The sequence below is a fragment of the Methylomonas rhizoryzae genome, from assembly GCF_008632455.1.
Classification (GTDB): Bacteria; Pseudomonadota; Gammaproteobacteria; order Methylococcales; family Methylomonadaceae; genus Methylomonas; species Methylomonas rhizoryzae.
In genome coordinates this window covers 3,860,958-3,918,628 of the sequence record NZ_CP043929.1, presented here as the reverse complement: position 1 = coordinate 3,918,628, position 57,671 = coordinate 3,860,958, and the positions used below count along the sequence as shown (strand labels likewise).

General features: G+C 54.2%; 43 protein-coding genes (2 of these 43 cut by a window edge). 25 read left to right on the top strand and 18 right to left on the bottom strand.

Annotated elements, in window-relative coordinates; genetic code table 11:
- Together mfd and F1E05_RS17350 are read right to left on the bottom strand one after the other, a co-directional pair.
- On the bottom strand, positions 1-3,321 hold the 5' portion of the coding sequence (gene mfd, locus F1E05_RS17355; RefSeq protein WP_150050686.1) for a transcription-repair coupling factor. It extends 126 nt beyond the left edge of the window; only the first 3,321 of its 3,447 coding nucleotides appear in the window; its start codon is at positions 3,319-3,321; the stop codon falls past the left edge of the window.
- A 78-nt stretch (positions 3,322-3,399) separates the two neighbouring features.
- Positions 3,400-4,149 carry a flagellar brake protein gene (locus F1E05_RS17350; RefSeq protein ID WP_150050684.1) on the bottom strand — a complete coding sequence of 250 codons (750 nt, stop codon included), beginning with the start codon at positions 4,147-4,149 and terminating at the stop codon, positions 3,400-3,402.
- Between the two features lie 81 nt (positions 4,150-4,230).
- Between F1E05_RS17350 and F1E05_RS17345 the strand changes: the two genes are divergently transcribed.
- The 4 genes from F1E05_RS17345 to rimO are packed head-to-tail and all read left to right on the top strand — an operon-like array spanning position 4,231 to position 6,514.
- Positions 4,231-4,551 carry a DMT family transporter gene (locus F1E05_RS17345; RefSeq protein ID WP_150050682.1) on the top strand — a complete coding sequence of 107 codons (321 nt, stop codon included), beginning with the start codon at positions 4,231-4,233 and terminating at the stop codon, positions 4,549-4,551.
- A 2-nt stretch (positions 4,552-4,553) separates the two neighbouring features.
- Positions 4,554-4,847, top strand: a complete 294-nt coding sequence (locus F1E05_RS17340) for a DsrH/TusB family sulfur metabolism protein (protein WP_150050680.1) — start codon at positions 4,554-4,556, stop codon at positions 4,845-4,847.
- Positions 4,838-5,170: a TusE/DsrC/DsvC family sulfur relay protein gene (locus tag F1E05_RS17335; RefSeq protein WP_150050678.1), complete on the top strand. Its 333-nt coding sequence runs from the start codon at positions 4,838-4,840 to the stop codon at positions 5,168-5,170. Before F1E05_RS17340 ends, F1E05_RS17335 begins: the two co-directional genes overlap by 10 nt.
- Positions 5,171-5,197: 27 nt before the next feature.
- Positions 5,198-6,514 carry a 30S ribosomal protein S12 methylthiotransferase RimO gene (gene rimO / locus F1E05_RS17330; RefSeq protein WP_150050676.1) on the top strand — a complete coding sequence of 439 codons (1,317 nt, stop codon included), beginning with the start codon at positions 5,198-5,200 and terminating at the stop codon, positions 6,512-6,514.
- Positions 6,515-6,815: 301 nt separating this feature from the next.
- Here rimO and F1E05_RS17325 read toward each other — a convergent pair whose 3' ends face one another.
- The 5 genes from F1E05_RS17325 to F1E05_RS17305 form a co-directional block, all read right to left on the bottom strand.
- A complete protein-coding gene (locus F1E05_RS17325; protein WP_150050674.1) occupies positions 6,816-7,025 on the bottom strand; it encodes a cold-shock protein in 210 nt (69 codons plus the stop codon).
- A gap of 385 nt (positions 7,026-7,410) precedes the next feature.
- The gene (locus F1E05_RS17320) at positions 7,411-9,498 is read right to left on the bottom strand and encodes a cation:proton antiporter (protein WP_150050672.1); all 2,088 of its coding nucleotides are present in this window, start codon (positions 9,496-9,498) and stop codon (positions 7,411-7,413) included.
- A 155-nt stretch (positions 9,499-9,653) separates the two neighbouring features.
- Positions 9,654-13,322: a pyridine nucleotide-disulfide oxidoreductase gene (locus F1E05_RS17315; protein WP_150050670.1), complete on the bottom strand. Its 3,669-nt coding sequence runs from the start codon at positions 13,320-13,322 to the stop codon at positions 9,654-9,656.
- Positions 13,323-13,563: 241 nt separating this feature from the next.
- A complete protein-coding gene (secF, locus tag F1E05_RS17310; RefSeq protein ID WP_150050668.1) occupies positions 13,564-14,490 on the bottom strand; it encodes a protein translocase subunit SecF in 927 nt (308 codons plus the stop codon).
- Positions 14,491-14,564: 74 nt separating this feature from the next.
- Positions 14,565-16,022, bottom strand: coding sequence for a TrkH family potassium uptake protein (locus F1E05_RS17305; protein ID WP_150050666.1), 1,458 nt, complete (start codon positions 16,020-16,022; stop codon positions 14,565-14,567).
- A gap of 241 nt (positions 16,023-16,263) precedes the next feature.
- Here F1E05_RS17305 and F1E05_RS17300 point away from each other — a divergent pair, with 241 nt between their 5' ends.
- On the top strand, positions 16,264-16,785 hold the full coding sequence (locus tag F1E05_RS17300; protein ID WP_150050664.1) for a phosphatase PAP2 family protein: 522 nt from the start codon (positions 16,264-16,266) through the stop codon (positions 16,783-16,785).
- A complete protein-coding gene (locus tag F1E05_RS17295; protein ID WP_150052069.1) occupies positions 16,785-17,843 on the top strand; it encodes an MJ1255/VC2487 family glycosyltransferase in 1,059 nt (352 codons plus the stop codon). The genes F1E05_RS17300 and F1E05_RS17295 overlap by 1 nt, the downstream gene beginning before the upstream one ends.
- Here F1E05_RS17295 and F1E05_RS17290 read toward each other — a convergent pair.
- Positions 17,840-18,829, bottom strand: a complete 990-nt coding sequence (locus F1E05_RS17290) for an efflux RND transporter periplasmic adaptor subunit (RefSeq protein WP_150050662.1) — start codon at positions 18,827-18,829, stop codon at positions 17,840-17,842. The two genes, F1E05_RS17295 and F1E05_RS17290, sit on opposite strands and share 4 nt — an antisense overlap.
- A 142-nt stretch (positions 18,830-18,971) precedes the next feature.
- Here F1E05_RS17290 and gcvH point away from each other — a divergent pair, with 142 nt between their 5' ends.
- From gcvH to F1E05_RS17265, 5 genes are all read left to right on the top strand, one after another.
- Entirely contained in the window at positions 18,972-19,355 is a 384-nt protein-coding gene (gene gcvH / locus F1E05_RS17285; protein ID WP_150050660.1) for a glycine cleavage system protein GcvH, read from the top strand.
- 16 nt (positions 19,356-19,371) lie between these two features.
- On the top strand, positions 19,372-19,731 hold the full coding sequence (locus F1E05_RS17280) for a diacylglycerol kinase (protein WP_150050658.1): 360 nt from the start codon (positions 19,372-19,374) through the stop codon (positions 19,729-19,731).
- A gap of 79 nt (positions 19,732-19,810) precedes the next feature.
- Complete coding sequence (locus tag F1E05_RS17275) at positions 19,811-20,743, top strand: carbohydrate kinase family protein (RefSeq protein WP_150050656.1); 933 nt, start codon at positions 19,811-19,813, stop codon at positions 20,741-20,743.
- Positions 20,740-21,558 carry a nucleoside triphosphate pyrophosphohydrolase gene (mazG, locus tag F1E05_RS17270; RefSeq protein WP_190303182.1) on the top strand — a complete coding sequence of 273 codons (819 nt, stop codon included), beginning with the start codon at positions 20,740-20,742 and terminating at the stop codon, positions 21,556-21,558. Before F1E05_RS17275 ends, mazG begins: the two co-directional genes overlap by 4 nt.
- Before the next feature lie 97 nt (positions 21,559-21,655).
- Positions 21,656-22,078: a hypothetical protein gene (locus F1E05_RS17265; RefSeq protein WP_150050654.1), complete on the top strand. Its 423-nt coding sequence runs from the start codon at positions 21,656-21,658 to the stop codon at positions 22,076-22,078.
- A gap of 26 nt (positions 22,079-22,104) precedes the next feature.
- Here the strand turns inward: F1E05_RS17265 and F1E05_RS17260 are convergent, their stop codons facing one another.
- On the bottom strand, positions 22,105-22,830 hold the full coding sequence (locus F1E05_RS17260; protein WP_150050652.1) for a phosphoadenylyl-sulfate reductase: 726 nt from the start codon (positions 22,828-22,830) through the stop codon (positions 22,105-22,107).
- Positions 22,827-24,413: a glutamate--cysteine ligase gene (gshA, locus tag F1E05_RS17255; protein WP_150050650.1), complete on the bottom strand. Its 1,587-nt coding sequence runs from the start codon at positions 24,411-24,413 to the stop codon at positions 22,827-22,829. The genes F1E05_RS17260 and gshA overlap by 4 nt, the downstream gene beginning before the upstream one ends.
- A gap of 72 nt (positions 24,414-24,485) precedes the next feature.
- Between gshA and recQ the strand changes: the two genes are divergently transcribed.
- The gene (recQ, locus tag F1E05_RS17250) at positions 24,486-26,660 is read left to right on the top strand and encodes a DNA helicase RecQ (protein ID WP_150050648.1); all 2,175 of its coding nucleotides are present in this window, start codon (positions 24,486-24,488) and stop codon (positions 26,658-26,660) included.
- On the opposite strand, the gene F1E05_RS17245 is transcribed toward recQ, so the two are convergent.
- From F1E05_RS17245 to F1E05_RS17235, 3 genes are read right to left on the bottom strand one after another with little or no spacing between them, the layout of a single operon-like run.
- A complete protein-coding gene (locus tag F1E05_RS17245) occupies positions 26,653-27,099 on the bottom strand; it encodes a DUF1249 domain-containing protein (RefSeq protein WP_150050646.1) in 447 nt (148 codons plus the stop codon). The genes recQ and F1E05_RS17245 overlap by 8 nt on opposite strands.
- Position 27,100: 1 nt before the next feature.
- On the bottom strand, positions 27,101-27,505 hold the full coding sequence (locus tag F1E05_RS17240; RefSeq protein ID WP_150050644.1) for a 6-pyruvoyl trahydropterin synthase family protein: 405 nt from the start codon (positions 27,503-27,505) through the stop codon (positions 27,101-27,103).
- 32 nt (positions 27,506-27,537) lie between these two features.
- Positions 27,538-27,837, bottom strand: a complete 300-nt coding sequence (locus F1E05_RS17235; protein WP_150050642.1) for a PilZ domain-containing protein — start codon at positions 27,835-27,837, stop codon at positions 27,538-27,540.
- 591 nt (positions 27,838-28,428) lie between these two features.
- Here F1E05_RS17235 and F1E05_RS17230 point away from each other — a divergent pair.
- Positions 28,429-30,705, top strand: a complete 2,277-nt coding sequence (locus F1E05_RS17230) for a TonB-dependent receptor family protein (protein ID WP_150050640.1) — start codon at positions 28,429-28,431, stop codon at positions 30,703-30,705.
- A gap of 245 nt (positions 30,706-30,950) precedes the next feature.
- On the opposite strand, the gene F1E05_RS17225 is transcribed toward F1E05_RS17230, so the two are convergent.
- The 3 genes from F1E05_RS17225 to F1E05_RS17215 are packed head-to-tail and all read right to left on the bottom strand — an operon-like array spanning position 30,951 to position 35,334.
- Positions 30,951-32,261, bottom strand: a complete 1,311-nt coding sequence (locus tag F1E05_RS17225) for a TolC family outer membrane protein (protein WP_150050638.1) — start codon at positions 32,259-32,261, stop codon at positions 30,951-30,953.
- A gap of 4 nt (positions 32,262-32,265) precedes the next feature.
- Positions 32,266-33,588, bottom strand: a complete 1,323-nt coding sequence (locus tag F1E05_RS17220) for an HlyD family type I secretion periplasmic adaptor subunit (protein WP_150050636.1) — start codon at positions 33,586-33,588, stop codon at positions 32,266-32,268.
- A 9-nt stretch (positions 33,589-33,597) separates the two neighbouring features.
- Positions 33,598-35,334 carry a type I secretion system permease/ATPase gene (locus F1E05_RS17215; RefSeq protein WP_150050634.1) on the bottom strand — a complete coding sequence of 579 codons (1,737 nt, stop codon included), beginning with the start codon at positions 35,332-35,334 and terminating at the stop codon, positions 33,598-33,600.
- 807 nt (positions 35,335-36,141) lie between these two features.
- Between F1E05_RS17215 and F1E05_RS17210 the strand changes: the two genes are divergently transcribed.
- The 3 genes from F1E05_RS17210 to fabV all read left to right on the top strand — a co-directional run bounded on the left by F1E05_RS17210 (position 36,142) and on the right by fabV (position 44,791).
- Positions 36,142-36,294: a PEP-CTERM sorting domain-containing protein gene (locus F1E05_RS17210; RefSeq protein WP_150050631.1), complete on the top strand. Its 153-nt coding sequence runs from the start codon at positions 36,142-36,144 to the stop codon at positions 36,292-36,294.
- A gap of 219 nt (positions 36,295-36,513) precedes the next feature.
- Positions 36,514-43,317 (top strand): SdrD B-like domain-containing protein, encoded by a 6,804-nt coding sequence (locus tag F1E05_RS17205; protein ID WP_150050629.1) that lies wholly within the window; start codon positions 36,514-36,516, stop codon positions 43,315-43,317.
- A gap of 283 nt (positions 43,318-43,600) precedes the next feature.
- Complete coding sequence (gene fabV, locus F1E05_RS17200) at positions 43,601-44,791, top strand: enoyl-ACP reductase FabV (protein ID WP_150050627.1); 1,191 nt, start codon at positions 43,601-43,603, stop codon at positions 44,789-44,791.
- A 27-nt stretch (positions 44,792-44,818) separates the two neighbouring features.
- On the opposite strand, the gene F1E05_RS17195 is transcribed toward fabV, so the two are convergent.
- The gene (locus F1E05_RS17195) at positions 44,819-46,369 is read right to left on the bottom strand and encodes a sigma 54-interacting transcriptional regulator (protein ID WP_150050625.1); all 1,551 of its coding nucleotides are present in this window, start codon (positions 46,367-46,369) and stop codon (positions 44,819-44,821) included.
- A gap of 214 nt (positions 46,370-46,583) precedes the next feature.
- Between F1E05_RS17195 and F1E05_RS17190 the strand changes: the two genes are divergently transcribed.
- The 9 genes from F1E05_RS17190 to F1E05_RS17150 all read left to right on the top strand — a co-directional run bounded on the left by F1E05_RS17190 (position 46,584) and on the right by F1E05_RS17150 (position 56,169).
- Complete coding sequence (locus F1E05_RS17190) at positions 46,584-47,237, top strand: DUF938 domain-containing protein (RefSeq protein ID WP_190303181.1); 654 nt, start codon at positions 46,584-46,586, stop codon at positions 47,235-47,237.
- Between the two features lie 83 nt (positions 47,238-47,320).
- Complete coding sequence (locus tag F1E05_RS17185; RefSeq protein WP_150050621.1) at positions 47,321-48,055, top strand: SDR family NAD(P)-dependent oxidoreductase; 735 nt, start codon at positions 47,321-47,323, stop codon at positions 48,053-48,055.
- On the top strand, positions 48,055-48,666 hold the full coding sequence (locus tag F1E05_RS17180) for a DUF1326 domain-containing protein (protein WP_150050619.1): 612 nt from the start codon (positions 48,055-48,057) through the stop codon (positions 48,664-48,666). The genes F1E05_RS17185 and F1E05_RS17180 overlap by 1 nt, the downstream gene beginning before the upstream one ends.
- Positions 48,666-49,409 (top strand): DUF2182 domain-containing protein, encoded by a 744-nt coding sequence (locus F1E05_RS17175; protein WP_150050617.1) that lies wholly within the window; start codon positions 48,666-48,668, stop codon positions 49,407-49,409. The genes F1E05_RS17180 and F1E05_RS17175 overlap by 1 nt, the downstream gene beginning before the upstream one ends.
- Before the next feature lie 52 nt (positions 49,410-49,461).
- Positions 49,462-51,609 carry an ABC transporter substrate-binding protein gene (locus F1E05_RS17170; RefSeq protein WP_150050615.1) on the top strand — a complete coding sequence of 716 codons (2,148 nt, stop codon included), beginning with the start codon at positions 49,462-49,464 and terminating at the stop codon, positions 51,607-51,609.
- Positions 51,606-53,330, top strand: coding sequence for an SLC13 family permease (locus F1E05_RS17165; RefSeq protein WP_150050613.1), 1,725 nt, complete (start codon positions 51,606-51,608; stop codon positions 53,328-53,330). Before F1E05_RS17170 ends, F1E05_RS17165 begins: the two co-directional genes overlap by 4 nt.
- Positions 53,331-53,351: 21 nt before the next feature.
- A complete protein-coding gene (locus F1E05_RS17160) occupies positions 53,352-53,987 on the top strand; it encodes an FABP family protein (RefSeq protein ID WP_150050611.1) in 636 nt (211 codons plus the stop codon).
- A 154-nt stretch (positions 53,988-54,141) separates the two neighbouring features.
- Complete coding sequence (locus F1E05_RS17155; protein WP_190303180.1) at positions 54,142-55,161, top strand: YjgN family protein; 1,020 nt, start codon at positions 54,142-54,144, stop codon at positions 55,159-55,161.
- Positions 55,162-55,164: 3 nt separating this feature from the next.
- Complete coding sequence (locus tag F1E05_RS17150) at positions 55,165-56,169, top strand: M48 family metallopeptidase (protein WP_150050607.1); 1,005 nt, start codon at positions 55,165-55,167, stop codon at positions 56,167-56,169.
- Between the two features lie 258 nt (positions 56,170-56,427).
- Here the strand turns inward: F1E05_RS17150 and F1E05_RS17145 are convergent, their stop codons facing one another.
- Positions 56,428-57,671: the 3' portion of a HAMP domain-containing methyl-accepting chemotaxis protein gene (locus tag F1E05_RS17145; RefSeq protein WP_150050605.1), read on the bottom strand. The gene runs 646 nt beyond the window's last position; 1,244 of the gene's 1,890 nt are visible here — the last part of the coding sequence; the start codon falls outside the window, past its right edge; it ends in the stop codon at positions 56,428-56,430.

Below are 57,671 nucleotides of genomic sequence, written 5' to 3'. Positions count from 1 at the left end.
TTGGGTTTGAATCAGCGAGATCAGCTCGCCGGTGTCGATATGCGACGAACTGCTAAACACCAAGCGTCCGGTTTTGGCGGACGCTTCGATTTTCTTGATGCCCAGCGGCGCGGCCAGCTGTTTAAGTTCGGTAACGGCGAACAATGCCTTGACCGGATCGGGCAAAAGGCCGAAGCGGTCTATCATCTCGATTTTTAATTTACGCAAGTCTTCTTCGGTTTCCGCGCTGGCGATGCGCTTGTACAGCACCAGGCGAGCATGAATATCCGGCAGATAATCTTCCGGAATTAATGCGGCAATTTGTAAATCGACCTCCGGCCCCAGTTCTAACGGAATCTCCAATTCCGGTTGTCGTCCGGAGCGCAATGCAGCGACGGCGCGCTCCAATAATTCGGTGTACAGCGTGAAACCGATTTCCTGCATTTGTCCGCTTTGCTCGTCGCCCAGCAATTCGCCGGCGCCGCGAATTTCCATGTCGTGTGAAGACAGCATAAAGCCGGCGCCCAGTTCGCCGGAAGTTTCAAAGGCTTCCAGGCGTTTGACGGCATCCGCGGTCATCAAGGTTTTAGGCGGGACGATACAGTAGGCGTAAGCGCGGTGGTGCGAACGGCCCACCCGGCCGCGTAGTTGGTGCAATTGCGCCAAGCCGAGTTTGTCGGCGCGATTGATGACAATCGTGTTGGCGCTGGGGATGTCGATGCCGCTTTCGATGATGGTGGTGGCAATCAGCAAATTGAAGCGTTGATGGTAAAAGTCCAACATGATGCGCTCCAGTTCGCGTTCCGCCATTTGTCCGTGAGCAATTTGGATACGGGCTTCCGGTACTAACACGCCCAGCTCTCCGGCCATTTTTTCCATAGTTTTGACGTCGTTGTGCAAGAAAAATACTTGTCCGCCGCGCTTGATTTCCCTTTGGCAAGCCTCTTGGATTTGGGAATCTATCCATTCGGTGATAAATGTTTTGATCGCGTGCCGATTGGGCGGCGGGGTGGCGATAATGGAAATATCGCGCAAGCCGGACATGGCCATGTTGAGGGTGCGCGGAATCGGCGTGGCGGTCAGGGTTAACAAGTCCAGTTCGCAGCGCAGTTTTTTAAAGTGCTCTTTCTGGGTGACGCCGAAGCGATGCTCCTCGTCGATGATGACCAGGCCCAATGCCTGGTATTGCAAGTCCTTGGACAGCAACTTATGTGTGCCTATGATGATGTCGACTTTGCCGGCCGCGAGTTCGTCTATGATGGATTTTTGCTGTTTCGCGGTCACGAAACGCGACATGACTTCTACGCGTATCGGCCAATCCGCAAAGCGGTCGCGGAAATTTTGGTAATGCTGTTGGGCAAGCAAGGTGGTCGGAACCAGAACGGCGACTTGTTTGCCGTTTTGTACCGCTACGAAAGCGGCGCGCATCGCCACTTCGGTTTTGCCAAAGCCGACGTCGCCGCATACCACCCGGTCCATGGGATGAGGCGAGGCCATATCTTGCACGATGGCGTCGATGGCACTGATTTGGTCCGGCGTTTCTTCGAAAGGAAATGCCGCACAAAAAGCGTTGTAATCGCCGTCGTCGATGTTGAACGCGTAGCCTTCCCGGGCGGCGCGTTTGGCGTGAATGTCCAGCAGTTCGGCCGCGACGTCGCGCGCCCGCTCCAGGGCCTTTTGTTTGGCTTTACTCCATTGTTCGCTGCCTAATTTGTGCAGAGGCGCGCTTTCCGCGCTGACGCCGCTGTAACGGCCGATTAATTGCAACGACGATACCGGAACGTAGATTTTGTCGCCGCCGGCATAACCCAGCATTAGAAATTCGGCGTCTATACCGCCGACGTTCAAAGTTTGTAGCCCTAGATAGCGGCCGACACCGTGTTCCCGGTGGACGACCGGCGAGCCTATGCTCAGCTCGTCCAGGTTATTGAAGATGTTTTCCAGGTTGCGCGATGCCGATTTTTGTCGGCGCCTGCGTTGTTGGGCTTTTTCGCCGCTCAGTTGGCTTTCGACGATAATGGCGAGCGGCGGGTCGCGGAGAATCAAGCCTTGTTCCAGCGGCGCGACGGTAATGCAGACTTTGTGTTCGCTTTGTAGGAATTCCTGCCAGTTTTGTACCGGTTTGCTTGTCAGTTTTACGCTTTTTAACTTGTCCAGCAGGCTTTCCCGGTAGCCCGCGGTTTCGGCCGCGAATAAAATTTTGCCGGAAAAATTTTCGATGAATTGGCGTAAGGCGTGGGCCGGTTCTTTGAGTCGGTTGTCGATGGTCAGATTCGGCAGCGGCGCTTCCGCCGTTTCGATGCTCGTTGACGTGTCGAAACGGACGCGGGCGAAACGTTGCGTGTGCGCAAGGGTTTCTGCGGTCGTCAGGAACAATCGCTGCGGCGGCAGCAAGGGGCGTTCGACGTCGAAGTTGCGTTGCCGATAACGTTCTTGGGCTTCGGCGTAAAATCGGTCGAGCGCGGTGTCGAATTCGCCGGGCAAAACCAATAACGCCGACTGCGGCAAATAGGCGAATATGGATTCGGTATGTTCGACGAATAACGGCAGGTAGTATTCGATCCCGGCCGGGGCGATTTGTTTGGAGACGTCTTGATAGAGATTGTTTTTGGCCGATGCGTTGGGAAATTGTTCGCGAAAGGCCTGACGAAAGCGTTTGACGGCGTCGTCGGTAAACGGAAACTCGCGTGCGGGGTATAGTTCGACCTTGGACATCTTGTCTTTCGACATCTGAGTTTCCGGATCGAAGCTGCGAATGGATTCGACTTCGTCGTCGAACAGTTCGATGCGATACGGCTGTTTGGAGCCCATGGGAAACAGGTCCATAATCGAGCCGCGCACCGCAAATTCGCCGTGTTGATACACTTGGGACACGCACTGGTAGCCGACCGCTTCCAATTTCGCGCGGGTCAATTCCAGATTTAACGTGCCGTTGATTTCAATGGAAAAGGTATGCGCCAGCACGTGTTCGCGCGGTGCCAGCCGGTGCATCAAGGTAGAGACGGGGACGATCAATACGCCGTGCTTGGTTTCCGGGAGCAGGGCCAGGGTGCGTAGCCTGTCGGAAATGATTTCCGGTAGCGGCGAGAATACGTCGTAAGGTAAGGTTTCCCAATCCGGAAATTGCAATATCGGGATGCAATCGTTTAAGAAGAAACCCAGTTCCTGCTCCAAGCGCAGGGCACAGTTACTATCCGGCGCGATCACGACGAACAAGCGTTTTTCGGAGCGGATGGCGTTTGCCAGTGTCAATGATTGGCTGCAGGCGGCGTGGCCTTGCCAAGCGCTAACGGCCTCGTTGCTACGAGGAATGGGCGGGATCGGAAACGAGGTATAAGACATTAAAGGTTGTTGCGTTGCGGGTATTAGTTGGCAGTTTGGAGGTTGGGTAACCGCCGGGATGAATGACGGGCGTTTTAATTAATGGTTGACATTTTTCTGTTGAATTTCGATTTCTTGCATGTAACGCAATATATTGGTTTCGAAGCTGGTCGGCACGTTTTCGAATAAACAGCCTATTCGGTTTTTGGTGGTGGTCGCACTGGTTTTGGTTTCGACGTTGTTTTTAATCACAAAGCTGATGTTACCGTGATTGCCGTTATGCAAATGTAATTCGCATTCGGTGAAGCGACAGTCCGGCTGCAGTTGGGCGGCCCACTTAGCATCGGCGTTCAAAAACGCCATCCCGCTGACGCTGAGGTCGTACAAGGGGAATATCACGGACTGTTCGACGGTTTCCTCGTTTTCGTTAGATGTAACCAGTTTGAGACGGCAATAACTTTCCGTATGGGATAAAGGGATTTTTACCCGATAAAATTGCCGGCGCTGCATCCAGAAAATCGCTTCCGGAATGGGCATCGATAATACCCATTCGTCGTCCTCGCGGGTTTTTTTAATGCCTTTGCCGCTGAAGGAGACTTTGATTCCTTCCACTTCGGTACGAAACAGCACTTTGCCGGACGCCAGCAATTGCTGATCAATGCTGTCGTTTGGGCCGCAGTCCAGGCTAAGGCTATTGTTGTTTTTGTCCAGGTTGACGATGGTCGTCAGGAACGAGGTATTTCGATCGCCGAAGTGTGCGCTGATCAAACACTTTCTACTGACTAATTCGCTGAAGTGGCTGAATACCAGCTTGGCATTTTTGACAACGTAATCGGATTCGGTGGACATCGGCGGCGGCTAAAAATTACGGTTTGATAGACCCGGTATTGTAAAATAGCCTGGATGTTTCTGCATGATTAGGAAAACCGAATGGGGTGGTTGTTATTGTTCAGTGCGGGGTGTTCGGAAATCGTCTTCGCGTTGAGCCTTAAGTATAACGAAGGTTTCAGTAAATTATGGCCTAGCGTTTTGACTTGTTTTTCCGGGGCGGGCAGCTTTTATTTGTTGATGCTTTCTCTTAAAAGCTTGCCGTTGGGTACTGCTTATGCGGTTTGGACGGGGATGGGGGCGGTCGGAGTTGCCGTAATCGGTATAGTGATGTTCAAAGAGTCCGCCGATTGGATCCGGTTGGTTTCTATCTTGCTGATTGTTGTCGGTATTGCGGGTTTGAAATTGACCCACGTCGAATAGTCATGCTGCATTTGCTGGCACAGGCGTCATTGTCCGATGAGGTGATGCTGCGCGTTGCAGCCGGAGACGATGTGTTATTGCAAGGCAGCGCGGTTTGGGCCGCTTTCCGGGGACATGCCGATAATCCAAAAGTTTTGCATTTGTTAGGATTGACATGCCGGATTTATGCCTTACAAGATTGGTTAACGGTTAACGGTATCGCTTTAGATCAATTGTTGACCGGCGTTGAGGCCATAGATTACGGCGAGTTGGTGGTACTGACGGAACAAAATCCGGTGATTGCCACATGGTGTTGATAGTCGATGGCCTAAGTTTGGAAACGACCGATGATGGCTTCTTGCGCGATTGCAGCGCCTGGAATCGTCAAGTAGCCGAGGCGCTGGCTTGCGCGGACGGCATTGAAATCGGCGAGGAACATTGGGAAATCCTGTATTTCATCCGCAACTATTACAGCCAATTCAAACATCTTCCCAATGCGCGCATGTTCGCCGCGGCAATCCGCAAACAATTGGGCGACGAAAAAGCGGCGAGTCGCTACCTGCAAACACTGTTTCCGCAAGGGCCGCTGAAATATGCTTGTAAATTGGCGGGTTTGCCGAAGCCGCCAACCTGTCTTTAGCCCTTATAACTTTTTTGAGAGTCACAAATGAGGAATCCGCGCGTAGGTTTTATTAGTTTGGGTTGTCCAAAAGCCTTGGTCGATAGCGAACAGATATTGACCCGGTTGCGTAGCGAGGGCTATTCGATTGCGCCTAACTATAAAGACTCGGATTTGGTTATCGTCAATACCTGCGGATTTATAGACGCGGCGGTCGAGGAATCCTTGGATAGCATAGGCGAAGCCTTGGCCGAAAACGGCAAAGTCATCGTCACCGGGTGTTTGGGCGCGCGTCAAGATGAAATTTTGGCCAGACATCCGCAGGTTTTGAAAATTACAGGGGCGCACGCTACCGAGGAAGTGGTCGATGCGGTTCATCAGCATTTGCCGCCGGCACATAACCCTTTTATGGATTTGCTGCCGCCGCAAGGCATTAAATTAACCCCTAAGCACTATGCCTATCTTAAAATTTCCGAAGGTTGCAATCACCGTTGCACGTTCTGCATCATTCCCTCCATGCGCGGCGACTTGCTTAGCCGGCCTATCGACGGTGTGATGCAAGAGGCCGAAAATCTGGCGAATGCGGGTGTTAAAGAGTTGCTGATCGTTTCGCAAGATACCAGTGCTTACGGATTGGATTTGAAGTATCAACCTGCTATCTGGCGCGGACTGGAACGGCAAACCCGTTTTTACGATCTGGCTGCGGCTTTGGGTGAATTGGGCATTTGGGTGCGGATGCATTACGTTTATCCCTATCCCCATGTCGACGAGGTGATTCCGCTGATGGCGGACAGAAAAATCTTGCCGTATTTGGATATTCCTTTTCAGCACGCTAACTCCCGGGTGTTGAAAGCGATGCGCCGGCCGGCGGCGGCTGAAAACAATTTGGAACGGATTCGTGCTTGGCGACAAGTTTGCCCCGATTTGACCATACGCAGTACTTTCATCGTCGGTTTTCCGGGGGAAACCGAACAGGATTTTGAGGAGTTGCTGCAGTTTCTGTCCGAAGCGCAGTTGGATAGAGTGGGATGTTTTGCTTATTCACCGGTGAAAGGCGCGGCGGCTAACGCATTGCCCGGTGCAGTAGCCGAAGATGTCAAGCAACAGCGTTTGGAGCGCTTCATGCAACATCAAGCGCAAATCAGTGCCGCGCGATTGCTGAGACGAATCGGCAAAATAGAGACGGTGTTAGTCGACGAAGTAGTGGAAGAAGGTGCGGTCGCGCGCAGCAGGAGCGATGCGCCTGAAATCGACGGTCAGGTATTCATTGATGGAGCTACCCATTTGCAGGTGGGTGATTTTGTTAGGGTGCAAATTGAAGACGCGGACGAATACGACTTGTGGGCCAGATTGTGCGCCGATTAGTCTGTGCGGATGTCGTTAACGCTTTTCCGGTATGGTCGCCACGACAGGGCGAATGGCGCGAAGAACTTGTAGTGTGGTTAGCACCTTAGATTTTGCCCCCTTAAGTAAAGAGGGGGCAAAAAAAGCCGCGCTCTGCTCAATACGTCAGCAGCAAAATCCCGACCGTCAATAAGGCGCAGGCATCGCCTCAGTCAACAGCCCATGGTTTAAGTTTGCTGAACCTGCAGGCGAGGGGCAGGACCAGTAGCTTGACCACTGCGGCTATTAGCCGCAGTGGCTCAGAAATTACAAGGCGAAGCGATTACAGCGGGGTAACGTTTTCGGCTTGCAGGCCTTTTTGACCGTTAGTCACTTCCATGGTCACTTTTTGGCCTTCTTTCAAGGTTTTACGGCCTGAGCCGTTAATGGCGCTGAAATGAACGAATACGTCTTTGCCGCCGTCTTGTTCGATGAAGCCGAAGCCTTTTTCATCGTTGAACCATTTCACTTTACCTTCTACTTGTGCTGACATAAATCTCTCTTTTACAAAATTGCCGTCGCCGGCGGGTTGTTACGGGTGTTGAATAAAGCAGGTAGAAGTAGGCACATCTGTAGCGACAACGATTACCGAGCTAAATCAGGGTTAATTATACATAGCAATATCGATAGTCCAAGAAAAAAGATGGATTCTGTGTGTTAAGGTTGGGTGACACGCCCTAAGGGCGATTTTTTTTAAATTTCGGCAAAATCGTTTGTTTATTATCGGCCGGTTTCGAGGCGGCGTTTAAGCTAACTGTCTAGCTTCTTAGTTATATTGACCGGCCGGGCGCGGCGGATGACGGCGTTCGGATTCGGGGGAAGAGGGCGGCTTTTTGCCTCAAGCTGGTTCATCGCCCGACTTGAGGCAAAACGGGGGATTAAAGGCCGCTTTGCTCCAGTTCGTGCTTTAATAGAATATACAGCTTGCTGGTGATGATTTCGTTTTTGTGCAATTTTTCCAAGGTTTCTTCCCTTAAAACCGATAAAGATTGCAGGGTAGTGGCTTCGTTCAAGCGGCTTAAAATTTCTTCGTTTTCACGAATAACCGCTTCCATTTTTTCATGGGTATTGTCGCGGATAGCGCGGAATAGATTGCGCAGGTTTTCTAACGCGGCTTTGTCGTCGAATACTTCTCTAAGGCTGGAGTTTTCCACCGCGTCCAACTCCTTCAGCACTTCGTTGCTGATTTTTTTCAAAGCGCGATAGTAACGGTAAATTTCCTCCGGTTTGACTTGATAATCGCGCCAAAATACTAGGTGGCTGACAATGGATACGAAACGGTCCAAGCTGTCGATAGGGAAGTTTTCGTCGATAGAATGGACTTGTTGCTGACCGCGTTTGATGCGCTCGGTTTGTATGCTCAGCATGTTGCTGATTTTTTTATAGGTTTTTTCCTCGATTTCGCCGCGCAGAAATATGTCTTTAAGCGCTTCTTTTTCTACGCCCAAGGCATAGGTGCGCAACATATCTTCAATTAAGGTATCGGACTCGCCGATGGCGTTTTTGCACTCCAGGCAAGCGATTTGGTACAAGCTTTGGTAGCGGCTTTTCAGTTTTTCGTATTGCTTAGGGGTCAGTTGCTGGTCTTGCAACAGTTCTTCCAATTTATCCAGCGACTTGTCGTAAATTTGCGCCTTACTCTTGTGATAGCCCACCTGCTCCATGGGGGTTAAAGCATCGATGCCTAGGGCGCGCATGACTTTGCCTATCGTGGTGGCTTTGACCAGCAGGGTGAAATAAATGCTGCCTATGGTCACCGCGGCGACAAAGTCTTTGACGCTGAAATTGAAGTGCCAGCCGGACACGGTCAAATCGTCGGGAATCAACAGCACCATGATTACCGCCAATGAACCGCGTAAGCTTCCCCAGGCGAGTAGATGCATCCAGTTGCTGGGAATCGGTCGTTCTTTACCGGTCCGGTTCAACAACCAAAGCAAGGGGTATACCGAAACAGCCCGGCCGACGACGACGGTGGCGATACCTAATAAAATAGGCAGTAAGGCGATATTCAAGTCGATCGCCAAGTCGGCGAACAGCAAGCCCATCAAAATGAATACCAGGGAGTTGGTGACGAAAGCGAAGTAACTCCAGAACTTCTCCATGTATTCTTCGACGTCGGCGGACATTTTGTAGCGGCCGAAATTGCCGATGACCATGGATGCGGTCAAGGTAGCGATGATGGACGACAAGCGGATTTCCTGACCGGCAATTTGCAGATGTTCGGAAATGACTTCGGTCAGTATGAAGGTGAAATGGGCGACTAGCAGCGTCAGCGTGATTTCCAGGTGCTCGTTACCGTGGACGCGTTCGATCAATTTTGCGAACAAAAAGCCCATGATCAGGCCAAACAGAATGCCGCCCAACAACATGGTGGAAAAGGAAAACAAGGCCGTCCATACGGAGTCGAAGCCGTGGAAGCCTTTGAGCATCAAATCCAGGGTCACTAAAAAAGCGGCGAAACCGGTGGCGTCGTTAAACAAGCTTTCCCCTTCGAATATCAGGGTTAGCCGTTGCGGAGCGCCGTACTCCTTAAACAAGGCGAGGACGGCTACCGGGTCGGTCGACGAAATGATGGCGCCGAACAACAGCAATACCAGCATGGGGACGTCGAATCCAGCCGTTTCGAAGGCGTAAAAGCCGGCGATGCCGATGAACAGAGTGGATACGAGTAGCCCGACGACTGCCAACAAGCCGATCGAGTAGATGTTTTCGGTGACGTGGCGGATATTCATGTTGTAGGCCGATTCGAAAATCAAGATCGGCAAAAACACGAAAAACAACAATTCCGGCGTGAGCTCGAAACTGGTAATGAATGAAAATAATTCGATATGAGACAACGGAACCAGCAGCGAGCCGGCGATCACCAGCAACACGGTGTAAGGTAGCTTGAGTTTTTTCGACAGCATGAAAACCGCCAGCGAAATTAACATCAAACTGAATAAAGACAAAAATACGTCGAGCTTCATAAGCCCTTCATCGAGATAAGAGTTATATCATCAAAGCAATAAGGCAGTTGCGATACCTCTAGGTTCCGCAACTGCCTTAGGCACTTACCGGACAGTATAGTTCGCTGCCGGTGCTCGGTGCTCGGCGCCGTTAGTAGCGCTTACCGATAGGTTGATCAGGCTTGCTCCAGCAAGTAAGTCAACCACAAGGATGATAGTTTTTCCTGCACGGTATTTTGCCGCAAGCGGGCGGCCAGATTTGGAAAGTCGACGTAGTCCAGCGCTTGGTCCTGGTTGTAGCAAGAGTACATGAAACTTTCTTCGCCGCTGTCCGGATCGACGTGCTTGCACATACATTGCGCGCAAACCCCTTTCATCATGCATTGCATCGGCGAGTTGATCGAGCCTACCGCTTCGTGGCCTTCCTTGAGATAGGGTTTTAGCACGCCGAAACGGGCCGCTTTGACGGCGGCCATCATTTTGTCCGAGCCTATGACGATCAAATGTTCCACGTCTTGCAGCCGAACTTGGGTTTCGCCCAGCTGGCCCTCGGCGTATGCGATCATGGCCTCGACGATGTTGCCGACGAAGGTTTTATCCTGTGGGCGGGTGACCGGAATCGCTTCGTTACCGGGGCGATTATCGACGGCCCAGACGATGACGTCCGAGGCTTCCTCGATTTCGGCGACTTTGAACAAATCGGCACGGTTGCGATAGCCGGCGAAATACAGCACTTTGTTGCCGGCTGCGCGCATGGCTTTACCGATGGAGAACAGCACTGCGTTACCCAAGCCGCCGCCCAACAACAGTACGGTTTTGCCGGTGGGGATCTCGGTCGGTGCGCCGGTGACGCCCATCAATACCAAAGGGTCGCCGGCCTTCCAGGTGGCGCACAAGCGGCTGGAACTGCCCATTTCCAAGGCGATCAAGGACACCAAGCCCCGTTCTTTATCCACCCAGGCGCCGGTCAGGGCCAAGCCCTCGGCCGCCAAGGCGGTGCCCTCGACCACGGGAGCCAGGGATTCGAAGTTTTGTACCCGGTAAAACTGGCCGGGCTCGAAATTTTTGGCGGCTGCCGGCGCTTTGATCACGACTTCGATGATGGTTGGGGTCAAGCGGTTGACTTCAACCACGTGGGCTTTGAAATAACCGTCCAGCGAGTCTTGCAAAGCGTGCAATCGGGCGTTGCGTTCGTTTTGTTCGGCCGGGTCCAGCGCGGCCAATTCGTCAGCAAACAGCTTTACCACATAGGGATAGCCGTCTTTGGCGCTAGCCATGGCTTTTACCACGTTGCCGGCATAAACCGGGTGGTTGTCGCCGTAGAAACTGATGTAGCGGTCTTCGCTGCAATACGAGGTAAAAGGCGCCGGTTTGCCGACTTTTACCTGGGCTTCGTCGGCCATCGCTACCAATGCCGCTTTGCCGTCCAGCCATTCCGGTTCGTGGCGTTTGTAGAATTTGCCTTCCATTTGGAAGGTGCGCGGGTGTTCGCTTTGGTAAATCGTGTTGGGCGCGGTGCCGGCGGCAATGAACAAGCCGCGCAAGCCGACCTCGACTTCGTCGGTTTTACGCCATTTGCCGTCTTGTAATTCCAGTTTTTCGAAGCGGACTGCCTTTAGATGGCCGTATGGGTCTTCGACGGCTTCCAAGGGGCTCATGCCTTCGGCCAGATAAATGCCTTCCGACAGGGCTTCGTGGATTTCCTCGTGGTTTTGCCGGTAAGCGGGCGAGTCTTTGATGCCTTTGCGGTAAAACAGGGTGACGCCGCCCCACTGTTTCAAAAACGGCAGAAAATCCGGGGTTTCGCCGGCTGCGGCGGCGCGGGTGCGTTCGGCTTCTATGATGCGGCCGTGCGCTAAAAATTCTTCCAGGATTTCCAGTTCTTCGGCGTCGTAACGGCTGCGTACTTCGGTTTCACCGTATTGCGCGACCAGTTTGTCGTAGCGCTTGGTGATTTTGCTGACTTGCAACGGATAATAGGCCAACAATTCGGTGGCGGTGTCGATAGCGGTCAGGCCGCCGCCGATGACGCCGCACGGCATCCGGACTTGCAGGTTGGCCAGCGAGGTTTCTTTGGCCGCGCCGGTCAATTGCAAGCCCATCAAAAAGTCCGAAGCTTTGCGAATGCCGCGGATCATGTTGTTTTTCAGATCGATGACCGTCGGTTTGCCGGCGCCGCTAGCGATGGCGATATGGTCGAAACCCAACTCCCAGGCCTCGTCTATGCTGACGGTGCCGCCGAAACGCACGCCGCCGTAACATTTAAACGCATTGCGGCGCAGCAAGGTCAGGTAAATGACTTTTAGAAAGTTTTTATCCCAGCGCACGGTGATGCCGTACTCGGCCACGCCGCCGAAGCCCAGCATGATGCGTTTGTCCAGATCGTCGTACAGCTCCTTAAAGTCCAAAATCGGCATTGGGGCGTTGTTGCGGTCGCCGGTCAAATGCAGGGGTAGCGGTTCTATTTTCAGGCCGTCTATGCCGACCACGCCGAAGCCTTCGTTCAACAGGTAATGGGCCAGGGTGTAGCCGGCCGGTCCCATGCCGGCGATCAGCACGTTTTTGCCGTTGTAAGGCAAGGCGACCGGGCGTTTGACGTTTAGGGGGTTCCAGCGGGTCAACAGGCTGTAAATTTCGAATCCCCACGGCATGAACAACACGTCGGTCAGGACGTTGGTCTCGATTTGCGGAATGTTGACTGCCTCGGTTTTTTGATAGATACAGCCGCGCATGCAGTCGTTGCAAATCCTGTGGCCGGTGCCGGGGCACATCGGGTTGTCGATGATGATCATCGCCAGCGCGCCGATGTTGTCGCCCTGACGCTTGACCAAGTGCATTTCGGAGATTTTTTCCTGCAGCGGGCAACCGGTCATCAACGAGCCCAGATGATTGGCTTTGAACGTGCCGTCTTTTTTGTTTTTGATGCCTTTGGAACAGGAGTCGTTGTCGCGGTCGTGGCAATAAATGCAATGGTCGACTTCGTACAAGGTTTGGCGCTGATTGAAGCGTTTATCGGTCAAGGCGAAACCGTCGCGGCGCCGGTGTTCGTGTTCGCCGCAAGCCCATACCCGGTAGCCGGACTGTTCAACCGAGTCGTGATGGACCAAGTTGTCCAAATCGGTCTTCTCGGCAATTTTAAAACTGAGCCATTTTTTGACTAAGGCTTGTAATTCCGGGGCTTGTTTGGCGGCGAAACTCCAGCGCCAGACGATGTCCAGCAAGCCGCCGATCAAGCTGCTAGCGCTGTCGTAGTTGACATTCAGGGCCGGAAATTCGGCTATGCGACTTTTGAGTACGGCTACGTCCGCTTCGCTTAGCTCGGCTTGCTGCGACAACTGCCACAATTCGGCGCCCAGTTGCGCGACGGCAAGTTCAGGGTCTTGGGCGAACACGGTTTGTTTGGCGGTTGCGCTTATTAAAGCTTCCAACTGCCCTTGTAATTCGGTTAAGTTCCAGCCGTCGCATGTTTGGCCTTTGAAACGGCTGGCCAATTTGCCGACGATTTCGGTGCGGTAGACGAAGATGCTGTCGAATTCGTCGCCGATTTTGCCGATTTGTTGCTCGCGTACATCGGTTACATTGAACAAGCGAGCCACGAAGGTACCAACCAAAGGCGCCAATTTAACTAAAAGTTCCGACACGGCTTCGGGCTTCATGCCTTCGCCGCCGCAGGCGCGGTAGGCGCTAAGCTCCGCGAACAGCTCGGGGGCGTGCTGCTTGACCGAATCGTCGAACGTCGTCATCAGGTCTTGCAAGCGCTGAGCGTCGTGCAGATCCTGATAGTCGAATCCGGGCAGGCCCAGGGACAGTTGAGTAAATTGACTGGTGTTGGGATGCTGTGACATGGACTTGTTCCTTAAGTTAAGAAGAGGGATGGAAAACAATGCTGGCTTTACGCTATGCCTTGGGGTGGACGGTGGTTCCGTGGCCGCCGCCAAGGCTTAGGCAATTTGGGATGTTATTACTCTGAAAATCATCGTAGGGGAGCGTTCTCGTCGCGAATAGCCCTTCGAATTGCGATGGAGCGTCGGTCCCGTTATCAATGCTTTTCATTGGCCGGGGGGGCTTGTCATGCGTTCATGCGCGTTAGGGTAAATCTTCGATAGTGTTATCGCGCTGTATTTCCATTACGTCGTCTTTATTCAAGCCTAGCGCGAGGGCAATTGCACTGGCGACGTAGATGGAGGAATAAGTACCGACCACGACGCCTATCAGCATCGCGACAGAAAAACCGTGTATGGTTTTTCCGCCTAAAAATACCAATGCCAGCACGGTCAAGAACACGGTGAACGAGGTCAGCAGGGTGCGGCTCAAGGTTTCGTTCAACGCGACATTGGTGACTTCATCCACGCTGCTTACCCGGCTGGAGCGGAAATTCTCCCGGATTCTGTCGTAAACGACGATGGTGTCGTTAATCGAATAACCGATAATCGCTAACAGTGCGGACAACACGGTCATGTCGAATTCCCAGCCGAAGACGGAAAAAAATCCCAGGGTGATAACCGAGTCGTGAACCAATGCGAGGACCGCGCCGACCGAGAATTTCCATTCGAAGCGCACGCTAACGTAAATCATCACGCCGATGAAAGCGAACAGCAGCGCAAGGCCGCCGTCGTCCAGCAATTCGTCTCCGACCTGCGGGCCGACGAATTCCACCCGCCGCAATTCGCCGGGTTGCGTCTGGCTGGCGTTGGCCGCATCCAATACTTGCTGACCCAGTTGTTGCTGGTTAACGGCGGTAATGGGTTTTAATCGCACCAATACTTCTTCGGAACTGCCGAAATGTTGCACGTTGGCGTCGGCAAAGCCGCGTTCGGCTAAGCTATCGCGCATCTTGGTCAAATCCACCGATTGGTTGAAATGCATTTCGTATACGCTGCCGCCGGTAAAATCTATGCCTAAATTCAAGCCGTTAATGCATAACGAGAGAATGGAGGCGGCGACCAACAGGCCGGAAAAAATGAATGCCAGCTTGCGCTTGCCTAAGAAATCGAGTTGGGAAACGGTTTGCATGCACGAATCCTATCAGTGAAGTAAAACCACGTAGGCTTTGATTCTATGGTCAAGAGCCAAATTGTTGAATTGTACTATTTTTTCCAGAAAGTAGGGGTAAAAAGCACGACCAGGGTAAAAACCTCCAAGCGTCCGAGCAACATGGTTACGGCGCAAATCCAGGTTTGAAAATCGTTTAAATGCGCGTAGTTTGTCGAGGGGCCTACGCTGTTCAAACCCGGGCCGGCGTTGTTGATACACGCTAAAACCGCACTGAGGGCGGAAATGGGGTCCATGCCGGTAAATATCAGCGCAAAGGTCATTACCACCACGGAAATGAAGTACAAGAAAATAAACGCCAGCACCGCGAAGATGATCTTATTGGCGATGACGGTGTTGCCGATGCGGATTGGATTGACGGCGCGCGGATGCAGGATTTTGAACATTTCCCGGCCCGCTTGTTTGAATAAAAGCAAGGCACGAAACATTTTGATGCCGCCGCCGGTTGAGCCGGTACAAATGGTGATGCAGCTGAGAAACAGCATCCACCAGGGAATAAACGGCGGCCATTTGTCGAAATCGTCGTTGGTGAATCCGGCATCGGTGGCGATCGAGACTAAATTGAAGGTGATGTAGCGTAAACCGGTGAGAAAATCCGGATAAACGGCGAAATGTTCAATATGAAACGCGCATAGCAGGATGCTACCGGTTAAAAGACCTAGCATGGGCATGAATTCCGGGTCTTGGGAATACGCTTTGGTGCTTTTGCAATGAATGGCGGAGTAATGGGTGGCGAAATTGGTTGCGCCGATTAACATGAATACCGTAATCACCAGTTCTATCGCCGGCGAGTCGTAATAACCTATGCTGGCGTCGTGGGTGGAAAAGCCGCCCAGCGATAGCGTGGAAAAGGCATGGCAAATCGCGTCGAACCAGGTCATGCCGGCGACGTACAAACATACGCTACACAGCAGGGTGTAACCGGCATAGACCAGCCATAACAAGCGGGCGGTTTCGGTGATGCGCGGGGTCAGCTTGCTGTCTTTAACCGGGCCGGGAATTTCCGCTTTATACAGCTGCATGCCGCCGACGCCCAATAACGGCAAAATCGCTACGGCCAACACGATAATCCCCAGCCCGCCTATCCAGTTCAATTCGTGCCGCCAAAGATTCAGCGACGGTGCCAGATTGTCCAACCCCACTAATACGGTTGCCCCGGTAGTGGTGAATCCGGACATGGTTTCGAAAAAAGCGTCGGTAAACGACAAGCCCGGCATGCCCCACAGCAAGGGTAAGGTGGCGGCGGATGCCATCAACAGCCAAAAAAACGCCACCAATAAATAGCCGTCGCGATTCCGCAAATCCCCGCGGTAACGCATGGTCGCTCCGGCTAAGGTGCCGCCTATGCCTATGTTCAAGGACATGCCGCGCAGAAAATGTTCGGTCATGCCGTCGCCGAAATAAAGCGAAGCCGCAATCGGCAGGGTGTAGGTCAACCCGAAAATCATCAAGATCAGGCCTAACACGAAGCCTAAAGTACAAAATCGTTGCATAGGGGCCTGTTTTTGCCGAAAAAACGCGGCTGGCGACCAGATTGGTAATGGTTGGCAGGGGTGGGGATTGTAGCAAACATTCGCATAAATTCGCGCCGTCATATAACGGTAAAACAACAGTCATTTGCTCGTCATCTTGTGGGATTACGCTTAGCACACATCCGGAGAAATAGAAAATTACGGAAAAAATGGGTTTTCCAGTTGCCGCAACGGGGTGCGGCACGCTAAGCGGAGTACTGACATGAAACTGATGTATACCATACACAATTACGACGTCCGGTTATTTACCAGTTTGACCAACAGCGCCTTGCATGCCGGCTTGGCTGCGTTCTGCCGGCGCTTGTCCAAGACGGCGGACGGTCTACTGTACGTGTTGCTGGCAGCCCTGCTGCTGTGGCAGCACGGGGTGAGCGATCCTTTATTGCAAGTCATGGTTTTGGGCTTTTTGCTGGAAAGACCGCTGTATTTTCTGTTGAAAAACGGCTTTAAACGGAATAGGCCGCAACAGGCATTAACCGGCTTTCGTAGCGTCATTACCCCTTCGGATCAATTTAGTTTTCCGTCGGGCCATACTTCCGCCGCCTTTATGGTGGCAACCATGGTCAGTTATTTTTTTCCGGCACTAGCGCCGGGGTTATACGCCTGGGCTTTAGCTATCGGTTTTTCCCGCGTGGTGCTGGGCGTGCATTTCCCTACCGATACCCTGATGGGGGCGGTGTTAGGCTCGTTTACTGCGTTTATCAGTCTTAATAGCATTCTATGATGAAAATTTTTTACGGTGTCCAAGGCACCGGTAACGGACACATCACCCGTGCCCGGGTGATGGCGCGCGAGTTATTTAAAGCCGGCTTCGATGTTACCTTTCAATTTACCGGCCGGCCGGCGGACAAGTATTTCGACATGGAGGTGTTCAATGGTTATCAGGTTAGGGAAGGATTAACCTTTAATACCAGCAACGGCCAGGTGTCGTATTTGAAAACCGCACTGCAAGCCAAGCCTATCCGCTTTGTCACAGACGTCAACCGCCTGGATTTGCGCGCTTACGATTTGGTGATCAGCGACTTTGAGCCCGTCACCGCTTGGGCGGCAAAACGGCAAAGAAAAACAGTGATAGGCATAGGCCACCAGTATGCGTTCGGCCATCAAGTGCCGCGCCAGGGTTCCGATCCCTTGGCGGAACAAGTAATGAAATATTTCGCGCCGGCCGACATCGGTGTCGGTTTGCATTGGCATCATTTCGGTCAACCGATCTTGCCGCCCATCATAGAGACGCCGAATTTTCCGGAGAAAATTCAGGCGGACAAGATTTTGGTGTATTTGCCGTTCGAAAATCCGCACAAGGTACTCCAGCACTTATGTCCGTTCGAGAACTTTCGCTTTCACGTCTATTCGCCGGACGTCATTGATTCCAAATATTCGCACGTGCAATTCAAAGCCTTGTCCCGGGAAGGGTTTCAGCGCGACTTGTACGATTGCGCCGGCATTATCAGCAACGCCGGTTTCGAATTGGCCAGCGAATCCTTGCAGCTTGGCAAAAAAATCCTTGCCAAGCCCTTGCACGCGCAAATGGAGCAAATTTCCAACGCGGCGGCGCTGGTGCAATTGGGTTACGGACATACCATGTATGAACTGGACAGCGCGGTGATAGAAGACTGGCTGCACAATCCGCATGCCGTACACGTTACTTACCCCAACGTCGCGAAGGTGTTGGTGCAGTGGTTACACGACGGCATGCCGGCCATGGATATGGATTTCGTGGAGAATGTCTGGAACAGTGTGGAAGTTTTGCAAATCCGGCATAAACCGGGACATACCGCTTAGTCCTTATCTTCGTCGGGTATCAGGTTTTTCAACTCTTGCGACAACATGGTTTGCGCGCCTTGAACCACGATCTCTTCGCCGGGCGAGAACGGTTCGCCGGCAAAATACCCGTTGGCGCCCGGCGTCAAGGTCGGTAACAAGCGGCGGACGAATTGGCCTGCCGCGCTTTGGACAAACACAAAGGCTTGACCTAAATGCCAGACGACGGCGGATTCCGGAATCCATACGCCTTGACTCGCCTGATTGCCGCGCTTGATCCAAGCAGTCACTCGGGCGCCGTAAGGCAGGTTTTGTTGTTCGGTGAAGCAGAAATATTGACGGCCTTGGGTCAAGGGGTCGGCCTGGGGAGCTGGGCCGATTAGATGCGCCGTAATGGCTTGGGTACGGTCGCCGTGTTGTGCCACGGCGATGTCTTGGGTGTTGTCCGGTAGCGATGAGTTGGGCGGCAGACTAATGATGAGCAATTGGCGGCGCTGGACCAGAAACGGCGCTATCTGTTTGCCGTCGGGCTCGGCGAACCACGCCGTCAGTGTATCGCCCCACTGCAAGCGACTGGCGGAGAGTAGATTCTGCCGGCGGTAGCCCGTAGCGGCTAAATTGGCCTGATCGCTTTGCCATTGGGCTTGCTGCTCTTGCAAGCGGCGGGTGGACACGATGTCGTGACTGTGCAAATCCCGGGTTCTGGCTAAATTGGCGTCCGATGCGCGGTAGCGAGCTTGTGCGCTGCTTTGCACGGCTTGTTCCTGCAACAATTGCTGGCGAAAGGTCAGCAAGGGCTCCAGGTTGATGACGCTGCCGAAGGCCGTGGTTTCCGGTGCTTGGCTTGCGGCTGCTAAGGCTTGGGTTTTAATGCCCGCCAGCTGGCGTAAATCGGTGCTGGCGTTTTCGGATGCGGCGGCCGGCGCCTCGTCGTCATCGGCGTAACTAACCGGGCCGCGGCTAAGCAGCACGGCCAATAGTGTTATTACGGCGGATTTAACCAACATAGTTCGAGTTATCAGTGGGCGGGCGCTAAGCCTGACATGAGCGGGTGACGATTTTTGCATACTTGGCTATTGTAATTTTTTGTTGTTAAAAAAAAATAGCCGGTTATGCTGTGGGAGTTGCTTACTGTTGCGGGAATCGGAAATGAAACACATGCCAGACCACTTGAAATATGCGGTGACTCACGAATGGGCTTGTCTCGAAGACGCACAAATCGTCCGGGTCGGTATCACCGATTTCGCCCAGTCGGAATTGGGCGACATCGTATTCATAGGCTTGCCGGACATAGGCCGTAAAGTCAAATTCAACGAACAGCTAGCGGTCGTGGAATCGGTTAAGACCGCTTCGGATTTGTTCAGCCCGGCAACCGGGACCGTCGTGGCGGTCAACCCGGCCGTGCAGGACGAGCCGGAGCGGATCAACGAGGATGCGTTTGTCAATTGGCTGTTTTGCATACAGGCCGACGATCCGTCCGAGTTGGATCAGCTGATGGACGCGCAGGCCTATCAAAAAATGATAGAAGAGTGACGAGAGTACGTTAACGATGGCGAATCAGAATGCAAAAGGGTTAAAACGCTTAATCAACGCTTGTTTTTTTTCGGTGGCCGGGTTCAAGGCGACTTGGCAACACGAGGAAGCATTTCGCCAGGAAGTGGCGCTGTTCGCCGTCGCGACTCCGTTAGCCTTATGGCTGGGCCATACCCCGATAGAAAAAGTGTTGCTGATCGGCAGCGTCGTGTTGGTGTTGTTGGTAGAGCTATTGAATTCGGCGGTGGAAGCGGTGGTGGACCGGGTCGGTTTCGAACATCACGAGCTATCCGGCCGGGCCAAAGACATCGGCTCGGCGGCCGTCATGCTGTCTTTGGCTTGGGCGGCGGCGACTTGGGCGTTGATCCTATTGTAAGCTCGGCATAGCGCCGGCTTGTGCCGTAAGCCAACATCCGTTACCTTAGCGCCACTCGTTCAACGATGAAAGGAAAACAATGAGTGCGTTAATTTGCGGATCGATGGCTTACGACACCATCATGGTGTTCCACGACAAATTCAACAATCATATTCTGCCGGACAAAGTGCACATTCTGAATGTGTCGTTCTTGGTGCCGGTGATGCGGCGCGAATTCGGCGGTTGTGCCGGCAACATCGCTTACAACTTGAAATTGTTGCAGGAAGAGCCGCTTATCATGGCTACGGTCGGACACGATTTCGAACCCTACGCGCAGTGGTTGAGTCAGTGCGGCATCAGCACCCGCTTTATCAAATTGCTGGACGATCATTACACCGGCCAAGCTTATATCACCACCGACGAGAGCGACAATCAAATCACCGCTTTCCATCCCGGCGCGATGAATTTCTCCCATCTGAACGACGTACCGCGCGGCCATGAAATCAGCATAGGCATCGTGTCGCCGGACGGCAAACAAGGCATGCAACAACACGCCGAGCAATTCGCCGAATTGGGTATTCCGTTTATTTTCGACCCCGGCCAAGGCATGCCGATGTTCGACGGCGAAGAGCTGTTGAAACTGATCGATTTGGCGGACTATCTGACGCTGAACGACTACGAATCGGAATTGATGCAACAACGTACCGGTTTGAGTCTGGCGCAGCTGGCCGAGCGCGTGCAGGCCTTGATAGTGACCATGGGGGCTAAAGGCTCGCACATCTATACCGGCGGTACATGCATCGACATTCCGGCCGCGCCGGCTAAACAGCTTCAAGACCCGACCGGTTGCGGCGACGCTTACCGGGCCGGTTTGCTGTACGGCTTGCTGAACGATTACGATTGGCAGGTCACAGGCCGCATTGCGTCCTTGTTGGGTACCATAAAAATCGAACATAGCGGCACCCAAAACCACGTGTTCACGCTGACGGAATTCAAGCAGCGTTATCTGGACACATTCGGAACGCCGTTTTGACTCTGGAGAAAACCCGGCATCTGCTGAATCTGATGGCTCGCTTGCGCGACCCGCAAACCGGTTGCGCCTGGGATCTCAAGCAGGATTTCCGCAGCCTGATTCCGTACACCATTGAAGAAGCTTACGAAGTGGCCGATGCGATAGAGCGCGGCGATTTTGAAGACCTGCGCGCGGAATTAGGCGATTTGCTGCTGCAAGTGGTGTTTCATTCCCAAATGGCCGAGGAGCAGGGCTTGTTCGATTTCGAACAGGTAGCCGAAGCCATCGGCAACAAACTGGTAGAGCGGCATCCGCACGTATTCGCCGATGCGGTATTTGCCAGCGACGCGGAGCGCCAGCAAGCCTGGGAAGACGCCAAAGCCCGCGAACGCCGGCAAAAACACGGCAACGACCAGCCGCAGAGCGTGCTGGACGGGGTGGCGAAAAGCTTGCCGGCCTTGGTGGCTTGCGAAAAAATTCAAAACCGCGCCGCCGGCCACGGTTTCGATTGGCCGGAAGCGGAACCGGTGTTCGATAAAGTGCGGGAAGAATTGCACGAGGTACACGACGCTTGGCAATCCGGCGACCAAGCTCACGTGCAGGAAGAAATCGGAGATTTGTTGTTAGTGGTCGTCAATCTGGCGCGGCATTTGAAAGTGAATCCCGAGATCGCCTTGCAACAAGCGACCAAAAAATTCACCCGCCGTTTTAATTACATCGAACGCCAAGTCGCCGCCAGCGGCCGGCAATTGTTGGATTGCCCGCTGGCAGAGTTGGACGCCTTGTGGAACGAGGCCAAGCGGGTGCAAAGCAAAAGCGCGGTGGTCGACTCTTGAGCGATGCCCGTCGCGTTGCTGTTTAAAACGTGCGCCTTGCGTGCCAATTAGGTTTTTTCTTTAGTCCCCGCCGTAAAGCTTTTACCCGCGTTCAATCATGCAAGTCATTGATATTTCTGTTTTAGCCAAACTGCTGCGCTACAGTGTCTGTGGCACGGTCACTGTTTTAGCGTTAACGACTTCCCTTCCCGGCACGGCGGCGGAACTGTTGGAGCACATCTCCGAAGACAGTACGCCGCCGCCGACCGCCGACCAAGTGCCGGTCGACGACAGACGCATCACATACCGCGTCATATGTACGCCGGATGGCGAGCAGTTGCCTGATTGCGAGCAACCGTTGCAGGATAGGGAGAGCGCGCCGCCGGCGTCGTCTCCGGAATCCGCTGAGTCTACGTCGGTCGCGGCTGAGGAAGCCGCAGTGCAACCGGTATCGACCCAGCGAAGATCCGCTAAAAAAACCGGCTCCGGCAAAAAGGCCAAGGCTTCGTCGAAAGCGAAGCGCAAAAAAACGCGCAAATAGGGTGAGTTCCCCGCAACCTTGGCTGATTAGGTTTTGTCGACGTTCCCCGCATGCAGGCCGCATTCTTTCTTGGCCGCGTCCTCCCACCACCAGCGGCCGGCCCGTTCGTGTTGGTTGGGTAGTACCGGGCGGGTGCAGGGTTCGCAGCCTATGCTGATGTAGCCTTGCTTGTGTAAATCGTTGTAGGGCACTTGGTAGGCTTCGATATAGTCCCACACTTGGGCGGACGACCAGTTCAGCAAAGGATTGAATTTAATCAGCGGCTTGTCCGGCGTCGAGAATGCGCTATCCAGTTGCACTTCCGGTATGTCGCTACGGGTATCCAGGCTTTGATCTTTGCGTTGACCGGTAATCCAGGCGTCTAGGGTCGCCAATTTGCGTTTCAAAGGTTCCACCTTACGGATGCCGCAGCATTCGTGGTGGCCGTCCTGATAAAAGCTGAACAAGCCTTTTTCCTTGACCAATTTATCCACCGCGTCGTGGCTCGGGCTGAGTAACTCGATCTCTATTTGATAGTGTTTGCGCACCAATTCCATAAAGCGGTAGGTCTCCGGATGCAAGCGGCCGGTGTCCAGCGAAAAAACCCGGATGTCTTCGCGAAATTGTATCGCCAAGTCGATCAACACCACGTCTTCGGCGCCGCTGAAGGAAATCGCGATATTGTCGAATTGGGCCAGGGCGGCTTTTAAAATGGTGCGCGGGTTTTTGCCGTGCAGTTCGGTTTGGGCGGTTGCTAAGTCGAATAGGGTCATGATTGAGAAAAATACCGGGTCAAAAAGTCGTCGAAGCTTAAACTGTCGTTAGCTTCGATGTCGGCTTGTTTCTGGATGGAGGTTTCGGCCATGTCGGCAAATTGCCGCTGGGTCTGGCTGTCCAAAGGCTGCGCCAAGAAATAGTGTTTGTGCAACGTTGAGGTCTTGCGGGCGAAACAACCGAATTCCTGATTGTTTTGTCCCATACAGGCCAAGATGTGTGCCGACGGGGTCAGGGCGGGATTATCCACCAAGGCCAGCTGATGCTGCAGCGCCATTTGATACGGCTTGTCCACGCAGCCTTGGTCGAGCAGTGCGCAAATCGGCTGCAAGGCGTTCAGAATTTGATGGGCCCAGGTTTGCAGGCCTATAGGTTTGCCATTGTTACTCAACATCAAGCCGGGCTCCCGGCCTCGGTTAGCCACCAGCAATTGGTTGTTGTTGTTGATTTGGAATTCCTGTTCGCCTTGCGGCGGGCTGTCGTACAGCAAACAGCCCAGTAAAAAGGCTTCTATAAAGCGGGCCGTGCTTTCTTCAATGCCGATGGGATTGAACAGATTCAAATCCAAAGAGCGCATTTCCACGTACATCACGCCGCGCCGCTTGAGTGCCAAAGTCGGTTTTTCGCCGGATTCGGCGATTTGCTTGGGTCTGATGGTGCTGTAGAACTCGTTTTCGATCTGCAAAATGTTGGCATTCAGCTGCCGGTATTCGCCGTCGACTTTGATGCCGATCTTTTGATATTCCGGGTATGGGGTGTTGATCGCGGCGCTGAGGCTGTCGACATAACCGGCCAGCGAGTTGTAATCGATCTTCAATCCTGCCTGATTTTTGCTTTTGTAGCCGATGTCGCTCATGCGTAGCGAGGTGGCGTAGGGGTGGTACAGGGTGAATTCGTCGAATTCCTCGAACTCGGTCATCAACTGCGGCCGGCTTTTGAAAAAGCTTTTACAGATGGCCGGCGAGGCGCCGAACAAATATAACATTAGCCAGCCCAAGCGCTGAAAGTTGCGAATCAAGCCGAAATAACCGTCGGCGATGAATTGATCGAGTGCGCCCGGATTGCCGGCTTGGCGGTGCAGCATCGGCCACAGCGCCTGCGGTACCGAATAATTGAAATGGATGCCGGCTATCGCCTGCATGGTCCGGCCGTAACGATGCCATAAGCCCTTGCGGTAAACGTGTTTCATCTTGCCGACGTTGGAGTTGCCGTATTCGGCGATAGGTACGCTGAGGTCGCCGTCTATGCCGCAAGGCATGCTGGTGCACAGTAGCATTTCGTCGCCTAAATGCGGGTAGACAAACTGGTGAATCTTGTGCATATAGCCCAAGGTTTGCTTGATGTCGGCAAACGGCGGGGTAATGAATTCCAGCAAGGCTTCCGAATAATCGGTGGTAATGTAAGGGTGGGTCAGGGCCGAGCCCAGCGCGGCGGGATGCGGCGTCTGCGCAATCAGACCGCGCAAGTCTATGCGTAAGCTCTCTTTTTCTATGCCTTTTAAACCTAATTGCAGCAGATGGTGCAAGTTGTTGTCGAGCAGGTATTGCAGACGCTTGGGGATAGGCTGTTTAGGGTTGTTCATGAACGGGATAGTGTAGCGGCGCACTACGGCGATGTTGATATAATCGAATCCATTATAAAGGTTTAGAGTACTTTGCAAAAACTATCTCCCCCAGGTGAGCCCGTACCGGCCGCTTTGCACACCTTGCGCAGCGTGTTCGGTTACGACAGCTTTCGCGGCCAGCAGCAAGCCATCATCGAGCAAGTCGTCGCCGGCGGCGACGCATTGGTGTTAATGCCGACCGGCGGCGGCAAGTCTTTGTGTTACCAAATTCCGGCTTTGGTGCGCGACGGGGTCGGCATTGTCATTTCGCCGTTGATCGCCTTGATGCAGGATCAAGTCAACGCCTTGCATCAATTGGGGGTTAAAGCGGCGTTTTTGAATTCCACCTTGTCGCTGGAACAGGTGCGCGATACCGAGCAGCGCTTGCTAGCCGGTGAGTTGGATATGCTGTATATCGCGCCGGAACGTTTATCCAACCCGCGCACCCAAAATCTGTTCGCCCGCTGCCGGATTTCGCTGTTCGCCATCGACGAAGCGCATTGTGTGTCGCAGTGGGGACACGATTTTCGCGCGGACTATCTACAGTTGTCGGTGCTGCACCAGCAGTTTCCTCAGGTGCCGCGCATCGCGCTGACGGCGACGGCCGACGAGCGCACCCGGCAGGAAATCATTGCCCGGCTGGCGCTAGAGGAGGCCAGGCTGTTCGTCAGCGGCTTCGACAGGCCCAACATCCGCTATCGCATCGTGCAAAAAGATAACGCCCGCCGACAATTGCTGGAGTTTATTCGGGGCGAACACGACGGCGATACCGGCATCGTGTATTGTTTGTCGCGCAAAAAGGTCGAAGAAACCGCCGATTGGTTGCAGCTAAAAGGTCTGCGCGCCTTACCCTACCATGCCGGTATGAGCCACGAGCAACGGCAGCGCAATCAACACCAGTTTTTGATGGAAGATGGTTTGATCATCGTAGCCACCATCGCGTTCGGGATGGGTATAGACAAACCGAACGTCCGCTTCGTCGCGCATTTGGATTTGCCGAAAAGTGTGGAGGCGTATTATCAGGAAACCGGCCGTGCCGGCCGCGACGGTTTACCCGCCGACGCCTGGATGGCTTACGGCTTGCAGGACGTGTTGACTTTACGGCAAATGCTGGCTTCGTCCAATGCCGACGAGACGCATAAACGGGTCGAATACCACAAATTGGAAGCCATGTTGGCTTTATGCGAAACGGTCAGTTGCCGCCGCCAAGCTTTGCTGGCGTATTTCGGCGACAGTTTGGAACAAGGATGCGGCAATTGCGATACCTGCTTGGAACCGGTGCAAACCTGGGACGGCAGCGTGGCCGCGCAACAGGCCTTGTCTTGTATTTACCGCACCGGCCAACGGTTCGGCGTGGCTTATTTGGTCGACGTGCTGTTGGGCAAGGACGACGAACGCATCAAGCAATTCGGTCACGACAAACAATCCACCTTCGGCATCGGCAAGCACATAGACGAAAAACAATGGCGCTCTATCTTCAGACAGCTGGTAGCCAAGTCTTTAGTCGCAATCGATTTCGACGGCCACGGCAGTTTGAAACTCACCGAAGCCTGCCGGCCGGTGCTGCGCGGCGAGCAAACCTTGATGCTGCGCAAAGACGCCGCCAACCCTAAAAACAAGCGCGAGAAATTCGACAATCGCCGGGAGGACGGCGGCGACAATGCGCTGTGGAATGCGTTGCGCGCCAAACGGCGCGAATTGGCGGATGAACAGGACGTGCCGCCCTATGTGATTTTTCACGATGCCACCTTGATGGCGATGATGGAGGCCAGACCGCGCAATCACGAGCAAATGGCGCGTCTTTCCGGCATAGGCGAGCGCAAGTTGGACTTATACGGCGACGCCTTTTTACAAGTCTTGGCCGAGTTCGACGACAGGGAACCCGTTGCCGACAAAAAAGACACAATCAAGGAAAGTCTGGAGTTACTGAAATTGGGTTACGGCGTCGAGCAAATTGCCGGTCAGCGCGGCCTGAAAACCGATACGATTTATTCCCATCTGGCCAAAGGATTGACGCAAGGCGCGCTCCGTTCGACAGACCTAACCGACGTTTTGCTGGCTCACGGCATTTCGCAGCTGCAGATTGCCGATATCGAGAATGGGTGGTTGGCGCAGCCGGATTGGGAGGCGGGTTCGTTGAAGCCGGTTTTCGAGCAGTTCGGCGCAGCTTATAGCTATGGTGTGTTGCGCTGCGTGCACGCGCTGCTGTTGCAGCGCGTCAAATGACGTAATCGGCGGCGCTGTCGAAGTAGTAGTCGGTCTGCAAGCAATGGTCCAGCCATTTTTGTAAAAAATAGTTCAGCCGCCATTTATAATCTTGTATTTCCAAAGATTTTCCCGGATTCGGGTAGACCCGGTCGACCGCCGGCCTATCGTGGTCGCGGATCACCTCGGCCAGTTGCGCGTCTAAATACACCCTGATCCGTACCGCCGGCGCGAGTAACTCTTCCAGTGGCATTTTGAAGCAGTGGCTCAATTCTATGGTTAAGGTATAAGGATTGCGTTCCACTATCTCTACGTGCAAAGCCGGCTTGTTAGAGGTGCGGCCGACCGCGTATCTTCCCAGCTGGCGTAGATTGGGAATCAGTCTGAATAGTTTTTGATAGTTGGATTCGCAAATCTTTTCCAGGCACAGCGAGGTGTTGACCGGTTTGACCTGGCTCACGCTAATCCTCCCGGTAACAGGCATAGGCGCTGGCGGTTTCCCACAGCACCACTTGATCGACCGGCAAGCCTTGTTGTTTCAGGTGCAGGTAAATCATTTTACTGAGCACTTCCGCGGTCGGGTGTTCGTCTATCGCCAAAAAACGTTCGTTGTTGGCGATTAAGGCCGGGATGATGGGATCGTCTTTGTGCAGCAGGAAATTGTGGTCCAAATGCAAATCGACAAACGATTCCACCGCGTCGCGGACGTCGGCGAAATCGCAGAGCATGCTTTGCGCGTTTAACTGCTCGCTTTTCAGGGTGATGCTGGCTTTAACGCTGTGGCCGTGCAGGTTGCGGCATTTGCCGGGATGATGCATCAACCGGTGTCCGTAACAGAAATAAACTTCTTTGGTGATGAGGTACATGTCTATCCCTGGCCGTAAATAAATGCTTTACGTCAATGACCTTTGATGCTTTTGATGGAGGCGGCAATTTCGTACTCGTTGTCGCCGCGTTTTATGCTGCGTACCACTTCGATAAAAGCCGTCATCGGGGGCGTGATGCTGGTTTTGGGGATTACGCTGATTTCCATTGCCAAACCCGGTTCGAAATGCTGGTCGGCGATAAAGGAAACCCCGGCGCCGCTAAGGGTGGTACAGCGTCCCGTTTTACAGTCGCTGGCGTTGGCTGGTTTGTACAGAATGTCGCAGTCGACTTCCATGCGGATGTAATCGCGCCGTTCGTCATGAGTCAACATAGAGTTCTCCGACTATTAGTTGGTTGCTAGACGTGAAATAATCGACGCGAAGTGTACTATAAAACCTTCAAACGTGTTGGTTGCGGGCGCAAATGTCCGCTTAGTTCACAGGATTTGTCTGCGAGCGACAGAATGGACGTAGCTGTTTTCCGGATACTCATGCCAAAGCGCTTGGCGCCCCGCGGATTTCCATCACTTGCCGTCCCGGTTGGAAGATGCCGGTAATCCCGTGCACGGTAGGCGGTTCGGCCGGTGCTCTCGCTCTTCCCTGCTTCCCCTTCTCAAGGTTTGTTCGGCTACAACAGCGGTTTTTGCTTCTAAATCCGATTGCGGCCGGCCAATATCTTTCCATGCTGTCGAAATCAGACGTTCAAGAGAGTGCGCTTTAGTTGCTAGACATAGTGGGGCTACATACGCCTAACTTAGCGGTATCAGGCATTGCTTTGCCGATCTTTCAGGCTGGTCTGACACGGTTAAAGCCGGGCGGATGTCATGCCTTGTTGGTAAAAATAATATTGATTCTCATTGATGCGGAAGGTAGTATGAAATCGTCTTAACATATTTTTACATTTAAATATTCCGAGATTGCTCATGCTCAACACTAAACAAACGATTGGCGTTATGTCGCTGATTGTCACATCGGTGCAAACCGGCTTTGCCGAACAAGCTTCAGAGAAACAAACGCAAGAGAAACAAACTGCTGCTGCCGAGTTGTTGGATATCGTTAGCGTGGTGGGGAGTGCCGAAGAAGCAAAGGACATGCCTGCATCCGCAACTTATTTAGGTACCGACGATATACGCGCACAAAGTTACAGCGACGTGAACCGGATTTTGCGCAAAGCACCCGGAGTCAACATACGCGAGGAAGACGGCTTCGGTTTGTTTCCGAATATCAGTTTTCGCGGTGTGGATACCACGCGTAGTGCCAAGATCACCGTGATGGAAGACGGGGTGATGGTGGCACCGGCGCCTTATTCGGCACCGGCGGCCTATTTCAACCCGGCCGGCGGACGCATGAGCGGCCTCGAGGTTTTGAAAGGCGGGAGCCAAATCAAATACGGGCCGCACATTACCGGCGGGGTGTTGAATTATCTGTCTACGCCTATTCCGATTGAGGGCAAGGCTTATCTGAAATCGATTTACGGCAGTTACGGCGAATTCCGGTCGCACGGTTTTGTCGGCGATACCTTGGATACCGCGCACGGCCGGGTTGGTTATTTGGTGGAAGGTTTTTATCGCGGTTCGGACGGTTTTAAAACTATCGATGCCACGCCGGATTTTAATAACGGCGACCAAACCGGCTTTCAACAGGTAGAGCCTATGGTGCGGCTATCTTGGGAGCCGAATACCGCGATGTACCAAAAACTGGAGGTTAAATTCGGTTATTCCAGCATGGATGCCGACGAAACTTACTTGGGACTGAGCGAAGCGGATTTTCGGGCCGATCCCTACCGGCGCTATGCCGCGAGCCGTTTCGATAATATCGACAGCGAGCAATACGGCGGATTTGCCCGTTATTTCGTTTCGCCCACCGATAATTTGGATATCGTCACCACGGCTTATTACAAGGAATTCAATCGAAACTGGAGCAAGCTGCAAGATATTAACTTCGGTGGTGCCAACCGTGATTTGGCCCGTTCGCTGGCCGGCGATTACGGCGGCGACGGCTTGGCTTGTCTGAAAGGCAATTTTGCCTGCCAATTGCGAATTAGAGACAACAACCGCAGTTATTATGCCGGCGGCGTCGAAACCATGGCGACTTATCGCTTCGATTCCGGCGCGGTTCACCACGAATTAAACGGCGGCATGCGTTATCACGAAGATAAGGAAGATCGTTTTCAGCACGATACCCGTTACAGCCAGGCCGCCAATGGTACGATTACCGGCGTGACGCGCACAGATCCGGGTAGCCAGGACGATCGCTACGGCTTGACCAATGCTTATGCGTTTTTTCTTAAAGACCGTATGGAATGGGGCAAATGGGGATTCTCGCCGGGTATTCGCTACGAGCATTTGAACCAAGAATACGTCAATCACTTGGCGCCGGAAAGCAGCGGAAAAAGTTCGCTGGATATGTACGCCGGCGGCGCTAGCCTGGATTATCGAGTTAACGACGATTTAATGGTATTCACCAGCGCACATCGCGGTTTTTCACCGCCCAGTCCGCAGAACTCGGTGGTCGATAAATTGCTGGAAGAGTCTTCTAACGCTTACGAATTGGGCGCTAAATATTCGCGCGGGGCGTTCAACGCCGAAATCACCGGTTTTTACACTCAATTTGAAAACCTGTTAGTTGTCAGCAACATCGGCGGCACCGGGACCGGGAAAAGCGAGAATTTCGGCAAGGTCGACAGCCGTGGCGTTGAAGTAGCGATGAATTACGATGCCGGCGAGGATTGGGGCTGGGGCTTTAGTAACCCGTATTTTCTGGCGTTCACTTACACCGATACCGAGCAGTTGAATAACGCGGCTTCGACCGACGCGGAATCGATCTTTAGCTACGGAAAAGTAGGCAACAAGATTCCCTACATCCCCGATTTTACCTTGAGCTTCGGCAGCGGTTTGCATTTTCAGCGCTGGGGCATGGAGGTAGCGGCGAATTACGTCAGCGAAACCTTTACCAGTGCGAATAATACCGAAAGCCAAATCAACGGCATAGGTCGCGTGGATTCTCGCTACGGTAAAACCGACGAATACGTGATCCTGGATGTTTCCGCTTATTACAAAGTGGCTAAAGGCGTGAAGATACTCGGCGGAGTACAGAACGCCGGCAACGAGGAATACATCGTTTCCCGCCAACCTTACGGTCCTCGCCCCGGTATGCCGCTGTTCGCTTACGGCGGATTCGAACTGGACTTCGATATCTAGCGTTGAGTCCGCGCTGAGTGCCGTATCGGACAAAGGCTGATGCGGCACTCAGTGCATTTCAATTTTCGGTTGTCGAGTCGTCACCGTCGTTGCTTCTTTCCGTGAAGAGTTTATAAAACCTGACGGCTTGACCATCGCGCTTCGGCGGGTTCAAAAGAAATGGGTTAGGCCTAGCTTAATGGCATGGCGGCGGACGAGGGGCAGGCTATGGCCGGCCTATATCAAAGTCTCGTCCTCGCTTGGCTTTAGTTTTTAAGTGGGCCTGTCAGCCACTGGTTGACTTCTTGTATGTTGTCTTCGCTGATGGAGCCTATCGCTTTCAAAAATCGAATCCGGTTGGTGATGTAATTGTATTTGATGCCGGCTAAGTCTCGCTTGGCTTTGTATTCTTGTTGTTGCGCCCTGAGCAAGTCGGCGACGGTTTCCACTCCGAATTTCAAGCCTTTTTGCATGGCTTCGCGCGATTTCACCGCAGAGGCCAAGGCTTTTTCGGAGGCTTTGATGCGTCTGGCGTCGGCGTTGGAGGCCGAAAAAGCGTCGCTGGTTTCTTTAACCAATTCGCGTAGTTTGATTTCGCTTTCGTCCTTGGCGATTTCCAGGCGGCTTTGGGCTTCGTCTACCCGGTACATGGTGGTGCCGCCGGTAAAAATCGGCACGTTGACGTTGATGGCGGCGGCTTGGGTTTGGGTGTGGCTGGTGCGCGAACTTTGGAAGCCGATGTCGGTATCGTAAAAATACAATTGCAGATCGACCACCGGCAAGTGTTTGGCGCGTTGTGCGACCACGTTGTCGCTGGCGGCTTCGATCGCCAGTTTTTGCGCGGCCATGCCGGGATTTTGACCCTGCGCGACGGCTATCCAGTCTTCCAGTTTGCCTTCGATTTCCGGAAAGTCGATTTCGTCTTGCAAAGGGCTCAATTGTTGCGGCGTTTGACCGGTCAGCTGGGTCAAGGCTTGTCTGGCGATGATGAGCTGGCTTTCCGCCGCTATCGCTTCGGCTTTAAGCTGGTCGAGGCGGGCCTCGGTTTCGTAAAGATCGGTGATTTTGATCAATTGCTTGTCGAATTGCTTTTTGACTTGTTCCAATTCGTTTTGCGTCGCGTCGATTTCCGCCAGGGTCAGATTCAGCTGGTCGGCGGCGGCCAAAACGTCGAAATAGCGCTCGACCACGTTGAACAGCAAATTGTGTTGGGCGACCAGTAATTCGGTGGTGTATTGATCTTCTATGCGTTGCGCGCGTTTCCAGTCCCAGAATTTGCCGAAATCGATCAAGGTTTGGTTCAACGACACGTAATAGCGGGTGCCCTTGTAATGCTGGCCGCCAAAATTGACGATCTGTTGGTCGTTGGCCGACCAGTTGGCGGTACCCGTTACTTGCGGCAACATTTGGCCCATCGCTTGTCCGGTTTGGGCGCTACCGAGATCCAGTTTGTCCGCGGCGCCTTTGAGTTCCGGATCGGCCAGCAGTGCTTGATGATAAATTTCCAATAAGTTTTCCGCCGCCGCCGGGCAGGCGAAGCCCAGTGCAGCCAAAAGGCATAATGCGGGTTTGGCCATGGGCTCAGTCCTCAATGAATGCCCGGGCGAAGGCGTTTGTTATCGGTTGCGTGAGATATTCGAACAAGGTGCGTTCGCCGGTTTTGATCAACACTTCTACCGGCATGCCGGGTACTAGTTCCAGATGGGCCATTTTTTCGATACTTTCCGGGGTTAGCGTGACTTCCGCTTGGTAGTAAGACTTGCCTTCTTTTTCGTCGGTGAAACTATCGGCGGATAGGGTGGTGACCTTGCCTTCGATAACCGGCGTCAAGGCCTGCTTGAACGCGGTAAAGCGCACGTCGGCAATCAGACCGACGCTGACTCTGTCGATATCGATAGGCGCAACGCGGGCCGAGATGACCAACTCTTCTTTTAGCGGGACGAGGTCCATGATGGGGGTGCCCGGCATCACCACGCCGCCTATGGTATGCACCGTCATGCCCATCACCCGGCCGTCGACCGGGGCCTTGATGTCTATGCGCACTACTTTGTCGCGGGTGGCCAGGATACGTTGATTGACTCCGTACAAATCGGTTTGCGTCTCGCTCATCTTGGTGGTGACTTCTTCCTGAAATTTTTTCTCCAATTGCAGGATTTGCAGCTTGGTTTCGCCGATTTGCACTTGGTTGGAGGCTATCTCCGAATTGATAGAGGAGATGTCGCCTTTATTCATGGTGTGGTTGCGTTCGATGTCGCGTAGACGCTGTTTGTCGGCGAAACCTTCCGCCAATAGTTCTTTGAGGTCTTTAGCCTCTTCGGCATAGGATTCCACTAATTCCTGTTTGCTGGCGCGTTGCCCTTGCAAGCCGGCGATGATGGAATTGAGTTGTTGAATGCGCTGCTTGAGCACCTCCATTTCGCCTTCGCGGGCAATCTTGCGGGCCATGAACAATTGGTTTTCGGTTTTTTTGGCTTCGCTGATGCGCGCATCGCTGTCGTCATCCAGGCTGGGCGGATAGCGTACCGATTGCAAGCCGTCGCGTTCGGCCTCCAGCCGAGCCAGCTGAGCCGCCAAGGTGATAAATTGGCCGCGGGCGATTTCCAACTGGGCTTTGTTTTCGGTCCCATCCAGGGTCAACAGCAAATCGCCGGCATGGACCACGTCGCCCTCCTTGATCAGCATTCGGCTGACGATGCCGCCGTCCAAATGTTGTATGGTTTTCCGGTGCGATTTGACCGCTACCACGCCGGGAGCATAGGCCGCGCCGTCTATCGGTGCCAGAAAACTCCAGGCGAAGAATACCCCAACGGTGCATAGCAGGACGATAGTGCCTAAACGGCGGATCGGCCTGTCGTCGGTGACCAGATGAAGCGAAGATTGTTCGATGTTGGGTTGCGAGTTCATGGTGGGAGGTTATGCCGGTTCCGGGTTGGGTTGGGCGTTGGTTTGTTGTTGGATGTTTCTTTGCAAATGCGCGATTACCTGTTCGCGCAAGCCGTAAAGCGCCAGCTTACCTTCGTTCAAAATCAGCAGTTTATCCACTTTCGACAGCGCGTTCTGGCGGTGCGAGACCAATATCACCGTCACTTGCCGTTGTTTTAATTGGTTAAGTGCTTGCGCCAGCGCTTCCTCGCCTTGGTCATCCAAATTGGAATTCGGTTCGTCCAACACCACGATGACCGGATTGCCGTACAAGGCCCGTGCCAGACCTATGCGTTGGCGCTGGCCGCCGGATAATGTGGCGCCGCCCGGCCCGATCGGCGTATCGTAACCGTTCGGCAAATGCAAGATCAGCTCGTGTACTCCGGCCATTTGCGCGGCTTCGATAACTTTTTGCGCATCGACGGCGCCGAAGCGGGCGATGTTTTCGCTGATCGAGCCTTCGAATAGTTCGATGTCTTGCGGTAAATAGCCGATGTAGGGGCCTAACTCCAGGCGATTCCAGGTCGCGATGTCCGCACCGTCCAAGCGAATTTTACCGGCGGAGGCCGGCCAAATGCCCAACACCGCCCGGGCGAAGGTCGATTTGCCGGCTCCGCTGGGGCCAACCACGCCGATTAGGTCGCCGCGTTCCATAACCAAACTGATGCCGCGCAAGGTGGCTTTTTGCGAGCCGGGCGGATTGACTTGTACTGCTTCGAATTCGATTTGCCCGGACGGCGGCGGCAATGACATTTTTTCGCTTTCCGCGGGTACTTCCAGCAATATGTCGTGCAAACGCTTGTATTGACCACGGGCGCTGATAAAGCCTTTCCAGGTGCCTATCAACAAGTCAATAGGGGCTAGTGCACGGCCTAATAGAATGGAGCCGGCGATCATCAAGCCCGGCGAAATTTCCCTTTCGACCGCCAAATAAGCGCCCAAACCTAAAATCGCCGACTGTGCGGTGAGGCGCACAACTTTGGAAATCGCGCTGATTAAGCCGGCTCTGGAGCTGGCGATCGATTGCAGTTCCAGTATTTTATAGGTGGTTTCCAGCCAGCGGCGGCGAATGTCGGCCAGCATGCCCATGGACTCGATCACTTCGGCGTTTCTGAGATTGCGGGCGACTTGCGCGCGGCCTTGCACAGCCATATCGTTGGCTTCCGCGAGCGGCTTGGCGGTCAATTTTTCGTTGACGATGGCGATAGCCATTAGCAGCAGGACTATCGCGACCGAAAACCAACCGTACCAAGGATGAAACACGAATAGCAAGGCTACATAAATCGGCAGCCAGGGCGCGTCGAAAAATGCGAACAAGCCGTTGCCGGTTAAAAATTGCCGCAACGCAGTTAAATCTTCCAATGGTTGCGTGCCGGCGCGCTGGTTGCTGGCCAGCGATTGTTGAAAGGCGACGGCGAATACCCGGTAATTCAGCAAGGTTTCCAGTCTGGCGCTGACCCGCACCAGAATTTGCGAGCGTATCCATTCCAGAAAACTCATGGTCAGGTACAGTGCGATCATCAAAATGGTCAGCATCAGCAAGGTCGACTTATTGCCGGTAGAGACCACGCGATCGTAGAGCTGCAGCATGTATATGGACGGGGTCAGCATCAACAGGTTTATCACCATGCTGAAGCCGGCGGCGGAGATGAAAGCGCCTTTGCATTCCATCAGGGCGAGTTCTAAATCGGAGCGAAGCGGATTCGCTGAGGCGTTTTTTCGTTGCATCGGGTTCGAGTGGCTATGCGGTTATCGGAAAGAGTTTACCGCATTGACGCAAATGCGCGGTAAGAATGGCGGTTAGGGACGAATAAATCCATCGAATGTATGGGTGTAGGCCATAAGTAGGTAGGCGTCAACTAATTTTACAGGGTTTGATGGCGTTTCGAGTCGATATAAGTTGATCGTTGGATCTTTTCGGCGCGTGAAGACGGATTCTGGCTTGCGGGTTTGATTCGGCGATCGACATTGTTTTTGCCGGTGACATTAAAGATAGATTAAGGTTGGATTAAAGATAGGTTTAGTAATCCGTGCTGTTGATGCCGTTTATTTAAACCGGAAAGTGGCCGGTAATGTGACGAAGTCGGCAAAAACTGTCATAACTGTCTAAATTAGCAATCTCTAATGCTTTAGGGCCTGGTGGGCCTTGCTGAGTGCCATTGGTGTAGAGATTGGCTATTTTATTTTTAAAATCAATTATTTATTTTTTGTTTCGGTTTGGCGGGAATACAAGCCGGCGACTAGTTTATGTAATGCAAGTAAAGCGTCAGTAAATTTTACAAACTGGGTCTAAAAATCGGTTAAATGGCAAGAATTTGAAACGAATCACGTTCGTTGAGCCGAGATTTGTAGATATGGCCTGATGTTTGCTTGTTTTGTGTCAGCGAGAATAAGCGGTATCCCTCGCGACCGGAAACTGGAATTGTTCATGAGTGACTTCGCTCGAACGGAAAATATGCGGTAGCTGTCCGTGCGGTCTGTTGATACATGATCCCAGTTAACATTCATTCAGTTATTACAGGTTAGGTAAGTATCATGGGTAAATTGGTTTCTCTGCTAGTAATGTCGTTGGCTGCCGTTCCCGCATTTGCAGCTCCCACATTCAATCTTCCGGAGCCGGAAGCTTATTCTTTGTTGGCCATCGGCGCTTTAGCTTTTGCGGTGGCAAAAAAACGCGCGAAAAAATAAGTTAGTCAGCATTGCGCCTTGGGAGATCCTGTCAACATTTCCGGAATCCGTCCGGAGAGTCTGGGATCCCCGGGGCTTCATCGCCCACAGCCGTTACCGGCAGCGTTAGGCTAAAGGGGTTTTACTTAGCGCACTGCAAAGCCGTAGAGCGCCCGCCTGCGCGTTCATTTCGGAGTTGGCTTTCGCAAGTAGAACAATAAATTCCAGAGGATTTCGACAATGAGCACATTCACGATACGCGTTACTTCGTCCGCAACCAATAAGGCAGGGACTGCTTACGGCCAACAGCCCGACCTGGGCGCGCCCAGTTTTCTTGACATGATAGTCACCAATAGTACCGATCCGGTTATCGTTAACGGGGTGTACGATGCTTACTGTCTGAATCCTTTAATCGACATTTTACTTTCTCCAACCACTTATTCGGCCTCCGGCGCAGAAGGTGATTCGTTAGACTCTTTTACCTCCATACAACCGGTTGGCTTAAGCGATTTGACCCAGCTGCAGGTCGATCAACTCAATTGGTTGCTGGCACAAAATTTTACCTCGGATGCGAAATACGGCGGGCAGTTCAACTACGGCGAAGTACAAACCGCCATTTGGAAAATCGTAGGTTTTACCGACCAACAGATTCACGATGCCGGTTTGGATCGTTTTTTGAACGACAACAATAGAAACGTAGTCAGTTCGTCCGATATCACGTTCTTGGTACAAGCGGCGCAAAATGCCGTTGCAAGCGGAAACGGCGTTCTGCCTACCGACAGTTTTTTCACTGCCGTTATCGATCCGGCCGGGAATGCCCAGCCGTTAATCATCCAACTACAAAGCGCCAAACTGGGTAACTACGTCTGGTTCGACCAGAATTCTGACGGCATTCAAGATGCCAACGAAGCCGGTGTGGACAACGTCATCGTGCAACTCTACGATAGCCAAGGTAATTTGCTCGCCGAAACAACAACTGGCGACGATTACAGCACCGCCGCAGTTGAGCACGGCTATTACCAATTCGCCGGCTTAAAAGCTGGCGACTATCAAGTCAAGTTTATAACGCCTGCCGACATGGCGTTTACCGTTAAAGACGCCAACGGCAACGGTTCCGATGCAGCCGATAGCGACGCGGATATTACCACCGGCGAAACCGGCATCATTAATCTGGTTGCCGGCGAATCCGATCAAACCATAGACGCGGGCTTGATTGCGGAAAATATTTCCGAGCCTACCAGCCTTGGCGACTACGTTTGGGTGGATAGCAACTACGACGGCTTGCAAAACGACAGCGCCGCTAGTGGCCTCAACGGCGTCACCGTCAACCTGTACGACGGCAACGGCAATCTGGTGGCGACCACCGAAACCGCGAACGACGTCAACGGCAACCCCGGCTATTATCTGTTCGACAACCTGGTTCCGGGCGACTACCAAGTCGAATTCGTGCAACCGGACGGTTATGCGTTTACTAAGCAAGATCAAGGCGCGGACGACGCTGCCGACAGCGATGCCGATACGTCAACCGGTCTGACCGTCACCACCAGCTTGACCTCCGGCGAAAACGACCTGAGCTGGGATGCCGGCTTGGTCAAACTGGCCAGCCTGGGCGACCGGGTCTGGGAAGACAGCAACGCCAACGGCGTGCAAGACGCCGGCGAGAACGGCATCGCCGACGTCACCGTCAACCTGTACGACTGCGTGACCAATGACCTGCTGGCGACCACCACCACCGACACCGACGGCAACTACAGTTTTACCGGTTTGCTGCCCGGTACCTACCACGTCGAATTCGTGGCGCCTAACGGCTACGTATTCACCGCGCAAGACGTGACCGCCGAAGCCCTGGGCAACGACAGCGACGCCGACAGCGCCGGCATCACCGGCTGCTACACTGTGAATGCCGGAGATAACATCGACACGGTAGACGCCGGCCTATATCAAACCGCCAGCCTGGGCGATTACGTCTGGATCGACGACAACTACGACGGCAAACAAAACGAAGCCAACGGCAACGGCTTGAACGGCGTCACCGTCAACCTGTACGACGGTAACGGCAATCTGGTGGCGACCACCGAAACCGCGAACGACGTCAACGGCAACCCCGGCTATTATCTGTTCGACAACCTGGTTCCGGGCGACTACCAAGTCGAATTCGTGCAACCGGACGGTTATGCGTTTACTAAGCAAGATCAAGGCGCGGACGACGCTGCCGACAGCGACGCCGACACCACGACCGGCCTGACCGTCACCACCAGCTTGACCTCCGGCGAAAACGACCTGAGCTGGGATGCCGGCTTGGTCAAACTGGCCAGCCTGGGCGACCGGGTGTGGGAAGACAGCAACGCCAACGGCGTGCAAGACGCCGGCGAGAACGGCATCGCCGACGTCACCGTCAACCTGTACGACTGCGTGACCAATGACCTGCTGGCGACCACCACCACCGACGCCGACGGCAACTACAGCTTTACCGGTTTGCTGCCCGGTACCTACCACGTGGAATTCGTGGCGCCTAACGGCTACGTATTCACCGCGCAAGACGTGACCGCCGAAGCTCTGGGCAACGACAGCGACGCCGACGATGCCGGCATCACCGGCTGCTACACCGTCAACAGCGGCGACAACATCGACACGGTCGATGCCGGCCTGTATCAAACCGCCAGCCTGGGCGATTACGTCTGGGTAGACGACAACTACGACGGCAAACAAAACGAAGCCAACGGCAACGGCTTGAACGGCGTCACCGTCAACCTGTACGACGGCAACGGCAATCTGGTGGCGACCACCGAAACCGCGAACGACGTCAACGGCAACCCCGGCTATTATCTGTTCGACAACCTGGTTCCGGGCGACTACCAAGTCGAATTCGTGCAACCGGACGGCTACGCCTTCACCAAACAAGACCAAGGCGCGGACGACGCTGCCGACAGCGACGCTGATACGTCAACCGGTCTGACCGTTACCACCAGCTTGACCTCCGGCGAAAACGACCTGAGCTGGGATGCCGGCCTGGTCAAACTGGCCAGCCTGGGCGACCGGGTGTGGGAAGACAGCAACGCCAACGGCGTGCAAGACGCCGGCGAGAACGGCATCGCCGACGTCACCGTCAACCTGTACGACTGCGTGACCAATGACCTGCTGGCGACCACCACCACCGACGCCGACGGCAACTACAGCTTTACCGGTTTGCTGCCCGGTACCTACCACGTCGAATTCGTGGCGCCGAACGGCTACGTGTTTACCCAACAAGACGTGACCGCCGAAGCCCTGGGCAACGACAGCGACGCCGACAGCGCCGGCATCACCGGCTGCTACACCGTCAACAGCGGCGACAACATCGACACGGTCGATGCCGGCCTGTATCAAACCGCCAGCCTGGGCGATTACGTCTGGGTAGACGACAACTACGACGGCAAACAAAACGAAGCCAACGGCAACGGCTTGAACGGCGTCACCGTCAACCTGTACGACGGCAACGGCAATCTGGTGGCGACCACCGAAACCGCGAACGACGTCAACGGCAACCCCGGCTATTATCTGTTCGACAACCTGGTTCCGGGCGACTACCAAGTCGAATTCGTGCAACCGGACGGCTACGCCTTCACCAAACAAGACCAAGGCGCGGACGACGCTGCCGACAGCGACGCTGATACGTCAACCGGTCTGACCGTTACCACCAGCTTGACCTCCGGCGAAAACGACCTGAGCTGGGATGCCGGCCTGGTCAAACTGGCCAGCCTGGGCGACCGGGTCTGGGAAGACAGCAACGCCAACGGCGTGCAAGACGCCGGCGAGAACGGCATCGCCGACGTCACCGTCAACCTGTACGACTGCGTGACCAATGACCTGCTGGCGACCACCACCACCGACGCCGACGGCAACTACAGCTTTACCGGTTTGCTGCCCGGTACCTACCACGTCGAATTCGTGGCGCCGAACGGCTACGTATTCACCGCGCAAGACGTCACTGCCGAAGCCCTGGGCAACGACAGCGACGCCGACAGCGCCGGCATCACCGGCTGCTACAGCGTGAATGCCGGAGATAACATCGACACGGTAGACGCCGGTTTGTATCAACTAGCGAGTATCGGCAATAGAATTTGGTATGACACCAATGCCAACGGCATTCAAGATGCCGGAGAAAGCGGCGTCGCCGGTGTAGTGGTCGACTTGAAGGATAACAATGGCCTTGGTGCCGTGTTGCAGACCACGACGACCGATGCGAACGGATATTATTTGTTCGATAACTTAAAACCGGGCGATTACCACATCGACATTCAAGAGGATACCCTGCCCGACGGTTACGAATTCACTACACCGAATGCGGGAAGCAATGACGAACTGGATTCGGATGTTTCCACCGTTTACGGAGCGGAAACTGTGCCTCTCAGTTGGGGTGTTATGGATAAAACCACGTTGACTTCCGGTGAAGTCGACTTGAGCTGGGACGCCGGTATCGTGGCTAAGAAGGCAACGATTGGCGACAAAATATGGCATGACGCAAATGCCAATGGCATTCAGGATGCAGGCGAGCAAGGCATTGCCGGTGTTACCGTTGAATTGAGAGACAACACCGGTACATACGGCAATATACTTGAAACCACCACGACTGACGCTAACGGCAATTATCTGTTCGATAATCTCAGTCCTGGCGATTATCACATCGACATCGTCGAATCCACTTTGCCTAGCGGCTACCAATTTACCAAAGCCAATATTGGCGGCAACGACAATGTGGATTCGGACGTTTCTACCCAATACGGTTCGACAACTGTGCCGTTAAATTACGGGATTATGGATAAAACCACTCTCTCAGCGGGCGAAGTGGATTTAAGCTGGGATGCGGGCGTTTATTTCATAGGTGTCGACGTCGAAAAATACGTCTCCAGTACCCAATGCGTGACCAAAAACAATTGCGGAGGCGAGGGCGCCTCTGTTAACGATTGGAAGTCCAATTGTAATTTCTCGTCGTCTTGGAGCTACAACTGGTGGTCGGGTTGGCAGGAAACGAAAACGCCGACCGGCTGGAATGGTATAAGCGATTGCAAGGCAAGCGATACTTTCAATTCGGTGTTCGGGGTCAATTGCAGCGGCGGTAATAAGTCTCTTTACGATATTTTGTGTTCGACAGGTACCGGTAGTCAGGATGTCATGATGCGCGAATGTGTCGCGGCCTACTTGAATGCTTGCCATACGGGCGTCGATTTTGCCTACAGCAAAGAAGAGGTTTGCGCACAAACTAAATATGCGCTGAGTTGCGGTAGTTTCACCGATACCATCAATATGTTCTCTTACGAGAATAAATTGGGCTGTAACTATACCGATAGCAAGCATACCTATAATTGCACCGTCGACACGACCTTATACGATGCGGACGCCGCACCCGGTTTGGAAGTTAAAACCGGCACCAACGTTACTTTTACTTACATAGTGAAAAATACCGGCGATACCGCGTTGAAAAACGTTTCGTTAGTCGACGACAAAATTGCTACGGTTACTTATGTTAGCGGCGACAGTAACAAAAACGGGTTTTTGGATGTTGGCGAGTCCTGGACTTATACCGCTTCGGAGGCGGCAGTTTCCGGCTTAAGGACCAATATCGCTACAGTTACCGGTTACGATTCTATTAGCGGTACTAAAGTGACCGATTCGGATGCGGCTAACTATACCGGCTCAAGTGCGCTGAAAAGTTCGCTTGGCGACAGGGTATGGGAAGATCTCGATATGGATGGTAAACAGGAGGCTGGCGAAAATGGCATCGGCAATGTGACCGTCAAATTGCAATATGCTGGAGCGGATGGGAAATTCGATACGGCGGACGATAAGGCCTACACCACTAAAACCGATGCAAGCGGTTACTATCAATTCAGTAACTTGGATGCGGGAAAATATCAGGTAACCGTGGTTAGTCCCTCGGGCTATTACGTGACTAAATCCAATCAAGGCAGTAACGATGCGATTGACTCCGATATCGACTCATCCGGTAAGACTTCGGTAATCGATTTGGCGGCAGGACAGCAGAATCTGACCATAGATGCCGGCTTATACCGTAAAGCCAGTATTGGCGATCGCATTTGGGAAGACTCCGATCACGACGGTATTCAAGACGTCGGCGAAATCGGTATTAAAGGCGTGAAGGTGATGTTGCAAAATAGCAGCGGCACAACTCTTCAAACCGCCTACACCGATAGCGCCGGTAACTACAAATTCGTTAATTTGGATCCGGGTACTTATAGATTGTGCTTCGACAAGGCTAACGTGTCGCATTACAGCTATTGGAACTATTGGGCCAACATGAACGATTGGTATTGGGACGTCAAAGCCAATGTCGGCACTAATGACAATATTGACTCCGATGCCCTGTCCGACGGCACCAAGGCGAATGTGGTATATACCCAATACACGCAATTGGTATCCGGCGAAAACGACATGAGTTGGGACGCCGCCATTACTCCGGTTGTCATAGATTTAAACGGCGACGGCGTGCAAACCGTCAGCCGTGCCGATGCCGCCGGTAGCTTCGATTTGTTCGGAACCGGCACCAAAGTCGAATCCGGCTGGATTTCCGGCGACGACGGTTTCCTGGCGGTGGACAGCAACGGCAACGGCTTGATCGACAATATCGGCGAGTTGTTCGGAGGCAGCGAGATCGGTGCAGGTTTTGCCAAATTGGCAGCGTTCGATAGCAACGGCGACGGTCTGGTCGATGCCAATGACGCCGATTTCAGCAGCTTGCTGATTTGGAAAGACGGTAACGGCAATCACCAAACCGACGCCGGCGAACTGATGAGTTTGAGCGAGGCCGGCGTTAGTTCGCTAACCGTAGGCCATACCGATCTGCCGTTTATCGATGCGCAGGGCAATTTGCACTTCGAACGCAGCAGCGCGACCTTGGCGGACGGTCAAAGCGTGGACATGACCGACGTGTATTTCAACGTGTCGACTGACGACGTAGTTGCAGCCGGCGGCCAAGCCATCAGTTTTGCCGATTTGATTGCGCAAGTGGGCGTGTCGAACGCTGACGAGTCGCTCTGGCTGGCTTAATCGCTTCCGTCCGGCGGGCGCTTGCGGATCCAATCGCCGCAGGATGCCCGCTTAAAACCTAAATGCCGAAAGGGCGGTGCCGCAAGGCACCGCCCTTTCGCGTTTTCGGCAGTCAACCCAATCGCGTCTGAAACAAACATTACCCTGCAGGATACAGTTTGTGACGCTTGAGTTAAGGCGAGTCGCTATTAATTTTCCTGTAACCTCTGGCGATGGGATAAACTTTAGCGCCTAGGGCGATAGTGTCGCCGATTCTTTTTTAAGGCTTTATTCGAGGAGCAACATGGTCATCAAACCTCGCGTACGCGGTTTTATGTGCGTCAACTCTCATCCGGTCGGCTGCGAAGCCAACGTCAAACAGCAGATCGATTACGTCAAAAGCTTTAGCGCCATCAGCGACGGTCCGAAAAACGTATTGGTGTTGGGTGCCTCTACCGGTTACGGTTTGGCCTCGCGCATCGTTGCCGCTTTCGGGGCGGGGGCGAAGACCTTGGGGGTGTTTTTCGAACGGGAAAGCAGCGAAGGCAAACCGGCTACGCCGGGTTGGTACAATTCGGCGGCATTCCACAAGTTTGCCGACGCCGAAGGTTTGTACGCGAAAAGCATCAACGGCGACGCGTTTTCGGACGAAGTTAAAGCCAAAGCGATAGCCGCGATCAAACAAGACATGGACAAAGTCGACCTCGTTATCTACAGCTTGGCCGCGCCGCGTCGCACCCACCCGAAAACCGGCGTTACCTATACGTCAACCCTAAAGCCGATAGGTAAGGATTTCGTGCAAAACGGTATCGATACCGACAAGGAGCTGATCAAGTCGTTTACCTTGACCGCCGCTAGCCAGGAGGAAATCGACAACACCGTGGCGGTAATGGGCGGCGAAGACTGGCAAATGTGGATAGATGCCTTGGCGGCGGCGGATGTGTTGGCCGAGGGGGCTAAAACCACCGCGTTTACCTATTTGGGCGAAAAAGTCACCTGGGATATCTATTGGGACGGCACCATAGGTGCGGCCAAAAAGGATTTGGACAAGCGGGTAGTGGATATTCGCGCCAAACTGGCGGCTTTGCACGGCGATGCGCGTGTGTCCGTATTGAAAGCGGTGGTCACTCAAGCCAGCGCGGCGATTCCGGTCATGCCCTTGTATTTGGCTTTGCTGTTCAAAGTGATGAAGGCCGAAGGCTGCCACGAAGGCTGTATTGAACAGGTCAACGGTTTGTTCCGTGACAGTCTTTACAATTCGGCGCCGATTTTAGACGACGAAGGCCGGTTACGCGCCGATTTGCAAGAACTGGCGCCGCAGGTGCAGCAACAAATCAATGCATTGTGGCCGCAAGTCAAGACCGAAAATCTGCGCGAACTTACCGATTTTGCCGGCTATAAACACGAGTTTCTGAAGCTGTTCGGCTTCGAAGTCGACGGCGTGGATTACGAAGCCGACGTCGAACCGGTCGTGCCGATCGCCAATTTGCTCTAACGGTTGTTTGCGGCGTACCGGCAGGGTTTATTTAAACGTGGCCGGGTTGAGGCCGAATTTTTTTAATTTGGCGTACACGGCCCTGGAGCTGACGCCCATTGCTGCAGCCACTTGTTTGACGTTGCCGTGACAGGATTGCAATTGCCCGACTAAGAAATCTTGTTCGGCCGCATCGACCAGTTGCCGCTTGCCGGCGGCCCAATCCGTCAGCTCGGATTGGGCCGGTTTGAGGTCCAGCGGCAATTGCTTCAATTCGCTGCCGGCACAGAACAAAACGGCTCTTTCCAGGATATTTTCCAATTCTCTGATGTTGCCGGGCCAGGGATAGGCGCGAATCCGTTCCATCACCTCACGGCTGACCGTTTGTACCTGTTTGTCGTACTTTTCATTCAGCCGTTTCAGAATCAACTGTACTAAATGCGGTAAGTCTTCAGGGCGTTGCGCTAACGGCGGTATCCACAGCCGTACCACATTCAGCCGGTAAAATAAATCCATACGGAACAAGCCCTGCTCTACGCGTTGTTCCAAATTTCGATTGGTTGCGGACACGATGCGTACATCCACGCTTAACGTATGTTTGCCGCCGACCCGCTCCATTTCGCTTTCTTGCAAGACTCTCAGCAAGCGAATTTGCGCCGCGGCCGACAGGGTATCGACTTCGTCCAGAAACAAGGTGCCGCCTTCGGCCCGTTCGAATACGCCTTGATGTACCTCGACGGCACCGGTAAAAGCGCCTTTTTCGTGGCCGAACAACACGCTTTCGATCAGGTTTTCCGGAATCGCGCCGCAATTGATGGCGACAAAAGGCTGATGTTCGCGCGCACTCATCGCGTGGATGGCCCGGGCAACCAATTCCTTGCCGACTCCGGTTTCGCCGTTGATCAGCACCGTTGCCCGCGTGGGCGCCACGACTTCGATTTGCTGCAATACCTGTTGCATGGCCGGTGATTTGGCGACGATGGCCGGGGCTGGTTTGGCGCCTTGTTGCTTGGCTTTTGTCCACCACACCTTGCGCATCTGCTGCTCTATGCGCGAATGCAATTCGGCGATTTCCGTTTTGTCCTGCCGCTGGGCGCTGCGCTTATATTCCAAACCGGGTTTGTCCGCGGCCTGTTCGCGGTTGGTATGTATGCAAACTTCGCAACCGCCGTGTCGGCGAGCGATGGCCTGGCGAATTTCGACCTTGGCGTAGCCGAAGTTGCGGGCGGCGATGCCGCCGAATACGCTGGAGGTCATGCGGCACAGTTCCGGAAAGTTGATTACCCGCTCGCCGAACGGACAGCGGCTATTGATTACCGTTATGGTATCGGCGTCGGTCGACGCCAGCGAGAAATGGCCGCCGATATGATTCTTAAGGGCCAAAATCAAGTCGATGTACTGGTCGTGGTCCAAAGCCGCGGCCAGCTGGTGGTCGTCGCGGTAGGTTTGCTCGAAATACAGGCCGGCGCTTTTGGCGATGTGTTCGATCAACGATTCGCAATACTCGCCGCCCAGTTGCTCGGCGGCGTGCATCAACTCCAAAATAAAGGTCTGCAAAAAGAACGCTGGGGTGATTTGCGAGAAATCGTTTCCACTCATCGGCGCAGGGTTGTGAAGTTATAGTTCGTAGATTGAAGCATCGATTCGCAATTTGACCAAGTGATGAATATCAATGTATTGATTTATAAAGGTGTTTTCTTGCTATGGTTTTGGTCTGTAAATTGCTGCTGATAGGGGACTTGCCTTTCGGCGAGTTACGCAAACGCCCGTTAGAGGCGGTAATCTATAACCCTACATTTTTCAGGAGTACATCATGATGACCGACAAGCCGCCGTTAAATCCGCATCCGCTCAGCGAATACGTCGCCTGGGCCGGCAACCGTAACCGCGAACCGATATTAGGGGTGCTCAAGGAAAAATTGCCCAAGCAAGCGGGCCGGGTGCTGGAAATGGCTAGCGGCAGCGGGATGCATATCAATTATTTTGCGCCGCATTTCGAGCACTTGCATTTTCATCCCACCGACAAAGATCAGGAGGTGTTCGATAACATCAAACAGCTGACTGCGCAGCACGGCAACGACAATATCGCCGATCCGGCGCATTTGGACTTAACCGATCCGGCGACCTGGTTCAACGTCGGAGAGCAAGCCGGCTTCGATGCGATTTTTTGCATCAACATCTTTCAAGTGGCGCCGATCTCGATTGCCGACGGCATGATGGAATGCGCGGCGCATCTGCTGTGCAGCGACGGCATATTGCTGATCTACGGTCCGTTCAAGGTGGAAGGGCGGTTTACCACCGAATCCAACCAAGAGTTCCACGATACGCTGTCGTCTTATCAGGTCCCGGAGTGGGGCTTGAAAGACGTCGCCGATTTGAAGGCCGCCGCCGCTAAACACGGGTTGGAATTGAAAGAAATCATAGACATGCCGGCCAACAACTTTTCTTTGGTGTTCGGTAGAGTTTAAAGGAGGAGTTGACATGGTTATAGCGTTAGAAACGGCAGCCGCGTTCGCCAGCGTAGCAGGCGCGGGTGAGATAGGAGCAAGCGATGGCCGCTAATAAAACCGCGCTGGTATTGGGAGTCGGGCCGTTGCAAGGTTTGGGGGCGGCTTTGGCACAACGGTTTGCGACCGAAGGCTTAAGGGTGTTTATCGCTGGACGTAGCCCGGATCGCTTGGCCAAGGTGGCCGACGCTATAGCCGCCAAGGGTGGTTCGGTAATCCCGGTGGTTGCCGACGCCACCGTGGAAGCCGACGTGGTCAAGCTGTTTAACGAAGCCGTTGCGGATGGCGAGGATTTGCAGATCGCCGCCTACAACGTCGACAGCAATTGGTCGGCCCCGCTACTGCAAACCGATCTGGACATGTTTACCGCGTTATGGAAGCAAAACAGTCTGGGGGCGTTTTTGTTCGGCCGTGAGGCCGCCAAGTATATGCAGGCGCAACGCCACGGTACCATCATTTTCACCGGCGCGACCGCGTCTTTGCGGGCGAAGCCGCCGTTCACCGCATTTGCCGTTGCCAAAGCCGGCGTGCGGGCGTTGGCGCAAGGCATGGCCCGCGAGTTCGGGCCGCAGGGCATACACGTGGTGCACGCGGTGATCGACGGCGTGATAGACGGGGAGCGTTCGCGCGGACAGTTTGCCCGGTTCGTGACGGCCAAAGGGCAGGACGGGCTGTTGCAGCTGGAAGCGATAGCGGAAACGTATTGGCAGTTGCATTTACAACATCCCAGCGCCTGGACGCACGAAATCGATTTGCGTCCTTACAAGGAGCCGTTTTGATGGCTGCCGAAACCATTGATTGGCGCTTGCAGGGCCGCTACTTCGAAACCTGTAATTGCGAAGTGGCTTGCCCGTGCGTATGGTTGCAGCCGGCCAGTGAAGGCGAATGCAAGTTGCTGGCGGCTTGGCACATCGACAATGGTTATTGCGCCGAGGTCGGCTTGGACGGTTTGAACGTAGCCTTGGCCTGTTACGCTAAGGGCAACATGATAGACGGCGGCTGGCAGGCGGCGCTATATCTGGACCTGCGGGCCGATGCCTCGCAAACTCAAGCCTTGACTACTATCTTTACCGGCCGGGCAGGCGGCCATCCCGGCGTGTTGGCCGCATTGATCGGCGAGGTGTGGGGCGTTCGGAAAGTGGTAATCGATTACCGCGAGCAAGGCGACAGCCGCAGTTTGCATATTCCGGGCGTGGCGGAGGCGGAAATTCAAAGCATACGCGGCATTACCGGCGGCGATGCGACTATTGCCAACCCGCCTTTGTGCGTGGTGCCCAGTCATCCGGCCGTGGTGGCCAAATCCGCCCGCTACCGTTATCGGGACTACGGGCAAGACTGGGAATTTTCCGCACGCAACGGCTACCATTCGGCTTTCGTTTATCAGCCTTGATGCCGTTTAAAGTTGCCGCGTTGTTTGCCGCGCTGATCGCCGCCAGCTGGCTGTATTTGGCTTATCAGGCTTGGCAGATGCAAACCCTGCCGATGACACAGCTGTGGATGCCGCCTTCCGCCCTGGCGGATTGGCGCTTGGCCGATTATATCTGGCTGTCGGCAATGTGGGCCGTCATGACGGCGGCAATGATGTTGCCTTCCGCCTGGCCTATGCTGCAAACCTTCGCTGTATATTGCCGACGAGGCGGTACCAGCGCGCCGGCCGGTACGCTGTTGTTCGCCGCAGGCTATTTAACGGTTTGGCTGTTATTCAGCGTGTTGCCGACCTTGTTGCAAAGTCTGTTGCATAGTCGGGCGTGGTTGTCGCCAATGATGGAAAACCGGCAACCGTGGTTGGCGGCGGCGCTGTTGATGCTGGCCGGCAGTTATCAGTTCGCCGCGTTTAAAAACGCGTGCTTGCGGCTATGCCGTTCAACGCTGGGCTTTCTATTGCGGCATTGGCAACCCGGCAGGCGCGGCGCGTTCAACATGGGCTTCAAACACGGTTTGTACTGTTTAGGTTGTTGTTGGGCACAGATGTTATTGATGTTTGCCTTTGGCGTGATGAGCTTGTCGGCCATGGTATGGGTTAGCTTGATGGTACTGGTCGAGAAATGGGCGCCCGTGCCTGCGGAAACCTTGAGCAGGACGCTGGGATGCTTGCTGCTGCTATGGGGCGTATACCTCGGCTTGACGGCCTAATCCCCCTAGCATTGCGGTAGAATGCGGCCAAGTTATCCGCTTGGTCCGCCACATGTTCAATATTTCGTCGATTCGAAACTCTTTCCTGGCGCTGTCTATCGTTTCGTTAACGGCATGCGAGGTATCCCAGCTTAACAATCCGTATCCGGACAGCGACCGCGCTCGGGCGATTATGTATTCGTCGTTTTCCGAGCAACCCAAGCATTTGGATCCGGCGGTGTCCTACAGCAGCGACGAATACGGCTTCATCGGCCAAATCTACGAACCGCCTTTGCAATACCATTTCCTGAAGCGGCCTTACCAGCTGCAGGCGTTGACCGCTACCGATCTGCCCGAAATTCGCTATCTGGATGCGCATGGCGCGGAGCTGCCGGAAACCGCCAGCGACGACCAGGTGGCGTTCACCGACTACCTGATCGAAATCCGCGACGACATACGCTACCAGCCGCATCCGGCCTTTAGCCGGGACGACGACGGCCGATTTTTGTATCACCAGCTGGACGAGCGGCAACTGGCGCGGATCGAAACCTTGAGCGATTTTCCGATACAAAGCAGTCGCTTACTCCAAGCGGAAGACTACGTTTATCAGATCAAACGTCTGGCCTACCCCAAAACGCAATCGCCTATCGCCGAGTTGATGGCGGCTTATATCGACGGTTTCGCCGAGTTCGGTCAAGACACTGCCGCCTCGCCCATAGCGGAATTGCGCAATAAGCCTATGCGCGGCGCTACTGCCTTGGACGAGCGGCATTATCGCATCCGCATCAAAGGCAAATACCCGCAACTCCAATATTGGCTGGCGATGCCGTTTTTTGCGCCCATGCCCTGGGAGGCGGCGCTGTTTTACGCCCAACCGGGACTGAAAAGCAAAAACATCACCCTGGATTGGTATCCGGTCGGTACCGGTCCGTATTGGTTGACGGAAAACAACCCGAATCGGCGCATGGTGCTCAGCAAAAACCCTTACTATCACAGCGATTTCTATCCGCAGGATGGCGATCCCGGAGACCTGGAGGCCGGTTTGCTGGCCGACGCCGGGCAGCCGCTGCCGTTCGTCGACCAGGTGGTGTTTACCTTGGAAAAGGAAACCATTCCGTATTGGGCCAAGTTTCTGCAAGGCTATTACGACGCGTCCGGCATCGCTTCCGACAACTTCGATCAGGCCGTTCAGTTTTCCGGTAGCGGCGACCCGCAACTGACGCCGCTGATGCGCGACAAGCAGATTCAATTGCAGACTTCGGTAGCCAGTTCCTTGTTTTACATGGGGTTTAACTGGCTGGATCCGCTAGTCGGCGGCGCATCCGAACGGGCAAGCAAATTGCGGCAAGCCATAGCGATAGCCGTGGATTACGAAGAATTCATCGCCATTTTCGCCAACGGTCGCGGCGTGGTGGCGCAAGGGGCTTTGCCGCCCGGTATCTTCGGTTACCGCGACGGCCAAGCCGGTCTGAATCCCGTGGTGTTCGACTGGCAAAACGGCGCTCCCAAGCGCAAGTCGCTAGCCGAAGCCAAACGTTTGTTGGCCGAAGCCGGCTACCCCAACGGTATTGATCCGGCCAGCGGCGAAAAATTGTTGTTGTATTTCGATACCACCGCAGTCGGTGCCGACGATCAAGCCTTGATGAATTGGTATCGCAAGCAATTCGACAAGTTGGGCATCCAGCTGGTGATCCGCGGCACGGACTACAACCGCTTTCAGGAAAAAATGCGTAGCGGCGCTGCGCAAATCTTCGTCTGGGGCTGGAACGCCGATTACCCCGACCCGGAAAACTTTTTCTTTTTGCTGTACGGCCCTAATTCCAAGGTCAAGCAAGGCGGCGAGAACGCCGGCAACTATGCCAATCCCGAGTTCGACCGCTTGTTCGAGCAGATGCGCAACATGCCGAACGGCGAGGAACGGCAAGCCATCATCGACCGCATGCAGGACATTCTACGCCGCGATTCGCCCTGGTTGTTCGGCTATTACCCCAAGGATTTCGCCTTGCTGCACAGCTGGTATAAAAACTTGAAGCCGGCCCGCATGATCAGCAACCGCTTGAAATACAGCCGCATCGATATCGACGCGCGCGAGCGGCAGCGCCAAGCCTGGAACCGGGCAAAATTTTGGCCGTTGCTGCTGGTTGCCGGATTATTCGGCGCAATCGCCTATCCCGCCGTCAGGGCCTATCGGCAGCGGCAGAACGCGGGTGGCGAGCGATGACCGCGATACTGGTGTTGTCGGCGGTATTGCTGTTATTAGTACTGTTGGTGATAGGCCGCTGGCCGGCGGCCTTGTTGTTTACCGGCTGGGCGGTCGGGTTTTTGTTGTTGGGCTGGTGCGACGTAGACCGGTTTTTACGCGGATTCGCCAACCCGGCGCTGGTTACCTTGGTATTGTTGTTGCTGGTGTCACTGGCTTTGGAGCGCTCCCGGATTATCGAGGCCATCATCAAGCACATGTTGAACGGTTCCGAATTCAGCGCCATGCTGAAGTTGACCGGGGCCGCCGCGTTAATGTCGTCGGTACTGAACAATACCGCGGTGGTGGGCACCTTGCTGGGGCCGCTAAGCCGGCAGACCCAGCATCCGGTCGGACGCTTGCTGATGCCGCTGTCTTATGCCTCGATATTGGGTGGCGTCACCACCTTGGTCGGTACCAGCACCAATTTGGTAGTCGATTCGCTATTGCGCCAGGCCGGTATGCCGGGGTTGCAGATGTTTCAATTTGCCTGGGTCGGGGTGCCGTTGCTGCTGGCTTGCGGCGCCACGATGTTGTTGATGCGCCGTTTGCTACCCGCTAACGGTTCGGCCCAAAGCCGGCAGCACGCACCGTATTTTTTGGAAGCCCGGGTGGCGGAACATTCGCCGCTGATCGGCCGCAGCGTGGAGCAAAACGGCTTGCGCGGCATGCAGGGCCTGTTTTTAGTGGAGATGGTGCGCGACGGGCATCTGCTCAGTCCGGTACGCCCCACCGACCTGCTGGAAGCCCGCGACATTTTGTTGTTTAGCGGCAGCTTGGACAAGGTTCAGGAATTACAGCGTTATCCCGGTTTGGAAATTTTCGGCAATGATGTCGACGCATTGTTCGCGGATAATTTGCTGGAAGTGGTGATCGCACATTCATCGGAATTGGAAGGCAAGACATTGCGGGAAGTGGATTTCCGCTTGATGTTCGACGCCGGCGTGGTGGCGATTCGGCGCGGCGACCGGCAACTCACCGGCAAACTGGGGCAAGTCGAACTGAAGGTCGGCGATTGCCTGGTGCTGGCGGCGGGCCACGATTTCAGGCAGCACCGCAATGTGGAGCGCAACTTTCATCTGCTCTCCAGCGAACCGTTACGGCCCCGCTTGAACGCCAAGGAAAACCTGCTGACGCTGGGGTGTTTCGCGCTGGTGATAGCCTGTTCGGCCGCCGGGGTATTTCCGCTATTGAACGGCTTGTTGGTGATGCTGGGAATATTATTGGCGGCCGGCGTGCTCACGCGAATGGAAATGCGGCGGCGTTTCCCGTTCGACGTCTGGCTGTTGGTCGGATCGGCCTTGGCGGTTGCCGGAGCGTTGGAGCAATCCGGCGCCGCCAAGCTGATTGCCGGGACATTGAACGGGCTATTCGGCCACGGCGGCTTGATGGGGTCCTTATTCGCCATATATCTAATGACCTGGCTGTTGACCGAACTGATCACCAACAATGCCGCCGCGGCTCTGGCTTTGCCGGTGGGCCTGGAAGCCGCCAAGGCTCATGGGGTAGACCCTATGCCGTTCGTGATGGTGGTGGCTTACGCTTCCAGCGCTTGTTTTCTAATCCCGAGCGGCTATCAAACCCATTTGATGGTGTTATCGCCCGGTCGATATAAAACCCGCGATTTCATCCGTTTCGGTTTGCCGATACTAGTGGTATACAGTGCGCTAGTGCTGTGGCTGACGCCTATCGTGTTTGCTTGAGTGAATCTTAGGGCTGAAGAAATGAACGAATTAAAAGTAGATATTTACACCGAACCTAGCGACATCGACCTGAACACCTTAAACAACTTGGGGCCGCTACGCAGAATGGCCGGCATCTGGTCGGGTCGGCGCGGCGTCGACATAAAACCCAAGGCTGACGGGCCTAAATCGCAGGAGTTCGTCGAGCGGCTGGAGTTGCAACCGATAGACCCGGTCACCAACGGCCCGCAACTGCTGTACGGTTTGCGTTATTTTACTCACATTACCAAGCCCGGCCGGATTAAAACCTATCACGAACAAGTCGGCTATTGGCTGTGGGAACCGGCGACCGAAACCGTGATACATACCTTGACGATACCGCGCGGCTTGGTGGCCATGGCGGCGGGACGGGCCGCGGCCGACGCCGACGGATTCGAGTTGCAAGCCAGCGAAGGCTTGGATACCTGGGGCATTTGTTCCGCGCCGTTTTTAGCGCAAGCTTTTCGTACCGTGGCCTTCAATATTCGCGTGCTGTTTAACCCCGATGGTACCTGGTCATACCAAGAAGACACGGTTCTGCAAATCCAGGGCCAAGCTCAGCCCTTCCATCATACCGATAAGAATATCCTCGACAAGATTGCCGAACCTACCCCTAATCCCTTGGCCCGCCGCGTTTGAACGCATCCTCCGTCCTCGGATAGGGTAGGGCAAGCCTTTCATGGTCCTGAAAGTATCATTAAAGTCGAAGGCAGCGGCGTATTATTCTTGTTAGCTTGCGTCAATCCGTTATTCTTGTGGGAGTATATCCACAGCAAACCCAGGAATCATGGCTATGAAGAATCGCGAACGGCTGCAATTTACCGGTCAAGGCGGCGAGTATTTCAAAATTTGGATCGTCAACTTATTGTTGAGTATTTTAACCTTGGGCATTTATTCGGCTTGGGCCAAGGTTAGGCGTAACCAATATTTTTACCGGCACACCCGGCTGGCCGGCGCGTGCTTCGATTATCACGGCGACCCGAAAGCCATTCTGAAAGGCAGAATAATAGCCGTGGTCTTGGTAGTTGCGTATACCTTGGCCGGAAGATTTTCCCCGCTCATCGCGCTGGCGATATTGTTGCTCATCCTGTTGGTGATGCCGTGGCTGCTGAAGCGCTCCTTGCGGTTTCGCTTATACAATTCCAGCTACCGGGGGTTGCGGTTCGCTTTTTACGGCAAAACCGGCGGCGCTTATCTCAGTTGGCTGGCGTGGCCGCTTGCCTCCGTGCTTAGTGTGGGACTGTTGTGGCCTTTGACTCAGCAACGCATCGTTCGCTATATGCGCGACAACTCGGCTTACGGCAATGCATTGTTCCGTTTCACCGCCGGCACGGGCGGTTTTTATAAAATTTATTTATTGGTGATCCCCATGCTGGTGGCCATTTTCGTCCTGCTTTTGGTCGCCAGCCAGTTGGTGATTCCCGATGACGTCGAGCAACGCATGGCGGTCGGCGGCGCCTTGGCCGGCATAGGCACATACCTGGGCATGCTGATTTTCGGCTATCCCTACGTGTCGGCCCGCTTGCAAAATCTGATTTGGAACAATACTCAATTGGCCGGCGTACATCGCTTCACCTCCGAGGTTAAAGCGTCTGGCTTGTTCGGCATCATGTTCAGCAATTTAATACTGACGCTGTTGACCTTGGGTTTTTATAAACCCTTTGCCGATATTCGCTTGGCCCGCTATCGCATCGAGCATATCAGCCTGATTCCCGGTGCGGATTTGGAAAACATAGTTGCCGGCATAGAGTCTCAGGCCGCGGCAACCGGCGAGGAAATCGCCGAAATGTTCGATTTCGACATCGCGCTTTAAAGCATGTTGTCCGCCCGCTATTACGACGGTCGGACGGCCGTTCCGCACACGGTGCAACTGCGAGTGTGCGGTTCGGTGCTGTTTTTGCAGGGCGACAATCTCGAACGCCGGGACGCTTTGGCGGCGTTGAGCATCCCTGCGCCGCTGGGTTCCGCGCCCAGGACGATTTTGTTTGCCGACGGCGGCCGCTGTGAAGTGGAGGACATCCAAGGCTTTGCCGCGCTGTTTCCGGCAGGTCCGGGCTCTAATCAGCTGGAAGGCCGCTGGCTGTACGCGATAACGGCGCTGGTATTGGCGGCCGGTTTGGCCGTAGCCGCCTATTGGTGGGGGCTGCCTTATTTGGCGCGGCTGGTGGCGGACAGGATTCCCGATGCGGTGCTAACAGACATGGACGGCTATTGGCTCGGCAACTTGGATGATAGCGTGTTGGGCGCCTCTGTGTTGGACGGCGCGCGTCGGCAAGCCATCGAACAGCGGGTAGCCGATCTGATTTTGCCGGCGGGAGCGGTCAGGCCGCAGTTGGTTTTTCGCGGCAGTGAGCGTTTGGAGCCGAATGCCTTTGCCTTGCCAGGCGGTAGCGTAGTGATCCTGGACGGCTTGGTCGAAATGGCGGACGAGGATGAAATCGTCGCGGTTTTGGCACACGAAAGCGGCCACGTCAGTCAGCGTCACGCGTTGCGGCAGCTGTTGCAGGCCTCGCTGGTCGGCCTGATAGTCGCTTGGTATGTGGGCGATTCGAGCAGCCTGTTGGCCGTAGTGCCGAGCGCACTATTGCAAACGCGCTATTCACGCGATTTGGAGCGTAGTGCCGACGAATTTGCAATCGAAGTGATGCGCTTGAATCACATCCCGCCCGGCCGCTTGGCCGACCTGTTGCTCAAATTGCAAGCCCGGCAAGCGCAGGATGAAGCGGGTTTTGTGCGGCGCCTGGACTCGGTGCTGGATTATCTGTCGTCCCATCCGGCCAGTGAGGAACGCATCGCCCTGCTGCGCTCGCAATCCCGATGAGATGCTCGGAAGTGGCCGGCCGCTTGGGTGCGATTGATGGACTTAGGATACCGTCACAAATAACGTCCCGAAATTGAAAGAGCAGGATTTATGAAAGGCTATCGGTTTTTGAGTCGCTAGTGCGACGGCCTGGAAGGCCCGAGTCAGCCGACACCCGACACCCGCGTGAATCCTTCGGCGCTCAGCGCGGCAAACGGGATTTGGGTCTAAGAATCCATAAGGCTTGAGAAAATAGGGAAGTTGTTATTAGCGAAATCCTTAGAAGCGCTCGAATTTGTTTAAGTCGACCGGCGCTTTGCCGGGATTGGTTCGCCTCGCCCGCGGTTCGCGCCTTGGGGAGGATTCTCGGTAATGATCGACGAATAGCTCGATAGGCTCTACTTGTTTAAGGGTAAAAAAGCTCATCAAATGTTGCAATTGCTCGGTTTGGCTGGTGGTTTGCTCGGCTGTGGTGGCCAATTGTTCGCTGGCGGCCGCGTTTTGTTGGGTAATACGGCTGATGCGGTTCATGGCAACGTTGATTTGGTGCACGCCGGCCGACTGTTCTTGCGAAGCGGCGGAAATTTCCTGAACCAAATGGGAAGTTCGGTCGATGCCGCTGACGATATCTTCTAACATTTTGCCGGCGATTTCGGCTTTGGCGACGCTATTCTCGGCCAACGTGCCGATTTCCTGGGCTGCGACGCTGCTGCGCTCCGCTAATTTGCGCACTTCGGCGGCGACTACCGCGAAGCCTTTGCCATAGTCGCCGGCCCGGGCCGCCTCTATGGCGGCGTTTAGCGCCAGCATATTGGTTTGATAAGCGATGTCGTCGATGATGCCGATTTTTGCCGCGATGTGTTTCATCGCATCGACGGTGTCTTTAACCGCGATACCTCCTTTAGTCGCTTCGGCGGCGGCAGCGGTCGCGATGCCGTCGGTGATTTTGGCATTCTCGGCGTTTTGCTTGATGCTGGCCGCCATTTGCTCGATGCTGACGCTGGTTTCTTCCACTCCGGCTGATTGTTCGTTGGAATCGCGCGCCAGGGAGTGCGCGGTATCGGCGATTAATTCCGACGCTTGGGCTAGCTGGTTGGTCGCGGCGAGCACTTGAGAAATCGTTTGCGACAATTTGGCGATGGTGTTGTTCACCGTGTCCTTAAAGCTGCCGAGTTGGCCCTGGTAATCCCCCGCCACCGTGCAGGTCAAATCGCCGTGTTCCACCCGCAGCAAGGCGTCGGCCGCTGCGTTGACCGGTAAAATCACCGCATCCAAAGTATTGTTGAAGCCGGCCACCAGTTTACGGAAATCGCCTTGATGTTTGCCGGCGTCCGCCCGTACCTCCAAGCGGCCGGCCAGCGCGGCTTCCACCAGGAGTTGGGCGTCGGCCAACACGGCATGCAGCGCGGTTCGTAAGGTTTGCATGGCAGCCAGCAATTGTCCGGTTTCGTCTTGGTTGCGTGCCTCCAGTTGGAAATCCATATCGCCTTGGGCGATCTTTTGTGCCGCGTCGACGGTAGCCG

Excerpts from the sequence above, each read along its gene's own strand:
- F1E05_RS17295 (WP_150052069.1), top strand. The coding sequence starts at position 16,785 with ATGAAAATTTTTTACGGTGTCCAAGGCACCGGTAACGGACACATCACC.
- F1E05_RS17150 (WP_150050607.1), top strand. The coding sequence starts at position 55,165 with ATGTTGTCCGCCCGCTATTACGACGGTCGGACGGCCGTTCCGCACACG.
- F1E05_RS17260 (WP_150050652.1), bottom strand. The coding sequence starts at position 22,830 with ATGACCCTATTCGACTTAGCAACCGCCCAAACCGAACTGCACGGCAAA.
- F1E05_RS17165 (WP_150050613.1), top strand. The coding sequence starts at position 51,606 with ATGACCGCGATACTGGTGTTGTCGGCGGTATTGCTGTTATTAGTACTG.
- rimO (WP_150050676.1), top strand. The coding sequence starts at position 5,198 with ATGAGGAATCCGCGCGTAGGTTTTATTAGTTTGGGTTGTCCAAAAGCC.
- F1E05_RS17210 (WP_150050631.1), top strand. The coding sequence starts at position 36,142 with ATGGGTAAATTGGTTTCTCTGCTAGTAATGTCGTTGGCTGCCGTTCCC.
- F1E05_RS17230 (WP_150050640.1), top strand. The coding sequence starts at position 28,429 with ATGCTCAACACTAAACAAACGATTGGCGTTATGTCGCTGATTGTCACA.
- F1E05_RS17205 (WP_150050629.1), top strand. The coding sequence starts at position 36,514 with ATGAGCACATTCACGATACGCGTTACTTCGTCCGCAACCAATAAGGCA.
- F1E05_RS17290 (WP_150050662.1), bottom strand. The coding sequence starts at position 18,829 with ATGTTGGTTAAATCCGCCGTAATAACACTATTGGCCGTGCTGCTTAGC.
- F1E05_RS17335 (WP_150050678.1), top strand. The coding sequence starts at position 4,838 with ATGGTGTTGATAGTCGATGGCCTAAGTTTGGAAACGACCGATGATGGC.
- F1E05_RS17235 (WP_150050642.1), bottom strand. The coding sequence starts at position 27,837 with ATGTTGACTCATGACGAACGGCGCGATTACATCCGCATGGAAGTCGAC.
- F1E05_RS17315 (WP_150050670.1), bottom strand. The coding sequence starts at position 13,322 with ATGTCACAGCATCCCAACACCAGTCAATTTACTCAACTGTCCCTGGGC.
- gshA (WP_150050650.1), bottom strand. The coding sequence starts at position 24,413 with ATGAACAACCCTAAACAGCCTATCCCCAAGCGTCTGCAATACCTGCTC.
- F1E05_RS17155 (WP_190303180.1), top strand. The coding sequence starts at position 54,142 with ATGAAGAATCGCGAACGGCTGCAATTTACCGGTCAAGGCGGCGAGTAT.
- secF (WP_150050668.1), bottom strand. The coding sequence starts at position 14,490 with ATGCAAACCGTTTCCCAACTCGATTTCTTAGGCAAGCGCAAGCTGGCA.
- F1E05_RS17180 (WP_150050619.1), top strand. The coding sequence starts at position 48,055 with ATGGCTGCCGAAACCATTGATTGGCGCTTGCAGGGCCGCTACTTCGAA.
- gcvH (WP_150050660.1), top strand. The coding sequence starts at position 18,972 with ATGAAACACATGCCAGACCACTTGAAATATGCGGTGACTCACGAATGG.
- F1E05_RS17325 (WP_150050674.1), bottom strand. The coding sequence starts at position 7,025 with ATGTCAGCACAAGTAGAAGGTAAAGTGAAATGGTTCAACGATGAAAAA.
- F1E05_RS17350 (WP_150050684.1), bottom strand. The coding sequence starts at position 4,149 with ATGTCCACCGAATCCGATTACGTTGTCAAAAATGCCAAGCTGGTATTC.
- F1E05_RS17240 (WP_150050644.1), bottom strand. The coding sequence starts at position 27,505 with ATGTACCTCATCACCAAAGAAGTTTATTTCTGTTACGGACACCGGTTG.
- F1E05_RS17195 (WP_150050625.1), bottom strand. The coding sequence starts at position 46,369 with ATGAGTGGAAACGATTTCTCGCAAATCACCCCAGCGTTCTTTTTGCAG.
- F1E05_RS17215 (WP_150050634.1), bottom strand. The coding sequence starts at position 35,334 with ATGCAACGAAAAAACGCCTCAGCGAATCCGCTTCGCTCCGATTTAGAA.
- F1E05_RS17220 (WP_150050636.1), bottom strand. The coding sequence starts at position 33,588 with ATGAACTCGCAACCCAACATCGAACAATCTTCGCTTCATCTGGTCACC.
- F1E05_RS17345 (WP_150050682.1), top strand. The coding sequence starts at position 4,231 with ATGGGGTGGTTGTTATTGTTCAGTGCGGGGTGTTCGGAAATCGTCTTC.
- F1E05_RS17340 (WP_150050680.1), top strand. The coding sequence starts at position 4,554 with ATGCTGCATTTGCTGGCACAGGCGTCATTGTCCGATGAGGTGATGCTG.
- F1E05_RS17280 (WP_150050658.1), top strand. The coding sequence starts at position 19,372 with ATGGCGAATCAGAATGCAAAAGGGTTAAAACGCTTAATCAACGCTTGT.
- F1E05_RS17160 (WP_150050611.1), top strand. The coding sequence starts at position 53,352 with ATGAACGAATTAAAAGTAGATATTTACACCGAACCTAGCGACATCGAC.
- F1E05_RS17300 (WP_150050664.1), top strand. The coding sequence starts at position 16,264 with ATGAAACTGATGTATACCATACACAATTACGACGTCCGGTTATTTACC.
- fabV (WP_150050627.1), top strand. The coding sequence starts at position 43,601 with ATGGTCATCAAACCTCGCGTACGCGGTTTTATGTGCGTCAACTCTCAT.
- F1E05_RS17170 (WP_150050615.1), top strand. The coding sequence starts at position 49,462 with ATGTTCAATATTTCGTCGATTCGAAACTCTTTCCTGGCGCTGTCTATC.
- F1E05_RS17185 (WP_150050621.1), top strand. The coding sequence starts at position 47,321 with ATGGCCGCTAATAAAACCGCGCTGGTATTGGGAGTCGGGCCGTTGCAA.
- F1E05_RS17190 (WP_190303181.1), top strand. The coding sequence starts at position 46,584 with ATGATGACCGACAAGCCGCCGTTAAATCCGCATCCGCTCAGCGAATAC.
- F1E05_RS17175 (WP_150050617.1), top strand. The coding sequence starts at position 48,666 with ATGCCGTTTAAAGTTGCCGCGTTGTTTGCCGCGCTGATCGCCGCCAGC.
- F1E05_RS17225 (WP_150050638.1), bottom strand. The coding sequence starts at position 32,261 with ATGGCCAAACCCGCATTATGCCTTTTGGCTGCACTGGGCTTCGCCTGC.
- F1E05_RS17320 (WP_150050672.1), bottom strand. The coding sequence starts at position 9,498 with ATGAAGCTCGACGTATTTTTGTCTTTATTCAGTTTGATGTTAATTTCG.
- F1E05_RS17265 (WP_150050654.1), top strand. The coding sequence starts at position 21,656 with ATGCAAGTCATTGATATTTCTGTTTTAGCCAAACTGCTGCGCTACAGT.
- F1E05_RS17305 (WP_150050666.1), bottom strand. The coding sequence starts at position 16,022 with ATGCAACGATTTTGTACTTTAGGCTTCGTGTTAGGCCTGATCTTGATG.
- F1E05_RS17275 (WP_150050656.1), top strand. The coding sequence starts at position 19,811 with ATGAGTGCGTTAATTTGCGGATCGATGGCTTACGACACCATCATGGTG.